Below are 57671 nucleotides of genomic sequence, written 5' to 3'. Positions count from 1 at the left end.
GCTTGTCCATTTAAATGATGAGACCAGAATAAACACGCTACAGTCAATTAAAAACAGTAAACAAGACGCTATTGATACGCTTATTAATGAGAATAATGATCTTCAACAACTTCTTGATAAACGTCTAGAAGAAAAAACAGCTGATTTTGTAGATGCTAGAAGTTCTCTGAATGAGGTGAGACATCGACATGGGATTTAAACTTACTATTTCTCCTCTTGCAGATCTAGATGTAACATAGGCTTACCAATATTAAGGGGATGTTTCTTTGAAAGTGCTCAAAGACTTTGATAAAGAGATAGAAGTTGCATACACAGCCTTAGAGTTAAATCCTTTCTTTAAAGTGCGTTATAAAAATGTGAGAGGTTTACCGCTTAAAAAATTTCCTTTTATCATTTTTTATACGCTTGACGAAGTAAATAAAATCGTAGAAATAAGAAGTGTTTTTAATACACATCAAGATCCTGCAAAATATCGTTAGATGAGATTTTCTAACTAAAGGGATAGAACGATTAAAATGGAAAAAATAAATTCTTAGCTAGAACTAGAACAAACCCCTATCTACATCTTGAAAAATGTCATCCTCTGCTTCCATAAAAAGATCTACAAAAGCGTAACAGAATGAAACCCTTTACAAAAGAATGACTCAAATATTCTTTCGTTGGATTTTGGAGCCATTTAAATGCAGGCAATCAAGCCATCGATGTCACCCCTCATCTCCTGGCCCGCTTTCGCGAAAGTGAGAGCTTTTAATAATAATAACCCGTCTTTACGGGCTCCCTTACGAGTACTAAGATAAAAACACCTACTTTTAAACCAGACAACACGGTCAAAAATGACTTTCCTATATGCTTTTATCCGTGATAGAAACAAGAAATCGCGTAGGTTGGAGGTTATATAAGGAGTTGGCACCAAGCAAAAAATACAACACAAACACAAACAAAAAGAAAAAAACAAGAAATATGAAGTTAGAAAAAATACTAGACAAGCTCGGTTCTCTTGAAAAGAACTCTTTCATTAAAATAATTGACAATATCATTTCAAAAAATCCTAAAAACGCAAAGGAAATTGAGAAAATATTGAGTTCGTCTGACAAGAGTTTGAAAACAGTTGACAATCAAAACATTTCTAACATATTTGAATTAATTTCTACCGAATTTATCGACCACATCAACTGCGAATTTCAAGAAGCTAATTCACAATTAGATATCTTAATTGACATTATTATTCGTGACGGAAATTGCATAATGCGACAAGATTGGTTTTCAAGATTGTATGAAAATGAAATCAAGAACCTAAAAACGAAGATTAAAGCACTTAACACAGAATTAGAAAATGATAAGTCTGAACTGAGTGATTCAAGAAAAAGAGATTATAAAATTTATAAGTCTTGCTTATCTGTCGCTTACTCAAATGACATTGCAAATAACCGAGAAGCTAAAATAACCTCTGACGAGTTATCTATCATTTTAACTTTAGCCAAACAATTAGGTTTATCTCAAGAAGAAATTAAGCTAATCAACTACTCTATACTACCAGTTAAAAAAGTTGAAATACAAGACGTAATTAATAATCTCAAAAATCTTGGCATAGCTTTTTATTCGAAAAAGGAAAATACAATTTATGTCGCAGATGAAATGGTAAGACTTTTAAGGAAAGTAAGGCAAAAAGAAGTAGCCGACAAATTTTATCGAAGAACCTTAAAACTTCTTAGAGAACCAATAATTAATCAAATTGCCAAAAATCACAATATTGACAGGAAACTAAGTGCTACTCAAAAAATTGAGAAAATAATTAAGGAAGGAATTTCATTTACGGAGTTGCTTTCAAATGATATCTATAAAGAAGGTATTACCCTAACCGAAAAGAAAAAAACTCTAAATGAACTTTGTGAAAAGAGTTTAAATATCCAAAATTTAAAAGGAAGTACTTTAGAAGATAAAATTAGCAGCTTAATTGAATACTTTGAAAATGTAGAGAAAGACGAAAAGGTTGGAATTTCACTTGATGGCTTCGACAAAATGCTAACGGAGTTAAATGTTTCATTACCGAATATAAATAAGGACTTGAAAGAGAGATTTGAACTTCAAGATGAATATGTTTTAACGGCAAACTATTTATTAGATTACAACATAAAACCTCGTGATATTTTGGATTTACTTGAGAAGTCTGACTTTACAAAATTTATAAAAGACAACGGAATAAAACAGCGAGGAGACGACACTTTAAATATTCTTGACCATTATAAAGATGTTGAAAACCTGTATTTAGAAAATTATGAAAATGTAGCTTACCGTAATTTGAATCTACTTAAGGAAAACGGAATTATAATAAAGGAAAGTGAGCTTGGGCTTAAGTTTGAAGAATTAACCAAAATCATCTTTAAAGATTTAGCATTTAATGTAGATGATAAGTTTAAAAATCAACTGAACACACAAAAGGATATGATAGATATACTTTTGAATTTAGGTAACAAAGAAATTATTATAGTCGAATGCAAAACAAGTAAGGAAAAGGGCTACAACAAATTTAGTTCTGTTTCAAGACAACTTAAATCATACCAAAACTTAGCGTTAAAAAACCACTTTCGAATAGTTAAAATTTTACTTGTAGCACCAGAATTTAGTGATGATTTTGTTTACGACTGCGAAATGGATACAGAAATGAATCTATCATTATTGACAGCTTCTACTCTTTCTAAAATACACGAAGCGTTTAAATCTTCAAAATATGAGGAATTTCCACATGTATTATTTAGAGATATAGTGATTAACGAAGAAAGAATTTTAAAGGCATTAAGTAAATAAAGCCAGTTGCTAACAATGTATATAAAAAATAGGCGAAATAGTAGTAAAATCAAGGCTTTTGGCTCGTATCAAACTTTGTGCTTAACCGAAAGTTTCGTGCTTCGAAATCGCCTACTTTTCATATACTAAACGTTGGTAATTAAAAAACATAATGGTCGGAAGTAGCAGAAAAAAGACTTTAAACATAAGTAAACAAAACATTTCAAATGAAAAAGAATGAAAAAATTATTTTTAAGTTTCGTTACACTGATTCTAATTAGTGGAAGTCTATTTTCGCAAGAATTAGTATTAAAAAGCAGCGATTTAGATGTTCAAAAACGTCCCAAGGGCAAATTTACCGCCTACGAAAGTAAGGATGGTTCAGTATATACTATAGGAGAAAAAGTCACAATCGGAGTTCCTTCATCAAATAAAACATTTGCTTTCATTACAGAAGGTGATGGTTTTTTACTTCCAATCACTCAATTATTTGTGAATGCAAGTGGAGAACAAGTTGAAATAAAGAGAATTGATGTAGGCGGCAGCAAAAGAACAGGGTTCTATGCTTCATTAAGATGTAAAGGACTTACAGGATTGTCGAATTATAGCATACAACTTGAAAACGCTATTTCTGTAGGAGAGGTGAAATCTTTTGGAATGACAAGTGATGAAGCACTTGCCGAATTAAAGAAAGCAAAAGATAAATTAGATTTGGAGTTAATAACACAAGAACAATATAATGTAGTTAAGGCAGATTTGATAAAATATATAAAATAAAAGCCCAATACACGTGCTATATTTAATTGCATAGTTATGCTAAATTAAGAAGTTGTCACTGGCATAAAGTTTATTATAACTTGAAAGAGAATAGCTCCAAAATGCCACTTCATCTTAAGCAACAACCCATAGAGGTATTTTAGGACGAGACATTATTAAACCTGAACAAACAATGGACAAAAAAATAATCCTTCATATCCCTCATTCCTCGACACACATCCCTTTGTCGGATGGTTATCTTGTAGACCCCATCACTCTTGAAAAAGAGATTTTAAAATTGACTGATTGGTATACGGATGACCTTTTTTATTCAAGTGAAGAAGAAATGATAGTAGCTGAATTTTCTAGAATATTTTGCGATCCTGAGAGATTTACAGATGATTCACAAGAAGTGATGGCTCAATATGGTATGGGCGTATTATACGAAAAAAGTGATACTGGTGAAGTAAATAGAATTGTAACACCCGAGTTGAAAGAAAAAGTATTGACCTCTTATTATTGGAAACATCACAATAAATTCAATACCGCTGTAAATAATCAGTTAGACCATTATGGTAAGGTTACCATCATTGACTGCCATTCATATCCTAGCAAACCATTAAAAAGAGACCTCGATAAAAACCCAAACCGACCTGATTTTAATATTGGAACTGATTCCTTTCATACCACCAAGGAGTTGATAGACCTATCGGTTTCATTTTTTAAAAAAGCAGGGTATACATTAGGCATTGATTGGCCCTATACCGGTTCTATTGTGCCACTCGAGCATTACAAGAAAAATAAAAATGTTTCAAGCATCATGCTTGAAATCAATAGAGCTCTTTATTTGAATGAGCCAACGAATCAAAAGTCTGAAACCTATTACCAGATAAAACAAATTACGAGTGAATATATTCAAACAATTAAAAACAGCATATAACCTGATCTGATGCATTTAAAATGTTGTTCTGATATTTTTGCAAATTAATTAGGAACATAAAAGAGGGGTCTTGATCTGTTCAAATAAAGGTAATATCAGGTAATAAAACTTAATTTTCTTTATAATTCCCAAAAAACTATTAGAAGTAACATCTGAGTAAAATGCTTGGAAAATTTAATCAAGGCACTTGTGTCAAGAAAATACCGATATTATTTTTTGATTTTATAAAGGAAATAGCGCTTATCCTCCAAATTTCGAACCCTTTTTATCAAACCTGGTTTACACAAATTGATTTCCCTAATCATTGAAGCTCTTTTTACTTTTTGGGCTTCGAATTGAAGATGGTTAATTTCAAAAATTTCATGTAACTCCTTCATAGATATAAGCTTATCTTCTTTCGCTATATTTTTAAGGCGCTTAATAATATCCTGATAACTCTTGGCACTAGTTGTTTTCCTGAATTTCCAGACAGAAAAAAACTGAAAGAAGAAAAAAGAATTAGCATCAGGGCTATTTGTAAATAAATTGAGCTTTTAACAACTTTAAATTTAGGCAGGATCAATAAACTACTCGTATTAAAATCATTTGGAACACCAATAATATCAGGTGTCCATAAAGATAAGTTTTGCGAAAACTTAATTGCATTTCTGAACATATTTTCCATGATTGTAACTTTATTTACGTTCCACATGCTAATGTCTTGATTAAAGTTTAAGGCCTCAGCAAACATACCTCCCATGTCGATTACTTCAGAAGTATTCCACTTGTATAAAGGTTGATTAAAGTGAACTGCATTATCAAACATTCCGCTCATATGCGTTGCATTGGAAACATCCCATGAATTTATTGGACTATTAAAATTGCTGTTTTGAAACATCCCATTTAAGTGGCTTCCGTTACTTATATTCCACCTCGATATATCAGAATTAAAGTTTTTAGTACCATGAAACATATCGCTAAAATACTTGACTTTTTCTGTGTTCCAATAACTTAAATCAGAATTGAATAATGCAGCAAACCCAAACATAAAAGTCATATTAGTTACGTTTGACACATCCCAATGACTCAGGTCGCCATTGAAATTATAATTTTGATAAAATAAATAACTCGTGTCTGTAACAAAGGTTGTTACCACGTTATCCAGCGGTTGCCCCTTACTTGCCATTTCATTTAATAATTCATTATCTACAACTAAATAAGGTTGGTCATTAAATATATAGCTTTCACCAATTTTAGCTGATACTGAACACTTAAGAGTTACACCATTATCATCTAAAAATATCTTGGGTTCATCTTGTAAGAAAAGTGCCAAAAACAGAATTAATCGTGATATAATCATATTTCAATAATTTATCAATTTAGGGTTATTAATTAGAATTATTGAACAAACGAAAAAGTAATGCTCTTTATAATACTTAATAAAATTAACACAAAGTTGGCTAGTCTGTGCAAATAAAACTAACGATTGCTGCGAGAAAATCTAGGTGACTTTAGATAATACAACGTAGTTTTCCTATTAAAATCTAGTTAAAATCCGGTTTCTTACTTTATTTGTTTTAACGATTATTAATTTTTAAGGCGCCACGACATGAAAAAAACACAGGTTACTACATTTTTAAAGATAATTTGTTTGATGACCATTATAAGCTGTAATGATTCCAACAAAGACAATGAAACAACCAATCTAAAAACCGAAATTCCAATTGAACTGTCTAAAAATGAAGCAGTAAAAGAATATTTCGCGGCCTTAGATCAAGTAGTGAATGAATATGTCACTATGATAGAAGAAATGAGTGAGGCATCAAAAGAAGCCGAAAACAGCAATGATAAAGGTTTTGGAGCTGCTATGAATATGTTAAGTAATGCCTCAAGTTCTATAATAAAAATGGCACCATTATTAGAAAAAATGGATGCACTTGAGAAAGAGGCAGACATTATGAAAAATGAACTATCGGAAGAAGAACTTAAAGCTTTTATGGATAGTTATTTGAAATTAATCAACAGATTTCAAGAGGCAAGTTTGAAAATAAATCAAAGTAATTAAATAAAACGTAATGGATAAATATAAGGATGGTATGAATGAAGATGAGCAAAGAAGTGCGCGTATAATTTTTAGAGATGGCTGTCCTGACGTAGCTATGCCCCTCGGTTTATAGATCTCAATATATTACTTAAATAAAGTCTTTGAATTTTTATATTTTTTTTAAAGTGTAATTCAAAGGGAGGAGAACTTTTTAAAGAAAGCTTATATTCTTTATTTATTATGTCTGACAAGAACTATTAGTAACAAAAAAAGTGGAGACCAAAACCCACTCTAAAAAACGGGGCGTATTCCGAAAAGCCTTAAGAGTAGGAAAAATTAATTTTCAGAAAATGGATAATTCAGTAAATCAAGTACCAGTAAAAACAGGCGAATGGGTTTTAACCTTTTTAATCACCGCAATACCAGTTGTAGGGTTTATAATGCTATTCGTTTGGGCTTTCGGGAGTGGTTCAAATGAGAGTAAAGCAAATTGGGCAAAAGCAGCATTAATATGGTTTGCGATTGTAATAGGCATTTACGTGCTTTTTGCTCTCATTTTTGGTGCAGCACTTTTATCAGCATTGAGTTGAAACAAATACGGTCTATGAAAGCCAACAGGCTGAACACCAAGTGTGACAAAAAAGAGTAGTATAAACCGTAAAAGTGGAGACCAGAACCCACTCTAAAAAACGGAGCGTATTCCGAAAAGCCTTATGAGTAGGAACAAAATTTAAAATAAATAAAAATGAAAAAATTAATGACAATTTTTGGGTAATAATTTTTGCTACAACCATTTTAACAAGCTGCGGAGGAAACGACAAAAAAACTTCTGAGGATGTGGAGGATGTGGAGGATGTAATTGAAAATTATTCTAATTATGAATCTAATGATGAAAACACATCTAATCAGTCCATAGAAAGTGGAGATAACTCTAATGACGAGATTGAAAGCTCTACATCTAAGGATTGCGACCAATTCATTAAAGATTACGAAGAATTTGTTAATGGCTACATTGTTATCATAAAAAAGATGAAAGCTAATCCAACAGATATGTCTATAATGACTGAATATGCAGAAATGGCTTCAAATGCGGCTACTATGCAATCTGATGCTGCTGATTGTACTGATGCAAAATATGTTACTAAATTATCTCAACTAGCAACTAAAATGGCATATGCAGCTGCAGGAATGTAATTTCAAATAAAACCATTCTATCTGATTACAAAGCTGATACTACGTTCATTGAGAATTTGTAAGAATCCGAGAGAATATGGATTACGTTTCGTGATGCAGAATTAAAAGTTATGTATCCAGAAACTGAGCCTAGATATTATGGAAGTATACATCCGATGTGTGTTTCAATTTACTTGGAGAAGTTAACCCAAGACCGGATTAAGACATTAAAAGAATAGCGCTACGGAATAGAAGAAGGCGATGTGTGTCAAGGTTCAACTAAAACCAAAGAAAAATAGTAAGCCAGCTTCCAACAACGTGTTCTGTGAAAAGCCCTTTTAGAGTTCTGTAATATAATATTTTATTTTTAATTAATTCATAATGAATATGTTGCTTTAGTTTTTAACTGTTGGCAATCCTTTTCTATTTGCTGATGATTGTCAACAGTTAAATACTAAATAACGCGCTCCGCATCCTATATGTGATAGACTCTTCGGCCTACATTTTTAGGGAAGCCTACAAACACAGAACTAGAATTTATTAATAAATTATAATCATTCATTCCATTTCAGTAATTATAATTAAATTTGTAACGTATCAGGAATGCAAAAAAGCATACCAACCTAGCACAAAAGCCAAGGTGGTTTAGTATATGGACAGTCGTCAAAACAAATGACCCTAAGTTTTTTTTTAGTGTTCCTTTTACATAGTATAAATTATGTAAATCAAACTTTATGGAACATATTCAAAAAATTAAACAAGAAAATCAGCTAGATCAAATTGAATTGAGATCAAAGCTGGCTGATCTTAAATTGAACCTAATTGATGGTCATGTCCACTCTCTAAAAATAGATACCTTAATTGATACAGATTCAGATATTATTGACATAAAACCACATGTTGATAAAAATAAAAAGACCCTGCTTTTAAGGTTTCGACATTCTAAAACAAATACCCAACTGCTTCTTACAGACGTTTCTCCCTATGTCTTGATGTATTTTGATGAATCTTTTGAATTTAAAGGGGCGTCTTTTAGCACAAAAACAAGTTCAGGTAATTTTGCAATTCAAACACAATCCAAAATAATTCTTTTAGTGAAGTTGCCATTAAGTTTTGATTTGAACAGTATCATAAAGTTAGATTATGAAAATTAAGACTGCTTAAAGGCTGACAGCAACAATTACTATTGAAAAGGTATTTAGAGATACTCTAATCATGAATATTCAATTAAAGAGGTTTATTTTGCTCTTCAAGAATATCAAAACAAACGCATAGACGAGGTTGGTATTTATTTAAGTGCCTTTGTCCAACAAGCAGATATTGTCACGAGTGAAGAAATTAAATTAGTGTGCGCTACAAATTATAAAAAAATAATAGGTGCAGCTGCTATTGTTTTAGCTCTCCTTTTTTGCATCATCGGAGCAATTAAAAATATTCCTAATGAGATTCCAGCGACGCCTGCTTCCACACCATACAACATTGGTGTCCAGGCGATGTGGTTCTTATTTGCCAGTCGTTTAAATATATCGTGTACGCTTGTTAGGTTACAATATTAAGCAAACCAATGGTTGAACCAATGCTTAAAATTGAAAAAATAAATTCTTAGCTAAAGCTAGAACAAACCCCGATCTACATCTTGAAAAATGTCCTCCTCTGCTTCCATAAAAGGATCCTACCAATCTGCTTTTTTACGTGCCCAATCGAGCCAATTAATAACCTCTTCAGTTAACTCTCCGTTGGACTTCATCCTATCTTCATAAGTACTCAAGTAATTTCTTAATTGTTGTGACTTATGCCACCTAACAGATGAATTAATCAACAGCTTAAAATCTGAAACCTCTTTTGCTTTTATTTTGGCCACTCTAGCCTCTTCAATTTCTTTTAACCTTCGGTTTTCCCACTATATTTCGCTATCAATTCGATCTTGAATATCCTTTTTAGCGGCTTTCTCTAAGAAATCAATTATATAAAATTCCTTCTGTGAAATAGATGTGGTCGTAACGGACTTATTTAAAGACAAATTATCATACTTAAAAAAATGTTTCTCCCACTTAACAGCACTATGAAAAGCGTTACAATTATCGAAAAGTCAACAGTTCTCAAATCATATATTAAAATATTTTTCATACCTGTATGATCATAATCATTTGACAATCAATTTTTTAATACTAAAATTGAGATCAAATAAGCTAACCTGCTTAAGGTACATCATTAAAGTTAACCCATAATTAGACAACAGTTGATTGAGAACAAGTCAGAGTATTGGAGACAGTGACTTTAAAATCTGTATTTCAAATTATAACTTTATATTATGTTAATAAGTAAATTTAAAAAAACTGTGTTAGGTTTAATGGTGGTTTCAGGAGCACTATTTATTGATGCAAATGGGTACATCCCTCAATCTAGTGGCAATGTTGAACAAGCAGGAAGAATTTTAGGCACTGGTGTAAAAGACTCACCTGGACCCTGTGTTGATTATCCAGATGGAACAAGCTTTAGAATCGTTACGCATTCTGTAACTATTCTTTGGGTTCAACTTGGTGATTCATGGACAACTACTGAGCCATGTTAAATTAATTAGGCTGTAATTACGTACAGCCTAATTATTAAAATTTAAATTATGAAAAAAATAATCATACTTATTACTTTATATATAAGTGTTTACTCATTTTTATATGGGCAGACAATAAATTCAATTGTTATTGATGCTAAAAACAAACATCCTTTGAACTTTGTTTCGATATACAATCGCTCCACGCATAAGTTTACTGTAACTGATAATAGTGGGAAATTTAAATTAAATACTTCGAAAAATGATACGATCGAATTTAGAATGCTTGGCTATCAAGAGTTAATTTCTGAATCTAGTGATTTAAATGATACAATAGTTTTGAACCCAAGACATGTTGAACTTGAAACAATACTATTAACAAACGGAGAGAATAAGAAACTTAATGATAAAATCACAACAAATTTTCAATTAGGTTTAGACTATATGGGAACATATGCATTTAAAATAAATATACCAGCTAATTCAATTATAACTAGTGTTGAATTACCTATCAAACAACGTCCACATTTTTTGAGCGACGGTACTATTAATTTTCAAATTTATGAATCCGACTCTGCAAAGTTTATGTTGAATAACCCTATTACTGAATTAATTTCAATAGATGATCTAAGTGTACTAGATGAAAAGATTGTTTTAGATTTTGATGATTTTGAAGTAAAAGAAAAATTAAATTTTTATATCTTAATAACTAGAACGATTCCTGAGAATAAAATGACTAATAGTCGTTATTATAGTTTGAATCCTTTTTTAAAGTTTGATAAAAAAGGTAAAACAGACGATTATTATTATAAATTTAATGGAACTGACGAATGGAAAATGTCTGGTGAATTTTACGAAAAAGATAAACCAAGACTCTCTATTAATATTTACGGCTATCAATCTAGTGATTAAAATAATGCGTAAAATTAATGGTTAGGGTTTCCCGTAAACAAAGTAACTACCGTTGAATTATCTTTCCACCATGGGCTATTTCCTTAAATTAATGGTTTCCAATGTGAAAGTTTTTAATAGAATGACCTCATTATTCGGGCGGCATTGAATCTCTTGCACCTTATCTTGAATTGAACGAATAGAACGAAACCGAAATTGAAAATAGAGCTGAATTTCTACTCGGAAAAGCGAAAGAAACCCACCCAGCTGCTGTATTCTCACCCTCTTCTATACAAACCCCTGACAGCAATGTGGAGGCTTAGATGATCCAATAACAGAAATAGGAGCGTTGGTATCATAACAAGCCTTATACGTGTAGGCAAGAGCTTGTACTATGATGGATTGCGAGCGCCAGTTGGATCAAACTACTGCCTAGATGTATTTAAAACCTCTGTTAGAGTGTATAGGTATTCACAGAGTGATGCTTGATGAATCAAGATCGATTCCAGCCAAAACCTGTGCGGTATCGTATACGACAAGCAAAATAGCGTCAAATCAGGTCAAAAAAAAGCTCTTGATTTCTCAAGAGCTTTTTACCTTAGTAGCGAGGACTGGACTCGAACCAGCGACCTTCGGGTTATGAGCCCGACGAGCTACCTACTGCTCTACCTCGCGATATAAAAACTGCTAGCCACTTGTTGTAAAAACTTCAGATCATTACACTGACGGCTTCCTGTTTTATTTGATGGCAAAAATACACACAATTTCATCCTGATACAAGAGAATTCGATAAAATATTTACTGTCCTAGTTCTATAACATCAAAACTAGCTAATTCCCCTTCTTCAAAGATAACTTTTAACTCTATAGGGTTACAGCATACCTCACAATCCTCTACATAAGTCTGTGAATAAGCAGGGTCTAATAACATAGAAATTTCTTGCCAACAATGAGGACAAGTAAAAAAATGCTCTATCATAAAGGAACATTCAATAGTTGCCCCGCGAGTTGCAACAGTTGGTACTCTGCTAGTTTAGCGTCGTATTTTGCTAAATTCTTGATGGTTGCTGCATTGAGCAGATTCACTTGTGCCTGTCGAAATTCAATGCTGGAAACTTGACCTAATTTAAATTGTTCTTGTGACCTTTCAAAATTGCTTTTATTGGTCAGTACATTTTGTTCTTGCATGCTATAAATCGCCAACGCATTGGTGTAATTTCCTTTGGCATTTGCTACATCACGAGCCACTTCTTGTTCCAATTGACTTTTAAAAAGCGCTTCGTTTTCATATGAAATTTTAGCATTGCGCAAGCCGTTAATCGAACGACCACCGTCAAAAATATCCCAAGTTAAATTAGCTCCTACCGCAATATTGGAACCTGTTCTGGTCGTCGAGGGGAAAAATGCTGTTGGTGGGTTGATGGATTGATTCCATCCATAAGAACCTGTTAAACCTATTCTAGGCAATAACAGCGCTCTGGAGGTTCTAATGTCGTAATCGCTTATTTGTAAATTGGAGGCCGACTGCAATAAACGCACGTTATTATTGGGTACTTTTTCTAAATAGCTATCCATCACCAACATGTTTTGTAATACCACCGTGGTATCTACTACAAAATTAGCCTGAAGCTCACTGTTGAGCAATAGGTTGAGATCGCGTTTGGTATTGCGCAACAACTGCTTTGTGTTCAAAATAGTTATGCTATCCGTATTAATATCTACTCGAGCGTTGAGAACCTCTAACTTATTAACTTGACCATATTCAAATTGATACGCAGCCCGCTGCTCTCGTTTCTTAGAGATTTCTAAATTCTCTTCGAGCACCCTTACATTTTCTGTGAGTCGCGCAATTTCTAAGTACACGCTCATCAATTGAACAGTCGTATTTTCTATAGTAGAACGCACTTCCAACTGGCTCAACTGATATTGCTCTTGAAGACGTTTGTAATTGTACAAGCGCCCTAAACCATCAAATAAAGTGTAATTAAGAGATAGCCCAGCATTGTATTGAGTCGTCTGGGCATTGTTAATTGTTATATCTTCCCTGACAGCTCCATTTTGATCCACTGCCCCGTTAAAATCTGTATTGGAATCATTTTCATCTCTAGAGGCACCTGCATTTCCTTGTAAAGAAGGCAAGTAGCCTGAATTTAAAATACCAGAATTGTTCTCGGCTATTTTAGTCGTGTTTTTTGCTATTTTGATCCCGTAATTATTCTCCAGCATCAGCTGTATGGCTTGCTCTCTACTCAATAAGGCTTCTATAGATGGTTGCGAGTACGCTTTCGCGAAAGCGAAACACAACAAAACACCTAAACTAACTACCAGCTTATTCATTTTCATAATCTTCTAATGCTTTTTGCTCTTTTGCAACACTTGTCAACTCCGTTTTATCGATAGCTTCTCCCGTTTTTAACCAATGTATCCAAACCTTGAAATTATTTCCAAAACTAAGGAAAAGTGGCAATAATAAGAGGGTCAATAATGTCGCCATCCCTATTCCGTACGAGATTGAAATCGCCATAGGTTTTAAAAATTGTGCCTGTCTGCTCTTTTCTAATAGTAAAGGAGCTAAACCTGCTACTGTAGTTAAAGAAGTTAAGAAAATAGCTCTAAACCTGCTTTTACCTGCTTCAATTAAAGCCTCATCAAACTTCAACCCGTCCTTAATTAACGAATTAAATTTACCTATAAGAACAAGTCCATCGTTGACCATAATTCCTATAAGCGCGATAATTCCTAACATGGATAAAATATTAACTGGAAAACCATGGATCCAGTGTCCCCAAGCTACTGCTGTAAAACTAAATGGAATCAATAAAATCAACATAATAGGTTGCGTACCACTGCGAAAGGTAAAGGCAATCACAAAATAAATGAGCAGCAATACAATTGGAAAAATAAATTGAGCACTGCTGGAAATTTTTTCTGCTTCCCGTGCCTGTCCACTCAAGTAATTAGGAGCAACGGTAGGATATTTTTTCTGTAGTTCTGGAACGATATTTTGACGTATGTCGTCGAGAATATCTGTCGCACTTTGATTGGGATCTTTCAGGTCTGCGCTGATCAAAATCTCTCTACGCCCTTCTAAATGATTGATCACTACATCACCGCGCTCTATGGAGTAACTTGCTAGATCGCGCAAGGGCACTTTACTACCAGAAGGGGTGCTAATTCTAAGTTCGTCTAAATCTTTAATGCTGTTGCGATTATCTCTATCATAACGCACCCAAACTCTTATCTCATCCTGACCGCGTTGAAAACGCTGGGCCTCACGACCAAAAAACGCAGCTCTTACCTGAGCCATTACCGCTCTCGAATTAAGACCTAACGCATAGGCGTTATCATTGAGTTCTAATTTGATCTCTTTGATCCCAGCGGGGTCGTTATCTTCAATATCTTTTAATAAGGGGTTTTGTTCTAGTATTTCTTTAAAATCTTCCGTAGCGGCTTTTAGCTCCTCTATATCATTACTTAAAAGAGATACCGCCACTGGACTACCTCCAAAATTACCTCCAGATCCAAAAGTGAGGCTTTCTGCACCAGGCACATTTCCTACCAGTTCTCTGAGTCGGTTTGCCACAATAGGAGATTTTAATTCTTCAGGTCGGGTTTCTCCAGGGAGCAAATTGATAGAAAGGCTAGCAGAAGAAGAGGAACTTTGAGACCTAATAATGTTCTCAAATAACTGAACTGTATCTCCATATTTCTCGTCGGTTAAGTATTCTTTAGTCAATTCTATATTGACGATCTTGGCCTTTTCTTCAATAGAAGAAATAATAGAGTCCGTAATGCGTTCTGCCGTTCCATTAGGCATGGAAAGAGTCACCGATACTTGATCACTGGATATACTAGGAAATAAGGTAACACCAACGACACCGCCCTTAACAGAACCTATGGTTAAAATTAATGCCGCAACAAAAAATGCAAAAGCTAACAACTTGTACTTTAAGGTAAACCTCAATGCCGGAGCATACATTTTGTCTCGCATCCAGTTCATGGCTTTATCGCCGTAATCATTTACAAAACGCATTTTTTGAAACAGTTGTGCTATTCCTTTCTTAGGGACATCAGACCTTGATTTTAAAGCTTTAGAATGCGCTAGGTGAGCGGGCAATATGATCAATGCTTCTATCAATGAGACCAATAGGGTCAAAATCACAATGACAGACACTTCCCCAAAAAACTCTCCTATCCTGCCGTCTAAAAATAAAAAGGTAGAAAAAGCCAGTATAGTAGTGATAATAGCACTTAAAATAGGGGGTATCACCTCCATAGTCCCATCAATTGCTGCCTGAATAGGGTCCTTGCCATCTTCGTAATGCTGGTAAATATTCTCTGCAATCACAATACCATCATCTACTAAAATCCCTATAACGATGATCATTCCAAAAAGAGAAAGCACGTTGATCGTCACATCAAACTGACCTGCAAAAATAAACATCCCTAAGAAGGCTATAGGTAAACCAAAAGCCACCCAAAACGCTAATCTGGTATTTAAGAAAATGGATAAAAAGAACAGCACCAACAACATTCCTACGATCGCATTCTCTGTAAGCAATGCTGTACGTTGATTTAAGGTAATAGAAAGATCTCTAACCACGGTGAGCTGCACATTGCTAGAACGCTGGTTATAAACTGCTATATATTCTTTAACCTTATCAGCACTATCGATAAGATCCTCTGCATTTGTGCTGGTTACTGTAATATTAACGGCTCTTTCTTCATTAAAATAAGAAGCATTAGGCGTTTCAGAAAAGCGGTCTCTTACTTCAGCCACATCTTTAAGATAGATGATAGTGCCATCTGGCTGCGTTCTTACTGGAATATAATTCAGCTCGTCCCCATAATAATTTCTGTTATTAGCTCGTATCAGGTATTCTTCTGTATCTGTTTTAATATTTCCCCCAGTCGTCAAAATATTAGAAGCGGCAACGGCATCTGCTATTTCTTGAAAGCTAATTTGGTACGCTAAAAGGGTATTTTCATTTACGGCAATTTCAATTTCTTCAGCAGGATACCCTGTGATCGAGATTTGCGAAATACCGTCTATAGCTCTCAAGTCATTTTCTACATCTCTAGCCAGTTGTTTAAGCGTTTTAAGAGGTACGTTTTTCCCACTTAACGCAAATGTAATCGTAGGTCGGGATTCTTCTCTTTTTGCCACCACCAGTGGTTCCATACCTGTAGGGAATGAAGACACTCGATCTACAGCGTTCTTGACTTCCAGTAACATAAAGTCAATATTATAGCCTTTAATAATCTCTATAGTAATGGTTCCAGAATTTTCTCTTGATGCCGAAGTCACTCGATCAATCCCTTCTATACCCTTGAGGTTATCTTCAATTTTAAGCACCACACCTTCTTCAATCTCTTGAGGAGCAGCACCTGGATAGATCACATTGATAGTGATGGTTTTAGAATCTACTAATGGAAAGAAAGAAGATTTTAAAGAAAGAGCTCCTAAAACACCAAAAATAACAAATGCAGCAATAACGACATTTACTGCCACATGATGCTTGATAAAATAAGCTATAACTTTTCTCATAGCTTATTTTGATTCAGGATGTGAATAGGCAGCTTCCTCTTTATCCGCTTGTGCCTGCTCTTCGGTGATTACAATCATTCCTTCATAGGCACCAGGAATCGACTTTGCTACAATCACTGTTCCGTTCTCTAAGCCTTTAAGCACTGCAGTGGTATCAGAAAAATGAACTGGAATAACATCGGTAAGTACCAACTTCCCTTTATTCACTGTAAATAGTTGATTCCCATTTTGAAGCAAGCTTCGATTGATCTCTATAGCGTTTTCTATCTTTTGCGCTTGTATGTTTGCCGTGAGGTACATTCCTTCCTTTAAATCTGGATGTTCTACTTCGATGACGGTTATAATGGTTTGAGAAGCCTGATCTACTTTGGCATTGAGTCGAGTCACTTTTCCTTGGTACGATTTGGTATTGGAAATATTGCGCATTTCTACTCGCTTTCCTATTTGTAATAAATCGGCAAATTCAGCACTTACTGCTACCTGGATCTCATAGATTCCTGATTGAATAAACTCTCCTAATTGCTGACCATTGCGCACGAGTGTTCCTTCGCTCACCATCGTTTCTGTCAAGACTCCTGAAAACGGGGCTGTGATTCTAAATTTGCCTAAACGACTTTCCAGGTTTTTAATAGAGTAGTACGTAGTATAAATATTTCTTCCTGTAATAAAATATTTTTCTTTGTCATTTTTAGGGACTGGAAGCTTCGGAATATTGCGATCTACATTTAAGTCGGCTAGATAATCTTGCCACTGCGGGTAAGACTCTGGATAGTCCAGCCTTAGGTCTGGCATGATGGCCGTAATTTGATTGTTTAAATTGCTTCTAGCACTTTTAACCTGGGCGTAAAACTCGGTGTTGTCTATAGCAATAATAGTTTCTCCAGCTTGGTAGGCCTGTCCAGTTCTAAACAGTTTACCGGTAGATTTAAAAACCCCAGTCACCTCTGCAAATAACTCTACCCGCTTCTTAGCCTGTAAGTTCCCGTTTGCTGGAATGATAATCGGAATGGTGGTGTTCTGAACCGTATCTGTAGTTACGATATTGATATCCTTTTTAATTTTAGGCTTAGGTGCTGTTTTATTGTCAATGATGACCCTAGCTCCATAGATGGCGGCTATAACAAGTACTATAGCAAGCACAGAAAGTATGACTTTACGCATGGTGTTTTTTTTGTGTGAATGTATCACGTCTCAAATCTAATTAAGTCTGCTTTTGAATGTTCATAAATAATCCTTAAAGCTAACTACTGAATTGCTCCAACTCTTCAGAAACATCTTCCCATTGTTTCATCCACTTATCCAGTTCTCGTTTCTTAGCCTGATACCCATCAAAGAACCCGTCTTTTTGTGACAGTTCATCGTAGTTGGCTGCGAGCTCTGCATCGAGTTTTGCAATCTTTTTTTCCAGGTCGCTGATCTGTGATTCTGCTTTAGACAGTCTGTTGTTAAGGGACTTTTGCTTTTTCTGATCTTCGTAAGAGAGTTGGTTTTTATCCGTGTCTTGCTTTCGCGAAAGCTTGGTTTCCTTAACCACCTCGACCTTTTCAATCGCTCTCATATCTTCTGCCTTTCTCTGGCCTAGATAATAATCAATATCCCCCAGATAGAGATTTAATTTATGATCGCGGAATTCATAAACCAGCTCTGTTAAACCTTGTAAGAATTCTCTATCGTGAGATACGACAATTAAGGTACCTTCAAACTTTACCAATGCCGCCTTAAGCACATTCTTAGATTGAATATCCAAGTGGTTGGTAGGCTCATCCATGATCAGTACATTGAAGGGTTGCAGCAATAACTTACAAAGTGCAAGTCGGTTGCGCTCTCCACCACTGAGGACTTTAACTTTTTTCTCTGCTTCATCTCCTCTAAAAAGAAACGAACCCAGCATATCGCGTACTCGTACTCTATTGCTATCCGTTGCGGCGTCGATCATGGTGTCTAAAACCGTCTTCTCCCCGTCCATATATTCGGCTTGATTCTGGGCAAAATATCCTATTTGCACATTGTGGCCTAAGTGGACCTGACCTTGAGCTTTTACATCTCCTACTATGATTTTGGCAAGGGTAGATTTTCCCATACCATTCTGACCTACAAAAGCAACCCTTTTACCGCGTTCCAAAGTAAGGTTGACTTTGTCCAATACATTCTTATTCCCATAAGACTTGCTGACTTGCTCCACCTCCAAAACAATTTTACCTGGCTGTATGGACTGTGCAAAGTTGATATTCATTGCTGCATTGTCCGTTTGCTCGATCTCCACCACATCCATTCGGTCCAATTTTTTTACCAGAGATTGTGCCATAGTGGCTTTACTGGCTTTGGCCTTAAATTTTTGTATCAGCTTTTCGGTACGCTCGATCTCCTTTTGCTGATTCTTGAAAGTAGCTTCTTGTTGCTCACGTAATTCTGCGCGGAGGGCTAGAAATTTGGTATACGGCTTGGGATAGTCATAAATGCGTCCCAAACTGATTTCAATGGTGCGATTAGTGACGTTATCCAGAAACATTTTATCGTGACTTACAATCACCACCGCTCCTGCATAGGTCTGTAAAAAGGATTCCAACCATAAGATAGAATCTATATCCAGGTGGTTGGTAGGCTCATCGAGCAAAAGAATATCGTGCTTTTCTAGAAGCAACTTAGCCAGCTCGATGCGCATGCGCCATCCACCGGAAAGCGCGTCGGTGAGCTTATCAAATTGCTCTGGTTGAAACGCCAAGCCTTTTAAAATTTTCTCTGTCTCCCCTTTGTATTGGTACCCACCTATAATTTCATATTCATGATTGAGATCTCCAATATCTTCAATAAGCTTGGAATAAGAGTCTGATTCGTAATCAGTTCTAGTGGTCAATTGTTCATTGATGACCTCAATCTGTGCTTCTATTTGTCTCGCTTTCGCGAAAGCGGTATACGCCTCTTCTAAAACGGTACGCCCTTTTTCAAAATCAATATCTTGTCTTAAAAAACCAATACTGACTTCTTTCTCAATAGCTATATTGCCCTGATCATAGGGAATATCTCCAGAGATCACTTTTAAAAGAGTGGATTTTCCAGCACCATTTTTACCTATCAAACCCACGCGGGTTCCCCCATTAAGCCTAAAAGTAATTTCTTCAAATAACGGTTCTCCACCGAAACTAACATGTAAATCGTGAACGTTGAGCATAGTCGTTTTGTATCTTTGCAAAGATGCGCAACTGCACGTTAACACTAAAGCTTTCTCATGCTAAAAGGAACAAAATTATACAGCATTTTTACAGGGACCTGCCCTGTGTGCCAAAATGAATCCATGTACACCAGTCCCAATCTCTATAATCCTAGCAAAACGCAAGAAATGAGAGAGCGATGCAGTCATTGCGATACCAAATACAAGATTGAACCTAGTTTTTTCTATGGCTCCATGTACGTGAGTTATGGTGTAGGTGTAGGGATTGCCATGATTGCTTTTTTACTGGGCTATTTTGTTTTTGAACTATCTCGATGGAACATCTTCCTTATCATAGCTTTTATATCCATTTTTAGTCTCCCAATTGTGATTCGATTATCACGCAACATCTGGATCAATATTTTTATGGATTACGATAAAGAAAAGGATCAGAAAAGGCAGTAGGCTGTTGGCTAAAATAAAAAAAGTGCCTTGCCTTTGGATACCACCGCATTTTCTTTACAAAAATATCTTGAATTGATCAGCGCTCCTCACAGCTCATGGAATCTCTGAATGTCCATTTCTGGATCTAGTGGATGATTATTGTATACAGAATGATACAATTGCTGTGCCGCCCATGGCGCCATAAGGACCGCTCTACTTCCCATACCGTTAAAAACCATATAGTTTTTAAACTCCGGATGCGCTCCCACAAAAGGCCTTCTATCTATGGTAGTAGGACGTATACCTTGTTTATGCTCCACAATTTCATAAGGTAATTTTAGAAAACGCTCCAGTCTAGAGGTTAAAAATTCCTTTGCCTCTTCAGTAGGTGCGTCTGTAACGTCGTCTCTATTATAGGTCGCTCCTACCCAAAACAAATCATCCACATAAGGCATTAAGAATACCGAAGATTTGATGATGTATTCCAGGTGAAGGTCTGGAACCTTGATGGTAAAGACTTCGCCTTTATTTCCTTGTAACGGCAGGTGATTAAAAAACGGATTGGACCGCATTTGGAACCCCTCTGCAAAAATGATTATTGGGGCAGTGATCTGTTTATAAACGACATGATCGTCATAATGCTTCAATTCCTTAAAATCAAAAGCTTCTATACGGTAAGCCGACTTAGCCTCTAAATAGTTGGTAGTTAATTGCATATAGCCCACAGTATCTACCCACCCAGTCCCTGAAACTTTACCATAATCAAAGGGTGCATCAATCGCTGGGTTCTCATAAGAAACTATATCAACAGACATAAAATCCTTTAGATCATCCTTTACCGCCTTTTTGTTCCATGATTTTATTTCGCGTTCGTCATGAAACCTTCTCAATATATCAATAGGGTGCAGAAACCTAGCTTCTAATAAAGATTCGATTTTAGGGTAAAAATCATGGAGTACCTCCAATTGGTCAGCAGCTTTCCAAACGCTCGTAAAACGCTTTAAAATGGTCGGATTATAGACGCCCGCGGCAACCGCTGAGGAACCCTTTTCACCATCGGCAATCATCATCACCGATTTACCTTGTAGCAACCACTGCCAGGCTATGGTACTACCAGCTATTCCTGATCCTACTATAATGATATCAACTTCTGTATTCATGCGATGTGGGATGAGGGATGAGGGACGAGGGAAAAATACAAAAACAGAATCAACTAATAAATGAATCTCATAAAAAAAGCCTCACGAAATGCGAGGCTTTAGTTTAATTGTATTGGATACTAATTAATAGTTCCACATATCCAGTTCAAAATTACGAACAATTTCTTTTAGCCTATCAGACTCTAACAATTGCATCATAGAATTATCAGCGACATACCTTTTAATGTCTCTATCTCCCTGTACATTGTCCATTCTGTAGATCAATGCATTGAACCTTCTAGAGTTTAGAATATGGTCAAAAGAAATAGGACGAGCTGAGTTTAATGTATTAAATGCTTTTGCATTGTGCAACAATAGTCGAGCATCTGGATAATAAATCCAAAATAACTCCACTCCTTTTGGGTCGTCAGGAAAATTAACATCAGGAGTAACTGGGCAAATACCCAATAATCTATATCTCAAATCACTCTGACGTGTGTCAAAATACCAAAGCCCTCTAATTCTATATTCCTTAACATCATCAGCCCCAATAGTTTTTGTTTCAATATACTCATCAAAACCAGGAATGTTATACGTAGTATCTATATCCAAAGGACTTACTGACTCCTCAGGAATAACCCCATTATCATTTAAAATATTGATACCTGCGTTGGTGATCTTTTGACTTTTTAGAGAACTCTGAATATCACTAAATTCACGAGGTTCGTTAAAATAAGAATCCCCATAAAGGGTAATATCACCAGACATAGCAGCTTTAGTCAACACATGATAAAGGGAACGACGTTCTTTACCTACATAATTAGTATCCACAGGATAGTAAAGTGGGAAATTAACTCGTTCATCTAAATCAATAGTTTCCCATACCGTACGTTGCCATAAAATGTCACGATCTCCCACAAAGCCATAAGGCAATGGCTGGTCATTATCATTGGCCAGTTGTCCTTCAGTTTTAGTACCGAACTCCTTTGGACTCTTTGCGTTAAGAATGTTGTTTTGAGCAGATGCGGTTCCCGAAAGAACCACTGCTGCCAATAAAACTATGATCTTATTCATCATGTAAGTAATTTTTATATTAATCTGTAATCTCTACAGTTACGTCAGAGACACTTTGAACATTTACTCCAGGTAATACCGCTTTAATTTGTGCAAACTGAACTAAATCTCCTTTACGAGCTTTTCTAAGTACATTGGTAGCACTTGCATTCAATTTTGTTCCTGAAACGGGCACCGATGGTTGCCCTGGTACTTTAAATAGAAAACTAGTCACTTTAGGAGTTAAATCAAAATCAAAATCTAAGAATTCGGCAGAAACGGTTGATATCGCTAGATTAGCTCTTGTTTTAGCTATGTTTTCATATGATTTACTCACCATTCCTGTAGGGCGAGGTAAGTTCTTGATACGAAATTCCTTGGAATCAGAAACCTTATCACCGTTAGGAAGCGTTCCCGTAGCTGTAATAGTAACTGTTTTACCTGCTCCTGGCTTCATTATATAACCTGTACCCGCTTTGGTAAGACCCGCACCAGAAACACTAACTTTGTTATCAGGAACACCTGCAAAAGCAACCGTCATAGGGTTTTCTACCCCTCTGTAAACCACGTTCATTTTGTCTGCGGAGATGGTAGCTGAATTAGGTTTTGGTATTACCGCATACTCCGAATCAATAGGTATTTTAATAATACTATCATTCTCAATAAACTCCATATACCCGGTGATTTTTTTCTCACCAACGCTACCTGAACCTAATTTCAATGCGATCTGACCGTTTTTAATATCCTCCTTTTTTATCACTTCTCCATTAATCACGACCTTACTTGGTACTGTAGTGTCATCGTAACGACCTAAAACAACAGAACCCGTAACTGCTTCCCCATTAAAAAAAGCCGTTTTATCGAGATTTACAATAGATTTATAATTGTTCATGGAGGCGATCTGTATCAACTTACCTTGGAGCAATTGACTCATGATATCAGACTGTACGTTGCGAACCTCATTTTGAAGTAAGGTAAGTTTTGTCTTGGATGCAATTAAGGGGTACCCTTTGTAATTGTACTCTACATATTCTCTCTTCAAACCTTCACGGTCGGTTTCCTCAGAAGTATCAAACTTAGAACTTAATTCGGCTTTCACTGCTGAATACCCATCGCCAAGTGCTGCAATCATATCATTTTTATACTGATTCATTTTAGCCTTGAACTCTTTACCCTCTGGCTTTAGCTTGTCACCGACGAAAAAGGAATTGTCTAATATGTCCGTTTTATCTTGAACTTGATAGTCTTTTTCAGAACCTTCCTCAATAGTTGAAGTAAGTTTTATTTTAACACTTTCTAAATAATCATTGTAATCATTACTTAGCTTAGAGATCTGCTGTGCGGTTGCTGCAGCAGCTTCGTACTGCTTAGCATTAGTTCGCGCTTTTTGATTTAAATCTGCAAGTGCTGCCGAGTTGACCTCAGCTAGAGCTGTGTTACTAGTGCTTAAGTTTTCTTCTATAAGACCAAAAGCTTGTAACACTTCTTTACTCATATTTAACGCGAGCATAGCGATAAAAACCAAATACATAAGGTTAATCATCTTCTGTCTTGGGGACTGTTTTCCTCCTGCCATAATATTCTAATTAGTTTGTTAAAGTATATAAAGTATGAAACTAATTATCCTTTCATAGCGCCTAGCATGTTACCATACACGCCATTGAGAGAGGACAGGTTATTAGTAAGACCAGCCATTTGCTCTTGAAGTTTTGTCGCGTTTTCAGCAATAGCTTCGTTTGCTTGGTTTTGACGTGAAGAACTCTCCACTTGTATTTTGTAAAGGCTGTTTAGAGATTCCATTTGAGCAGCTGCAAGAGCCATTTCTTCAGAATATTTTTTAGTGGAAGACATTGCTTCAGCTGTAGGGGCCATTCCTTTTGCGGCTCCTTCAAAAGAACGTATACTATCTCCTAAACTTGACATCAACTCACTATCTAACTTTGCCTCTTTAAGCATTTCATCTAATTTCTTAGACAATAACCCTTGAGCGTCTTCAGGAGCGTCTTTTTTTGACTTTCCACCAACCATTTGTCCTCCAGCTAATTCTGGATAAACTAATGACCAGTCTAGATCATCTTCTACAGGTTCAAAAGCAGATACAAAGAAAATCAATGCTTCCACAATTAGACCGATGGCCAATAAATCACCACCAGTTAATTTATAGAATCCTAGATCAAGTTCCCAGTGAAGAATCTTGAAAAGTGCACCAATAATAACGATGGAGGCTCCGATACCGTAAGCCATGTTAAATAATTTCTTTGTTGCTTTAGACTGTGCCATGTTGTTATGTTTTAATTTAGTTTAGTTATTTTTTATTGTTGGAAAATTTAATTGGTTGCAGCGTTAAGAGTTACGTCAGTACCCATATAAGACTGTACGGTACGGAATCCTATATAACTTCTAGCACTGTCTTGATATTCATAATCGCGGGTACCTACTTGAAGGAAGTAAGAAACATCTTTCCACGATCCTCCACGTACCCCTTTGCGTTTATTGTTTTTATCGTTTACAATAGGACTCATAGAAGACATTTGATCATAGGCTCCAGCTTCATAAGAAGAATTCACCCATTCGGACACATTACCCGCCATATTGTATAAGTTGTACTCATTAGGCTCGTAAGATTGAGCCTCGACAGTGTATAATGCCTGATCTGCAGCGTAATCCCCTCTAAGAGGCTTGAAATTAGCGAGGAAACAACCTCTGTCATTCTTTGCATAAGGACCTCCCCATGGATAAGTAGCCCCTTCTAGTCCCCCACGAGCGGCATATTCCCACTCTGCCTCGGTAGGAAGACGGTATTCATTTACACGCTCTACATTTTTCTTTTTACGGTACGCATTGTGGTACAAAGTGCGCCATTGACAAAATGCCTTAGCTTGATTCCAATTCACTCCTACAACTGGATAATCGCTATAGGCTTCGTGATAGAAATAATCATTGTGCATCGGCTCGTTGTAACTGTAGTTAAAATCACGAATCCATACCGTAGTATCTGGATAAATTTTTACAGGTGTTTGAGAAATAAAATCTTTTCTAGTTTTGTTTTGATCGCGATTTCTAGCGGCAGCATTGACGTCCAAATCCGTATAAGTGAAGATGATTTTTTCAGTATCGATAGTACGTTCTCCGTTATAGGCTTGATCAAAAGGAATGTACATCAAATCATACACCTCAGCATAGAACTCATCTGGAATGTCTTCTGTATCCCAAATCAGATCTACATCGTTATTGAGCTTGCGATCTAATCCTCCATACGTATTTTGCACATATTCCTGCCAAGGCGTAAGAGTAGCTCCATTGGCACCATCTGCATCAAGAAAAGCAAACTCACCAATACCATTATCTCCAGGAAGGGCGCTTTGATTTTCAGCCATTATAGCTAATTCGGTTCTGAATATTGAATCTCTTGTCCAATGCACAAACTGACGGTATTCTGCATTGGTAATTTCTGTCTCATCCATGTAATAGGATGGAACTGTAACGGTTTTTGTAGGCGCATTGCGAGTGGCAGCGATATCATCATCACTTTTACCCATAATAAAAGCACCACCAGGCACTAACGTCATACCATAGGGTTTTTCAGGATGCCATTTCTTTCCTTTGGTTCCTACTACCATTCCACGGTCTCCTTTACCACAACTTGCAAGAAAGGCAATTACTGCTAAAAGGATAAATAACTTTTTCATAAGGGTATTTATGTTTTCTTTAGGAATTAAGGGCGTAAACCTATTTAAAAGATTTCGATTCCACAACTTTTTTTTCTCATTAAATTGAAACAAAAGTGCCTTTAACTTTTATATTTCGTTTTTACGTCTCGCTTTCAACCATCTATCTGGCAGGACTTGATCACAAGCCATTTCATAATCTCGTCGATCGCAAGGTAATAACGTATGTTGCTTCAGTTTATTATTAATTAAGGAAATAAAAGGCAATTCTATCCACCATCGCCCAGTATTAACGGATTTATAAAAGGTAAGGACTTCATTTTCTACCGGCACTTTATACGTCAAACAGTTTTTAGACACATCGATAGGATACTCAAAACTTCGGTAATTATACCCTTCTACAAAATACCAGATCATTTCAGCTACTAACTGTAAACCAGTGTTCTCATAGCTATTAATTTCAAAGACTCCATATGCTTTTAGTCGATCACTGATGCCAGAATACCTCGATAAAGTGCATATCTGCTTTCCATCAAGTCCGTTGGGGTTTGCTTTCGCAAAAGCGATATCACTTGCTCGCACCACACTCATATCTACCCCTACTACATCGGCATCACGCAACACAGGTTCTGCCAGGGTAATATCCTTATCCAAATGACCTAACCGAACCGCATCAAAATACATTCTGTCCAAAAGATCAATTTCATCTTGGGAATTAAAATAAGTCTGAAACCCCAGATTGCTGTAATTAAACAAATTATAGGGCTTCTCTGTGATCATCTTACCTATGTAACTGCGAGAGGTTATCGGTAAATCAATATCTCCTAAATCAAACCTGCAGTCTATATTGACCACATTAATCATGTGTTGAAACTCATCAAAAGCTCTGTAAATGGGATACATCAAATCTTGGCTGCCTCCTAAAAAAATAGGAATAATAGATGCTTTTAAAAAATAGGTGGTCAGCTGTTGGACAACGTAATACGTATCGTCTACCGTATCCCCAGCGTGTACATCACCTAAATCTGCCATGTTGCTGGTCCAGTTCCCTGGGTACAGCTCGTAGAGCTTTTCTCGAACCTGATCTAAGGCCTCTACTTGGAACAAAGCGTTTGCATCCCTGCGATTTTCTAAAACACCTATCACAACCAGATTGACACCATTAAGGTCTGGTAAGCCATCAGCAGCAGTATGTAAACGAATCGTTTTTGCTATAGTTTGCTTTGGTTGTAACTTAGCATGAGCTACCACATCATCATGAAGAGGTTTTAGAAATTCTAAAGCCATTGGCATTTATTTTTTAGTTGGTTTCTTTTTAACAGGTGTTTTTTTCTTAGCAGGGGCTTTCTTTTTAGCAGCAGCTTTTTTCTTTGGCGTTTTTTTTGCAATCAGCTCTTGAGCTTTTTCTATGGTCACCTTTAATGGGTCGATTTCTTTGGCAATCTCCACTTTGATTTTACCCTTAATAATATGGTGCCTTCCCCATCGGGCTTTCTCAATACGTATGCCTTCTTCTTCCCAGTCTACAATTAATTTATCTTTCTCTTTCTGAATCTTGTCCTTAATTAAGGTTTCAATATCGTCATTAGAAAGATGATCAAAATCGTATTTTTTATTCACTGATATAAACATCCCTGCCCATTTGATGTAGGGCCCAAATCTACCGGCACCTTTGGTAACGGGTTGCTCATCATAAATATAAACAGGAGCATCTGCTTCTTCCTTCATCTGTATCAGCGCTGCAGCACGTTCAAAAGTAAGCGTCATGGGATCATCGTCTTTTTCTAGACTTACAAACGTATTTTCATTGAACTTGACATAAGGACCAAAACGCCCTTGATTGACCTCTACAGGGTGACCTTTATATTCTCCTACTGTTCTTGGTAACTTGAACAATTCCATTACTTCCTCTAGCGTGATGGTATTCAAGTTTTGAGTAGGTAGTAAGCTGGCAAATTCAGGCTTCTCTTCATCTTCCACACTTCCGATTTGCGCCATAGCACCAAACCTACCCAATCGCACACTTATAGGTTTGCCACTTTCCGGATGGGTACCTAACACACGCTCTCCTACTTCTCGCTCTGCGTTTTCTGCAACATCTTGTACTGTAGGATGAAAATTCTTATAGAAAAGACGCATCATATCGGTCCATTCTTCTTTACCCTCGGCTATATTATCAAAAGACTCTTCCACATTTGCAGTGAAGTTATAATCTAAAATACTACCAAAATGTTCTACTAGAAAATTATTAACCACTCGACCTACGTCTGTAGGAATCATTTTATTTTTATCAGAGCCTGTTTTCTCGGTTAGCTTTTTCTCTGCTATCTTATCTTTACTTAAAATAAGTTGCACGTAATCACGCTCTAGACCATCAAATTGGCCTTTTTCGATATATTTTCTATTCTGTATAGTAGTAATCGTAGGAGCATAGGTTGATGGACGCCCTATTCCTAATTCTTCTAATTGCTTTACTAATGAAGCTTCTGTGTAACGGTAAGGAGGTCTTGAAAAACGCTCAGTCGCTGTAATTCTATGATATAATAAGTGTTGACCTATTTTAAGATCTGGCAATAATCCTTGTTGCTCCAAGTCTTCATCATCGGTACTTTCTAAATACACCTTAAGAAAGCCTTCAAACTTGACCACCTCTCCACTTGCAGTAAATTTCTTATCGTGGGTGTCTGCCGCAATGCTAACATTGGTGCGTTCCAATTTAGCATCACTCATTTGGCTGGCAATGGCTCTTTTCCAAATCAATTCATACAGACGGGTCTGATCTCGATCTGCACCCGAACTGTGAATAGCAAAATTAGTGGGACGTATCGCTTCATGCGCTTCTTGGGCGCCTTTAGATTTCCCCTTATAATTGCGCTCTTTATGGAATTGTGCTCCATAAGCTTTGCCTATTTCCTCTTGTGCTCCTTGTTTGGCTTCATTGCTTAAGTTTACCGAATCGGTTCTCATATAGGTAATGAGTCCTGCCTCATAAAGGCGTTGTGCCAGTTGCATGGTACGGCTCACATTAAAAAATAATTTTCGAGAAGCTTCTTGTTGTAACGTCGAAGTCGTAAACGGAGGTGCTGGCGACTTTTTTGCTGGCTTTTTTACCAGATCAGCTACCTCAAATTTCGCTCCCTTATTCACCAAAAGAAAATCTTGAGCTGCTTGAAGTGATTTTAAATTACCCGGTAACTTTGCTTTTAATAAAGACCCATCTGTGGTATTAAAATCGGCGTCAACCCTAAAGAAATTTTCAGAGTTAAAGTTTAAGATTTCATCTTCACGCTCTACGATTAATCGCACAGCCACTGACTGAACCCGACCTGCACTAGCACCACCTTTTACCTTCCGCCATAAGATAGGAGATATTTCATAACCTACAATTCTGTCTAGAATACGACGTGCCTGTTGCGCATTTACTAAATCGTAATCAATGGATCTCGGATTAGCAATGGCATTTTGAACGGCACTTTTGGTAATAGCGTTAAAAACAATTCTTTTGGTTTTTTCCTTTTTAAGATCAAGTTGCTCTGACAGGTGCCATGCAATTGCCTCTCCTTCTCGATCTTCATCACTAGCCAGCCACACCATATCTGATTCAGCAGCTAATTTTTTGAGTTTTTTGACGAGATCTTTCTTATCACTACTCACTACATATTTGGGAGCAAAATTCTTATCCACATCTACCCCTAATTCCTTGGATGGAAGATCTGCAATATGTCCAAAACTGGACTCTACTTTAAAATCCTTTCCAAGAAATTTTTCTATAGTTTTTGCCTTTGCCGGCGACTCTACAATAACAAGATTCTTTGCCATCAAGCTTTATTTTTTGAGTTACAAAGGTATGCGTTATTTTTTTTAACCCTGCAAACAACTGTGAAACAACTAGTTAAAAAGAATGCTTTTATTTTAAAACGTTCAGGACTTGGTGATTAGATTATCGAGCTGTCGAGTTCAAATGCCAATTCACCTATAAATATATTTGATTTGAGGTGGGGAATTGTTGGTATTTTGCTTTCGCGAAAGCGCGATTTCCATAAAAACCCTTCTTTCTCAAGAACTTGAAATTCCTAATTTAAAATCGATAGCCCGATGAAAAAATCAAAGAATAGGCATCAAGATCATGCTGACATTGTGTCACAATACTTTCAAAATACATATATTTGCAAGGTTATATTTAAGATAACGCCTGATGGAAAAGATTATTGAAGAAGAAAAACAAGGAACTGCTGTGTTATTGGAACACAACGCAAAAAATACGCGCAAACTGTATATTGAAAGTTTCGGCTGTCAGATGAACTTTTCTGACAGCGAGATTGTTGCCTCTATTCTAGCAAAAGAGGGGTTCAATACCACTAACAATATGGAAGAAGCAGATCTAGTATTGGTCAACACGTGTTCCATACGTGATAAGGCAGAGCAAACCGTTCGTAAAAGACTAGAAAAATACAACCGTGTTAAGAATAAGAAAAATCCTAATATGAAAGTAGGTGTTCTAGGTTGTATGGCCGAACGTTTGAAATCTAAATTTCTAGAAGAAGAAAAGATCGTAGATATGGTCGTAGGACCAGATGCCTATAAAGACCTGCCTAACCTTGTCGCAGAGATCGATGAAGGTCGCGAAGCGGTCAACGTGCTTCTTTCTAAAGATGAAACCTACGGAGATATTGCCCCAGTGCGATTGAACTCTAATGGAGTAACTGCTTTTGTATCCATCACCAGAGGATGTGATAATATGTGTACATTTTGTGTGGTTCCCTTTACTCGTGGCCGGGAACGCAGCCGTGACCCACATTCTATTCTGGAAGAAGTCAATGATCTATGGAATAAAGGCTTTAAAGAGGTCACCTTATTAGGTCAAAATGTAGATTCTTACCTCTGGTATGGTGGTGGACTCAAAAAAGATTTTAAAAAAGCCAGTAAAATGGCCAAAGCTACGGCGGTTGATTTTGCTCAATTATTACATAAAGTAGCTAATGCGCACCCACATTTAAGAGTGCGTTTTTCTACTAGTAATCCTCAAGATATTAGTGATGACGTACTTCATGCTATCGCAGCGCACAGAAATATTTGCAACTACATTCATCTACCTGTTCAATCTGGAAGTAATCGTATTTTAAAAGAAATGAACCGCTTGCATACTCGTGAAGAATATATGAGACTCATCGATCGCGTTCACGCAATTATTCCAGAATGTGCCGTTTCTCAAGACATGATTACTGGATTCCCTACTGAAACCGAAGAAGACCATCTAGATACATTGAGCCTTATGGAATATGTCAAATACGACTATGGTTTTATGTTTGCTTATTCCGAGCGGCCTGGCACCATGGCGGCCCGCAAATTAGAAGATGATGTGCCCGAAGACACTAAAAGCCGCAGGCTTAGTGAAATCATCGCTGTTCAAAGAAGAACAGGCTATGAAAGAGCACAATACTTTGTAGGTAAAACTGTTGAGTGCCTTATAGAAAAAGAATCTAAAAAATCTGATCAACATTGGGCAGGACGTAACACACAAAATTATGTGGCTATTTTTGATAAAGAAAATTATAAAGTAGGCGAATACGTTATGGTAGAAATTACGGATTGCACCAGTGCCACCTTAATAGGAAAAGCCATAGGCTACAGCGATATGGAAGGGCCATTAACGTACAAAACAATCTAATATGGAAAGTGTACAATCGGTGAAACAACGTTTTGAACTTATAGGTAACGATCCTGGTTTTAATAGAGCTATAGAAAAAGCCTTACAGGTTGCTCCTACAGACATTTCTGTGCTCGTCACTGGAGAAAGTGGTGTTGGTAAGGAGAGTATTCCTAAAATTATTCATTCCCAATCATTTAGAAAACACGCAAAATATATCGCAGTCAATTGTGGTGCTATTCCTGAGGGAACTATAGACTCTGAATTATTTGGCCATGAGAAAGGAGCTTTTACAGGCGCTACTTCCACTAGATCCGGCTATTTTGAAGTAGCTGATGGAGGAACTATTTTCCTTGATGAAGTTGGAGAACTCCCTCTACCTACTCAAGTACGCTTATTGCGCGTATTGGAAAATGGAGAATTCCTAAAAGTAGGATCTTCAGGAACACAAAAAACCGATGTGCGCATCGTAGCAGCTACCAATGTAAAACTATTTGAAGCTATCGAAAAAGGTAAATTTAGAGAAGATCTTTATTACCGATTGAGTACCGTAGAAATAGATTTACCCCCATTAAGAGAACGCAAAGGGGACATTCACTTGCTTTTTAGAAAATTTGCCAGTGACTTTGCTATGAAGTATAAAATGCCTACGCTACGCCTGGATGACAATGCCATTTCCATGCTTACTAATTACAGATGGAGCGGTAACATCAGGCAGCTGCGCAACATTGCCGAGCAAATTAGTGTTTTAGAAAAGGAGCGGAACATTACCGCAACTATGTTACAACACTATTTACCTGATGCAGGAAAAAATTTACCAGCAGTAATCGGTGAAAAGAAAAAAAGCGACAGCGAGTTTGCTAACGAGCGGGAGATCTTATACAAAGTCTTGTTTGATATGAAAAATGATCTCAACGATCTTAAAAAGTTGACCAACGAACTCATGGAAAGCGGTAATTCCAAAGACGTAAGAGAAGAGAATCCAGGCTTGATCAAACGTATTTATGGCAGTCAGGAAAGTAGCGAGCAGGATTATGAAGAGGTGATTGACAATGCTTATGATTTTAATCAGGAAGAATCAGTAGCTGCATCCAGCACCTCTAGCTCAGAAACTAATCATTTTGCAGAAGCTTCAGCAGCAGTAGACCGATATGATTTTGCACAAGAAATAGTAGAAGAAGAATCACTTTCTCTAGCAGACAAAGAAATAGAATTGATAAAAAAATCATTAGAAAGACATAAAGGCAAAAGAAAAGCTGCTGCCGATGATCTTGGAATCTCAGAACGCACCCTTTACCGTAAAATCAAACAATATGATCTTTAAAAACTTGCACTTCTTACTAGTCGCACTTGCTTTTTTAAGCTTGACTTCCTGTAGCTTTTACAGCTTAAGTGGTGTCACACTTCCTGCCGACATCAAGACTTTTCAAGTGGATTATTTTGGTTATCAGGCTGTTCTAGTAGAACCCGGATTAGAGCGAGACTTTACACTTGCATTACAAGATCTTATCAATGATCAGTCGAGATTAAGTCTGACACCTACAAACGGTGACTATATCTACCAAGGTGAGATTACTAGGTTTTACATAGCTCCAATGACTGCCACTGCAGATAGTAGAGCTGCCCAAAACAGAGTTACACTAGAAGTAAATTTAAGGTTTATCAATACGAAAATTGACGAAGAAAGTTTTGAAAAAAAATACAGTTTCTTCTTTGATTATGATGCCAACTCACAATTACAGGGCAGCACTTTAGAAACGGCAAAAGAAGTTCTATTTGAGCAAATTACTCAAGATATTTTTAACGATACCCTAGCAAAATGGTAGATGCGATTTCCATAAACAACGTCTTGGCACAACCGGAAACCATTCACGTGGACCATCTTAGTGCATTAACCGATATTTTAAAAGAATACCCTTATTTTCAAGCGGCGCGCATCATCTACCTCAAAGGTCTGAAAAATCAAAGCAGCCCATTGTACAACAAAGAGCTGCAACGAACTGCCGCACACACCACAGATAGATCGGTCTTATTTGATTTTATCACCTCAGAATCCTTTAGTCAAAATAAAGTAAGTCAACACATCAAATTGCTACAACAAGAAGAAATGACATCTGACTCTGATGCTATTTCTAGTCTGCGCTTTGTTGAGGAAGATCTTAACGCCCGTAACAACCATAATCAAGACACCGATGCAGCTCTTTTTGAAAAGAAGAAAAGGACTTCCATTGAAAAAGAACCATTAGAGTTTGATAAAAATGAAACCTATAGTTTCTCCCAATGGTTGCGTTTAACTACCTTAACACCTATAGACCGAAAGAAAGCACCCCAAGAAAAAAATCTAAGAGAAGTGGACGAGGTTGTTACATCAATTACAAAGGTAAAGGAGGACATTCAAGAAAGAGATGAGCGTGCAAGAAAAATGGCTCGCATTGATCAATTCCTTGCTGAAAAGCCAAAAATCAAGCCTCGGAAATCACCCAGTACCGCTATAAATATAACCAGTCACTCTCAAGATCCGAGTCAGTTCATGACAGAAACTTTAGCCAAAGTTTATCTCGCTCAGAACAACTATTCTAAAGCTCTGAAAGCTTATGAGGTTTTAGTATTGCAACATCCAGAAAAAAGTGCTTTCTTTGCAGACCAAATTCAAGAAATTAAGAATTTACAAAGCAATCCTACATAATGACAACATTTTATATCTTTTTAGCGCTTATAGTATTGGTTTCCTTTTTACTAATCGTAGTGATTATGGTACAAAACCCTAAAGGTGGCGGATTATCATCTAGCTTTGGTGGCGGCGGAACGCAGCAACTAGGCGGTGTGAAAAAAACTGGTGATTTTTTAGATAAAAGTACTTGGGTTCTTTCTACAACTCTCTTAGTGCTTATCCTCCTTGCCAGTACAACACTTATTCAAGGAAAAGAGCAAAGTACCATTAAAGTTACAGAACCGCTACCTGTAGAAGCTCCTGTAAAAACATCAAGCCCAGCAAACACCTCAACTGAAGAAACACCTACTGACAAATAGTACGTTATACAACAGCAATAACTGACAAAATATCCAGCCTTAAAGCTGGATATTTTTATTTACAGCAGTTTTGTCAGTCAAGGACAATTGGCACATTTATGGAACTATGATGATCATAATAAACATATAAACATTTTTTAAAATGGCATTACATATTCAACCCTTATCAGATCGAGTAGTTATAGAACCAACTGCCGCTGAACAAAAAACAGCTTCAGGTTTATATATTCCTGATACCGCTAAAGAAAAACCACAACAAGGAAAAGTTGTTGCTGTAGGAAAAGGAAAAAAAGATCACGAGATGACTGTAAAAATTGGGGACCAAGTTCTTTATGGAAAATACAGTGGTACCGAATTAAAATTAGACGGTAGCGATTATTTAATCATGCGCGAGGAGGATATTCTTGCAATCGTATAAAAACCTGCTACAAGCTCTAAGCTGTATGCCTTAAGCAAATCAAAAGGTAAATGAGAGATTCTAGAAAATACGACATTTGGAAATTAAGTCATGAATTGAAGCAAAAGGTTTATCGTCTTACAAATGATTTTCCAAAATCTGAAATTTATCTCAACTAAAAAGAGCAACTAGTTCTACGCTGACTAATAATAGTGATGGATGCGGTAGAGATAGTGACGCTGAATTTAACAGATTTCTAACTATAGCATTAGGGTCTGCAAGTGAGGTAGAAAACCTTTTAATTCTTTCAAATGATTTAGATTATATTTAGTAAGAAGTTCAAAAGCTTCGTAAAAATATTAATTTGATAAAAAGAAAGATTTACAGTTTAAAACAAAAATTAAATCAATAAAACAGCCTTTAGCATAAGGCGTAAAGCATTAAAAAATGGCAAAAGACATAAAATTTGATATTGAAGCAAGAGACGGAATCAAACGTGGAGTAGATGCACTTGCAAATGCAGTAAAAGTAACCTTAGGACCTAAAGGTCGCAACGTCATTATCGGTAAATCATTTGGTGCTCCGATAGTAACTAAAGACGGGGTAAGCGTTGCTAAAGAAATTGAGCTTTCAGATGAACTAGAAAACATGGGTGCTCAAATGGTAAAAGAAGTTGCTTCAAGAACGAACGATCTTGCAGGTGATGGAACTACTACCGCTACAGTACTTGCTCAGGCAATCGTAAAAGAAGGCTTGAAAAACGTCGCTGCAGGTGCTAACCCAATGGACTTAAAACGAGGTATCGACAAAGCTGTGGAAGCCATCGTTAAGGACTTGGAAAAGCAAGCAAAAAAAGTAGGTGACTCTAGCGAGATGATCAAACAAGTAGCTTCTATTTCTTCCAACAATGACGAAGTGGTAGGTGATCTTATCGCTAAAGCTTTTGGAAAAGTAGGTAAAGAAGGGGTAATCACCGTAGAAGAAGCAAAAGGAACAGAAACGTATGTGGATGTTGTTGAAGGAATGCAGTTCGACCGCGGGTATTTATCTCCGTACTTCGTTACCAATTCTGAAAAGATGACTACTGAGTTAGAGAACCCTTATATCTTATTATTTGACAAGAAAATCTCTACTATGAAAGAATTGATGCCTGTTTTAGAGCCTGTAGCTCAAACTGGTAAACCACTTCTTATCATTGCTGAAGACGTAGATGGAGAAGCCCTTGCTACTCTAGTAGTAAATAAACTAAGAGGTTCTTTAAAAATCGCTGCTGTTAAAGCTCCAGGTTTTGGTGACCGCAGAAAAGCAATGCTAGAAGATATTGCTATTTTAACTGGTGGAACTGTAATAAGTGAAGAAAGAGGATTTACTCTAGAAAATGCCACATTAGAAATGTTGGGAACTTGTGAAAAAGTTGATATCAATAAAGACAACACCACTCTTGTTAATGGAGCTGGTAAAAATGCTGATATCAAATCTCGTATAGGACAAATCAAATCCCAAATAGAGAATACCACTTCCGATTATGATAAAGAAAAACTTCAAGAACGTCTGGCAAAACTTGCTGGTGGTGTTGCCGTACTTTATGTAGGTGCAGCAAGTGAAGTAGAGATGAAAGAAAAGAAAGATCGTGTAGATGATGCTCTTCATGCCACTCGTGCAGCTGTAGAAGAAGGAATTGTCGCTGGAGGCGGGGTGGCTCTTGTACGCGCAAAAGCCGTCCTTGCTAAAATAAAAGCAAATAACGCTGATGAAGAAACTGGAATCGCTATCGTAGCTCGTGCTGTAGAAGCTCCTTTAAGAACTATAGTAGAAAACGCAGGTGGTGAAGGAAGCGTTGTCGTTTCTAAAATACTAGAATCCTCAGGAAATTACGGTTATGATGCTAAAAACGATAAGTATGTAGACATGCTTAAAGAAGGTATTATCGATCCTAAAAAAGTAACTCGTGTGGCATTAGAAAATGCAGCATCTGTTGCTGGAATGATCCTCACTACAGAGTGTGCCCTTATAGAGATTAAGGAAGACAGTGCAGGTGGTGGCATGCCAGGCGGCATGGGTGGAATGATGTAACTCATTTTAAAATTCTTATTTAAATCAAGCCATCTCTCCAGAGATGGCTTTTTTTATTTGCTCCCTCAATTACTCAAAACGCTATTTTGATCAACATATAAATCTACTCCAACAGTTTAGCTATCATAACCTTGACATTCTCGTGCTATTTACTTTTTTATAAGCTGTAAGGAAACAGCCTCAATTAGTGCTACCAAATATTCCTAGCGGGCATCAAGTCCTTTAGAAAAAAATCGAGACCTCGCGCCTCTTTTTCCATTTATAAACTACCTGAAAAAAATGGAAGGTTATTACTTCTAGAGAACGTGGAACTAAAATAGAAGTAACTGCGCTGCACAACGCAACCTGTATTTTATTGAAGTTCGGAACTCTATACCCAAAGAAATTTATAGATGTATCAAAAGTAACCCAACACTCCTAGGAATTATAAATAGCTTTTGACTTATTACAACTGTATTTGTAAGAAATTATATGTGATGGATTGCTATATCACTTTCGCTAAGCGGAATGTGATTGTAACTAAAGTGTTGTTTTGGTGCAAATGAAGAAAACTTCTTTCGCGTTAACGCCTTGTTAAGAAATAATGAACTTTATCATAATATATTTAGAACATCAATAAAAACTATAAATCAATGCGAACAATTAAAATGTTGATGGTACTGCTTCTTGTAGGATCTATAACAACTAGCTGCTCGATTTTCCAAGGGAAAAAGAAAGCGACAGAAAACAAAACAGCTACAACTGAAAAGCCCAAAAAGGGTGATATACAGCCTTATTCTAAGGTCATCACTAAAGAAGCAAAGAGTGATGAAGGGCTATTCACGGTGCACCATGTAGAAGATAAGTGGTTCTATGAGATTCCAGACAGCCTTTTTAACAGAGAGATGTTAATGGTAACTCGTATCGCAAAAACCGCTGCAGGTATAGGCTTTGGTGGTGGAAAGCAAAACACTCAAACCTTAAGATGGCAAAAGATCAACAAAGACGTTCTTTTAAGAGTAGTTTCTCACGAAGTTGTGGCAGCAGATTCTTTGCCAGTGAGTATTGCGGTAGAAAATTCTAATTTTGAACCTATTCTTTACTCTTTCCCTATAAAGGCACTTAAAAAAGATAGTGTAACCAACAATACCGTTATAGACGTTACTGACTTCTTTTCTAAAGACGTAAAGGCAATTGGGTTCCCACAAAGAGCCAGAAGTAACTACAAAGTTAGTAGGCTAGATGATTCTAGATCTTATATAGACACGTTGCGTTCTTACCCTCTAAATATTGAGTCTAGACATGTAAAAACCTACCTATCTAGTGACCCTCCTTCTAATAGTAGTGTTCAGTCTATTTCTTTAGAAATGAGCAACTCTATGATTCTTTTACCTAAAGTGCCTATGAAAAGGCGTTACTTTGATCAACGCGTAGGATGGTTTGCTAGAGGACAACAGGACTATGGACTTAATGATCAAAAAACGAAAACAGTTACTTACCTAGACCGATGGAGGTTGGAAGTAAAAGATGAGGACCTGGCAAAGTTCAAAGCGGGTGAATTGGTAGTGCCTAAAAAACAAATTGTTTACTATATAGATCCTGCGACACCTGAACAGTGGAGAAAATACATCAAACTAGGTATTGAAGACTGGCAAGTTGCCTTTGAAGCTGCTGGTTTTAAAGAAGCTATTATCGCAAAAGATGCTCCTACTAAAGAAGAAGATCCAGAATGGAGTCCAGAAGATGTGCGTTATTCTGTTGTAAGGTATTTAGCCTCTCCTATTCCTAATGCAAATGGACCTCACGTTAGTGACCCAAGATCTGGAGAAATTCTGGAAAGTGATATCAACTGGTATCACAATGTAATGACTTTATTACACAATTGGTTCTTTATTCAAACTGCAGCTATCAATCCTGATGCTCGTATGAATAATTTTGATGATGAAGTAATGGGACGTTTGATACGTTTTGTTAGTTCTCATGAAGTAGGACACACCTTAGGACTACCTCATAATATGGGAAGCTCTATTGCTTATCCAGTAGAAAAATTGAGAGATCCTGCTTTTACAAAAGAATTTGGAACTGCTCCTTCTATTATGGATTATGCACGTTTTAATTATGTAGCACAACCAGAAGATGGTGATGTAGCTTTAATGCCAGAAGTAGGTCCTTATGACAAATATTCTATTGCTTGGGGTTACAAGCCTATTTTAGATAAAACAGCTAAAGAAGAAAAAGAAACTCTTGACGCTTGGATTCTTGAAAAAGCTGGGGATCCAGTTTATAGATTTGGCCGTCAGCAATTTGGTGTAGTAGACCATACTTCTCAAACAGAAGATTTAGGAGATGACTCTATGCTAGCAAGTGACTACGGTATTAAAAACCTAAAACGTATCGTTCCTAATTTAGGAACATGGACTGGTGAAGAAGGAGAAAACTTTGACGAATTAGATAATATGTATGGTCAACTTGTAGGACAGTTCAATCGCTATATGGGTCATGTTGCTGGTAACATAGGTGGAATTAAAGAAACCTACAAAGCATACGGTCAAGAAGGTGCTGTTTATGAGCATGCTTCTAAAGACAAGCAACAACGAGCGATGGCTTTCTTAAACACTCAGTTATTTGAAACACCTGAATGGTTGATTGATCAAAACATTTTTAACAAAATTGAGCCTGCTGGCGGAATCGAAAGAATACGCAGCATACAAGAACGCACGTTGAACAATGTTCTTGACTTTGGTCGTATGGCTCGTCTTATGGAAAATGAAGAGGTAAACGGTGACGATGCTTACGGATTACTAGACATGATGACCGAATTGAGAAAAGGTCTTTTTAAAGAACTTGCAAGAGGCCAGACCATCGATCGTTACCGTCGTAATTTACAGAGAGCTTATGTAGAAAGATTAGCCTTTATTATGACTAATGATGCTCCACGTGGACGTTTTGGAGGCACTAGTATTGATGTAGCACAAAGCGACATCAGACCTATTGTACGTGCTGAATTAGAACTGCTTAAAAGAGATGTTGCTCGTGCAACTAATCGCACTAGCGATAGACTATCAAAAATTCACTTAAGAGATTTAGAAGAAAGAATCGATATGATTCTAGACCCTAAATAAGATTAAAATAATTTTATTCTTAGAAACTGGTTACTCCTTGGTAACCAGTTTTTTTATGTCTAAAAATAAAATGTATTTAGGTGGTGCGATTGGTTTTAGAAGCTAAATAAAAGCCCGGAATTAAAATAAATAGTAAAAGAGGATGTATTAAAAATCTCCTAATATAGAACAAGGCCATCTTTACCCATTCCTCCTCTAGAGGCACTAAAATAAAAAATACCCCTAATAAAATGATACAAGCAAACAAATGAACCCATAAGGTAGCTTTGACATACTCTTTATTTTTGTACAATAACCAAATAATAACCACCGTAAATAATAAGTTGATGAAGTAACGAGACAGTGTCGAGATAAGATAAAGCCCCTTATTTAAATCTGGTAACGGTTGTGATTGAAAGCTAGATTTAAAAAAAGATATAAAGGGATCGTAAAACAAGTCATTTTCTAACAATCGGACGCATGCTAAACCTAGCAACGAGATCACTACAAGAACTATAGATAAGGTTTTATTCAACTTCCTTCGGCTTTACATTTCTAGTCCAATAAATCCAAAGCAATACTACCGCTCCATAGATAACGCTTGGAAATATGATTTCGTGAGAAAAATCGGCATAAGCAGAATAGTCGTAATAAACGATCCCTAAAACTGCCAGTCGGATTAAATTCACTATATATATAAATACTATTCCAAACAGTAAAAAAGAGAGTGTCTTCTTCCAACCTCTAGAAAAAGCCACCACAAAAGCGGTAAATAAGATCATTACACTAACAGAATTACAACCTTCTATGATGCGAAATATTTTAAACTCATCAATAAATATGGTTACCGAAGGGTGTGCTGGAGAATTTAAGGCCTGCGCGTTATAGCCCACAAACCTTAATAATTCTTGGGTCTGATAACTTAATTGAGCGGTTATGGGGTCTGGATAAAGCTGTTGATCCCATTCCACACCTAAGAAAAAATGATACCCAATAGAAAAAAGGATGTACAACATTGCAAAAATAGATACAAACTTAAAAACTGGGTAATAGGGTATTAAGGCTTTCAATATTCAATATTTTGTGTAAAGTTAGTTATTAAAACAAAACCATGAACTAGCTTTGCATCTTATTATTTACCCATGACAATAGACGCATTAAAACCTCAGGTTAGTAGCATTATCAATCAGCCAGAAGTGGCGATTAAGGATAAAATGCAAGCTATTTGTGACTTACTTCAATCGGCTATAGCTACTTATGATTGGGTAGGTTTTTATATGGCTCATGAAACAGAACCAACGCTACATTTATGGAATCAAGCTGGAGAGCCTACCGACCATACGGTGATTCCATTTGGTAAAGGGATTTGTGGTCAAGTGGCTGTTTCTAATGCAAATTTTGTGGTAGATGATGTTCATGCACAAGATAATTACATCGCTTGTAGCATTCACGTGAAAAGTGAGATCGTTATTCCGATGTTTAAGAATGCTAAAAACATTGGACAGATCGATATAGATAGCAATACCGCCCATGCTTTTAACGCAGAAGACGAACGTTTTCTGGAGTGGGTCAATGAGCTGGTGGCTGCACAGCTGTAAGATACTTCTACTCTCCTACTGCAAAATGTGTGTTTTATTCTATTATAGCATAATAATTAATTAAATTGCCAGTATGAATTACTTGCTTTATTTTGATCCTGGACTAGGAATGATGATCGCTCAAGCGGCAATAGCTGCATTAGCCGGATTTGTTTTATTCTACAAAAAAGTCATTACCACCGTAAAAGGTTGGATAGGTTTAAAAAAACAACAAAAAGACAGTAGTTTTGACAGCAACTATGAACAAGATTCTGAAGAGAACTAATGCTTAGGCATCCGTCTTCATACCGAGATCCCTCTGGTTTTGTATACAGAGAAAAAGCGGTCTTTTACCGACAGATCAATCCGGTGTATTTTGAAGAGTACCACGCGGCAAAAAATGCTGGGATTTATCAAAAGCTTTTTGATAAAAAATGGCTCATCCCGCATAAGGAAATCAGTGTCGATGAAGAAAAGATTATTCTTCTTCCAGAGCAACTGGATTTTATCACTTACCCTTATGAATGGAGTTTTAGCCAGTACAAACACGCTGCACAACTCACCCTTAGGCTTCAAATGTTTCTTTTAGAAAATAACTTTTCTTTAAAAGATGCTAGTGCATTTAACATCGCCTTTTATAAAGGTAAAGCCGTATTTATAGATACCTTGAGTATCGAGCAATATAAAGCAAATACGCCTTGGAGAGCCTTAAAGCAATTTAACGAACATTTTTTTGGACCTTTACTTCTCGCTCAAAAATACGGTGGGCAGTATTTAAAAACCCTGCAACATTCTATCAACGGGATGGCCTTAAGTGACGTAAAACGACAGTTGCCTTTTACCGCTAGATTCCACCCTATTATTTTTAGTCATATCCATTTGCTTTCAAAATCTGACGCTCAGGAAAACTCTGAAAAAACAGAAAGCACAGAAGCACACCTTTCCAAGTCTTCTCAGATAAAAATGTTGCAAGCTCTAGAACAGTATATAGATGCTATGACTTCTAAAGAAAATACAGAGTGGTCCAGTTACTATGATCAGATCAATTATCAAGCAGATTCCTTTCATACTAAAAAGAAACTTATTAAAGAATGGTGTGCCGCTATAGAAGCGCGTAAAATAATCGACCTAGGTGGCAATGACGGTACCTTTGCCAAGGAATTACTAGACCAAGCAGATCAGATCATTGTGAGTGATATCGACCAACCTGCGATAGATCAATGCTATTTGAACCAATTAAAATCAAAAGAAAACAAACTTATTCCTTTGGTTTGCGATTTGATGCAGCCTTCACCGGCTATAGGATTCCATCATAACGAACGAGATTCTTTTACCTCTCGAGTGATGGACTTTCAACCAGAGGTGACTATGGCTCTTGCTTTGATCCATCACATCAGCTTGACGGGAAATGTTCCCTTTGAGATGAGTGCTGCTTATTTTGCAAAATTATCTCCGTATTTGATCATTGAGTTTCCGGACAGAGAAGACAGCTGGGTGAAGTTTATACTGGATAGCAAACGAGATGCTCGTCATTTATTTGATGATTATAGTGTTTCCGCTTTCGCGAAAGCGTACCAACAACAATTTAAATTGATCAAATCAGAGAAAATCGAAGGTACCGAACGCACCTTATTTCTTTTTGAACGACATGAAGGATAAAATAGTAAAATACCTGTCTAGTGAAAATCACTATTGGTGGACAGTCACCCTACTACCCGGTTGTTACGCGATCATTTATTTATACCTTAAAAACTACACCTTAGTCAATTCATGGCAACAACTCAGTAGTTTTATAGCTTGTTTTGTCTTGTTACCAAGCTTGCTGTTTCTATTACTTGATTTGTTATTTAAAAGAAAGATGCCTGAAAGAAGGGCACAATTGTACTGGTCCTTTTTGCTGATCAACTTCTCCATTATCTTCTCTCTTTCTATTTATTTAGGATGGAGGTGGAAAGCCTTGATATTAGTTGCTCTATTAGCAATAGCGGCTTCCTTTTTTACAGCAAAACACTATAAGAAAATTGTTTTGCTTCTCAGTATCATGTGCCTAATTGCTTCAGGCCAATTACTTTTTTTTATAAGCTCGTCGGTCCTCTCTAGTGAAGACTGGGTGCAACCTATGGCCTTTGAATCCAGTGTCTTTCAACAGAAGCCCAATGTGTATTTGCTACAGCCAGATGGATATGTAGGTGAGCAAGCGGCAAATAACGAAATCTACCAATTAGATAACCAAAGCTTTTACGATACTATGAAAGCACAAGGTTTCCAGTTTAATGCGGAGTTTAGAAGCAATTATCCTACTACCCTTGCTTCTAACAGTACCTTGTTTACCGCGCAACATCACTACTTGCATTATGGAGATATGAATAATGAACTGATGAATGCTAGAGATATTATTCTTGGAGATAATCCGGTATTAAAAACCTTTGTAACTAATGGATATAAGACCCATTTGATCTTAGAACACTCTTATCTCATGCTCAATTATCCAGAGGTTTATTATGACACCAATAATGTAGACCGCAGGGAACTGTCCCCTTTGTTACCTAACTATTTTTTAGGAAAGGACTATATGGAAGATTTTAAGTCCCAAGTTTTAAGCACCTCTGAAGATCCTCAGTTTTACTTTGTAGAGATTCTTCATCCAGGTCATATCTCCTATAGTAAAGACCGAGAAGACGCAATCGCCTTTGAAAAAAACAACTACCGCGAAGAGATCAAGTCCATTTCGTCACAGCTTATTGATATGGTTCAATTCATCGAATTCAATGATCCAGAAGCAATTATTTTAATTGTGGCAGACCACGGAGGATTTGTAGGTTATACCCATACTGGGGCTGCTTATACGCAGCCAGAGAAAGACCTGGCACTTAAGGAAAGTGTTTTTAACGCCTTATACGCGGTAAAAGCACCTGAGGATTTTGATCCGTTTCAAAAAACAGTTACAAGTTCTATAGGAGTTTTTCCTGCCTTGTTTGATTACTTATCTGGCGCCAAAGCAACTAATACCAGCTCTTTTGATAACAGCAGTTATTTACTCATCAAATCTGATGCAGAACAGACACTCTATCGATATTACGATACTCATGGAAATTCTGTGATGCAGAAGGTAGAGCAACCTTAATGTAAGGGCATAAAAAAAGGTCTTCATTGCTGAAGACCTTTTGTGGAGTCGGAGCGAAAGAGTTCGAACTTTTTGAATGAGGATATGGAGTTAATTATCTTAAATTCAGATAGTTTTGAAATACGTTCAGAAATATTCTAAATAAGACCCTTGTAATATTTGTAACAAATATTTACTATTTTTGTTACAAATAAATTATATCAATTAGAATGGTTAGTATAGAAGAAAAGATAAAAAATCAAATCAACTCTAGCAACATTGGGACACTTTTATTTCCCGAAGACTTTAAAAATTTAGGGTCTTCAGAAGCTGTACGACTTGCATTGCATAGACTTTATAAAACTAATTTTATCAAAAGGATTGCTAAAGGAATCTATGTTAGACCTAAAAATAATGATTATATAGGTGAAGTGCTGCCATCTGCTGAAGAGGTAGCTTATGGTATTGCAAAAAGAGATCAAATAAAAATAATACCGACAGGAGTTTATGCATTGCATGCCTTAGGTTTAAGTCAGCAGATCCCACTTAATTTAACTTTTCTAACGGATGGTGCTGCGAGAGAAATTAAAATAGGAAAACAATCCATAAAGCTGAAACGCACTACACCAAAAAACTTAAAAGCCAAAGGAAAGATTAGTAGTTTGGTTATACAAGCCTTAAGGGTTATTGGTAAAGGTAAGTTGTCTAAAAAGGAGGAACAACAGATTTTAGATTTACTCAGATCGGAAAATGAAGAACATTTGATACATGATATAGACTTAGCTCCTGTTTGGATTCGAAAAATAATGACAAAAGCCTTGAAGAATGAATAAAATTAATTTTGCATCATTAGACCGAGAGGCAAAAGTTGACATCTTGAATCAGACAGCAGTAAGAACAGGAATTCCTGCTTATGCTATTGAAAAAGATTGGTGGGTGAATAAAGTTTTAAAGCATTTGTTTAAAATGGAAATAGGTGGTCATCTTGTTTTCAAAGGCGGAACAAGTTTAAGTAAGGCTTGGAAATTAATAGAACGCTTTTCAGAGGATATAGATCTAGCCATAGACAGAAAATTTATGGGCTTTAGTGGTGATTTAACTAAAAAAGAACGCACTAAATTACGCAAAGCTACAAGCGAGTATTTAGAATATACTTTCTTACCTCTGTTTATTGAATCATTAAATAAGGCTGATTTAGGAGAAATAGAGATACAAATTATTGAACCCTTATCAAGTGATCAAGATCCTAGAATAATAGAGGTCTATTATCAAACGGTCATAGAATCTCCTGGTTATATTAAACCAAGAGTACAAATTGAAATTGGTTGTCGCTCATTACAAGAACCATTTACCATAAAACAAATACAGTCCGCGATTGACGATGAATTTCCGGATGCTGTCTTTGTAGAAGAGATCATTAATATCCCATGTGTTAACCCAGAAAGAACTTTTCTAGAAAAGGTATTTCTACTACACGAAGAATTTCAGCGTCCAAAAGAGAAAATTAGAGTAGAGCGTCTGAGTAGGCATTTATATGACGTTTATCAATTACATAAAAGTGGTTTTGCACTAAAATCAATGAAAGACAAGTTATTGTATGAGATTATTGTTAATCATAGAATGATATTTACAAAAGTAGGTGGCGTTGATTATAGTCTTCATCAACCGCAGACTATTAATCCTATTCCACCAGATCATTTGTTAGGTCAGTGGGATGCTGATTATAAAATTATGAGAGAGCAAATGATTTATGGTGATAGTCCATCTTTTGATGAGCTTATAAATGGGGTAATAAAAGTTAAAGAGATGATAAATGGTATAGGTTGGAAAATCGATATTAATGAATAGTTCGAACCCTAAACTGCATTAAATTAAATACTTAATAAAACCTTACAAAAAATAAAAACCCTTTTAAGTAATTGATTTAAAAGGGTTTGTTTTTTAAAGTGGAGTCGGAGAACGACATTGCGAGAGCAATGTGCGAGTTGTAGCACCGGCCGTGATTCTCCCGACTGCATAATAAAACCACCTAGCGTTAGCTGGTGGTTTTTTAAAGTGGGCGCAGAGGGACGGAATTCGAACTTTTTAAAGGAAGATATTGGGTTAATAATCTCAAATTCAAGTAGTTTTTAAAAATCTTCATTTAATCTACTGTATCTTTTTTCTAAAACACTAAGGTACCTGTCTTTCATTTTTGAGGATAAAAATGAGCTTTCAATGAGTTGAATCGCTTTGATTTTATTTTTAGAAAAACGAGAAAAAACACTATCTATTTGTTTATTAGTAAGACCTAACTTCCTTCCAAAGTCAACAAAATTATTCTTTGTGATATTTTTCTTTTTACCTGATATGGTTAGTGCTAATTCCTCAGAATCTTCTGGATTTACAATTGTAACATTTAGTAGGTCATAGGCAGGAGATAATGCCCATCCAAAATCGGATTTAATCATCGAGAAGTTTTTAAGGTGCATATCATTATTTCCAGTTAGGAATGAAAATAGGGTAAGTTCAAATAAAAATAGTTTATCTAATAAGGTATTACTAGTATAGTCTCCTAGAGCTTTTCCCACACGTTCCATGGAACTTTTATATTTATCAAAAGCCTCAGTAATTTGAAACATATCAATCATATGTATTTTAGAACCATCATTTTTTCTGTCGATACGTTTTGTGATATAAGATAATTCTCCTGATTTTAAATATATTAAAGATGACTTAACGACATTGATACCATAAGCTTCTGCAATACGCATGGTTAGATGTTCATTTTCTGGCATTTCAACAAAGTTGCTATTGGGCGGTTTGAAAATGTAATTACCACCTAAAGCACCTACTACTGTAAGCCTTTGATTACTTTCATTTTCTATATTATTTGAAAGGCTCATAGACAATTTAGGTTGTACACCAGGAACAGATATACTTCTTTCAACCACATCCATTGCAAGTTTTTGCATTTCATTAAAAGAGTAGTTGAGTTCTGGTACTTTTTTAGTTCCAAAAAAATCCAAAGCGCAACGCTTGTGAAAGTTGTTTCCTTGAACTATTTCTTTATAGCAATATAAGCACTTATTCATCTGTTGTATGTATTATGGGTTCTACACTTACCGCTCCTATGCAGTTTTGACAACAAGCTAACAGTAAGCCCATTCTATCATTAGTGTTGATTTTCCAATTCTTAGATGCTATATCTAATAACCATCCTTCTGGAATAAGACCTTCAAAAAAAGGAAATAACCTATTTTCTTTGTACAACGTATCATTAACAGGCATGGTGAATGTTATAAACAACTCTGAGTTATTAGCTATATAGTTTTGGTCATATTTATAGGTATAATAACCGTCATCCGTTTCTGTTAATATCCCAGCAAGTATATTGTCATAAAGAATTTTAGCTTGTCTCATTTTTTCTCAGTTTTTATTAAAGGAGCTGCTATGAGTTGATGTCCAAACATTCTCAAAACAAGGTTTACTTTCTCCATGTTAAGATTTGTTTTTCCTTGTTCTATTTTTCTAACTACTGTTAAAGCAACACCAGTACGTTCAGCAAATTCCTCTTGTGTTAAACCTACCGTTTTTCTTTTGGTTTTCACCAGTTGAGCTAAATTCATTTTATATGCAATTAAATATAAATATTTACAAATATATTAAATTATATGTGATTAAATATAAAATAATACTTTATCACTAAATTATACTTAATTGCATATATTTTTATTAATGATTAAATGAAGACTCTCCTATTCTATTGATTATAAGATTTTGGGAGTCGGAAGAGTGACGCAGTCCGAATTTTTTGAATGAAAATATTGCCCCCCTTTATCTTTAAGTCAATTAATACCAGAATTTGAGGTTTTCAATATCTAAATACTCCAGACATTAAATCTATCTCTGCATTTCTAACGACTATTTTTTTGATTTGGTTTTCTCTCTTTATGGCTTCTGTTCGAGTGTCAAATTCCTCCACATATTTGATCTTCCAATCTTTTGCTTTAGAAGTAAATCCTGTGGTACTTGTAAGATGTTTATTGAGGCGCTCTTTTACATCTTGAGTAGAACCAATGTAATAGCGTTGAAGCTTTTCAGAGAATAATATGTAAGTGTAGTACTTCATGGAAATAAAAAAAGGCCTTCATTGCTGAAGACCTTCTGTGGGCGCAGAGGGAATGGTTTGTGCCGACCCTCCCGATGTGAAATCGGGATGCTCTGAACCAACTGAGCTAAGCGCCGATTAATTTTTCGATCATCAAGCTGCTTTTCCACTTTTTGATTTGGTTTTCTCTCTTTATGGCTTCTCTTCGAGTGTCAAATTCCTCCATATTTGATTTCAATCTTTTGTAGAAGTAAATCCTGTGGTACTTGTAGATGTTTATTGAGGCTCTTTATCTTGATAGAACAATGTAAAGTTGAACTTTTAGAGAATAATATAAGTGTAACTTCATGGAAATAAAAAATTATTCTGAAGACCTTCTGTGGCGGGAATGGTTGTCGACCCTCCCATTGAAATCGGTCTCTAACGGCTGCCCCGATTAGTTTTCGATCAACTGCTTTCCACTTTTGATTTGGTTTCTCTTGCTTCTGTTCAGTGTCAAACTCTCCGCATATTTGATCTTCCAATCTTTTGCTTTAGAAGTAAATCCTGTGGTACTTGTAAGATGTTTATTGAGGCGCTCTTTTACATCTTGAGTAGAACCAATGTAATAGCGTTGAAGCTTTTCAGAGAATAATATGTAAGTGTAGTACTTCATGGAAATAAAAAGGCCTTCATTGCTGAAGACCTTCTGTGGGCGCAGAGGGAATGGTTTGTGCCGACCCTCCCGATGTGAAATCGGGATGCTCTGAACCAACTGAGCTAAGCCCCGATTAGTTTTTCGATCATCAAGCTGCTTTTCCACTTTTTGATTTGGTTTTCTCTCTTTATGGCTTCTGTTCGAGTGTCAAACTCCTCCGCATATTTGATCTTCCAATCTTTTGCTTTAGAAGTAAATCCTGTGGTACTTGTAAGATGTTTATTGAGGCGCTCTTTTACATCTTGAGTAGAACCAATGTAATAGCGTTGAAGCTTTTCAGAGAATAATATGTAAGTGTAGTACTTCATGGAAATAAAAAAAGGCCTTCATTGCTGAAGACCTTCTGTGGGCGCAGAGGGAATGGTTTGTGCCGACCCTCCCGATGTGAAATCGGGATGCTCTGACCAACGAGCTAAATTGTCGATCATCAAGCTGCTTTTCCACTTTGATTTGGTTTTCTCTCTTTTGGCTTCTGTTCGTTCAAACCTCGCATATTGATCTTCAATCTTTGCTAGTAAATCCTGTGGAGAAGATGTTTATTAGCCTTTTACATCTTGAGTAGAAAATGAGCGTTGCTTCAGAGAATATAAGTGTATACCATGGAAAAGGCCTTCATGAAGACCTTCTGTGGGCGCAGAATGGTTTGCGACCTCTGTGAAATCGGGATGCTCTGAACCAACTGAGCTAAGCCCCGATTAGTTTTCGATCATCAAGCTGCTTTTCCACTTTTTGATTTGGTTTTCTCTCTTTATGGCTTCTGTTCGAGTGTCAAACTCCTCCGCAATTTGATCTTCCAATCTTTTGCTTTAGAAGTAAATCCTGTGGTACTTGTAAGATGTTTATTGAGGCGCTCTTTTACATCTTGAGTAGAACCAATGTAATAGCGTTGAAGCTTTTCAGAGAATAATATGTAAGTGTAGTACTTCATGTGTAGTCCTAAATAAACGATACAGATTATTAAAGATTATTTATTTATCTCATTGAGCTACTATAGTTTGTTCTGTTTTAGTTTATTCTGTTCTGCATCTGCTGTGGTGTTAGATATAGTTTGATAAATGTGGTCTTATATTATTGTAATCCAACAGCTTTTCTACCATCTTTCTTTATTTCTAGTTGACTTTTTTACATCAAACCTTTTTGAGTATTCGTTCCTCGTTCACCGTTTTTAGGATCGTACTTTCAGTCAACGGTTTAGCACTGTTTAGTGCATTTTGAGCAATATTGTAACTCTATCAGAATGATGAATAAGTGGTTGATTAACTTCTTATTCAAGGCCATTTCAAGGCGTAGTGTTCATTAACAGAAAGACTTGCTGGCAATCCTATTTTGAATATCAGTTATTAATCTAGATGGATGGGTTTCTCTGTCATAGTGTTCTACCAACTCTGTTTATTATACCTTTTTTTTGTCAAAGCGATGATGAGTCTGTGGTATTAGGATCTCTTAGGTTTATAAGCATGATTTGCTCTGATATTCTAAATAATTTATCTCTTCCACATTTATGCAGAGTTTATCTTTCAACATATGATATACTTCTAGTGCCATTTAGGCATTATACATATAGCTAAATACTTTGTGAATATGTTGTTTGTTCTAGATTTTGGTATAATATACTTCTGTCAGCCCTAAGTTACAGTGGACTATTGTTTCTTCTGATCTTCTTTGAAGCGTTCAAAACTGGCGTGTAATTTTGATCGATGTCATATTCTCTGCCATCACTAGCAATCAAGATGATTACCTTCTTATCAGCTCTTCTGCAAGATGTTCAGCTCAGGCTAAAGTTTGACTTTTGCCTCAGTTCTGATTCTTTGTTCTGGTGTTTTTGATGGTCACAACGGATAGGTTCCCCAATCAGTACCTATTTCAGCCATGGTAATGTTGCCTGCGATCATATTAAGAGCAGACAACCTGTCTAATTGACCAGACTCAATTTCTTCGACTATTTGAAGCGCGAGTAGTCTTTGGGTTCTTTTTTAACCTTCTTTACTGACTTTTATTTAATTTGTGTATCGCTGGACGGGACATCATGGAAATAAAAAAAGGCCTTCATTGCTGAAGACCTTCTGTGGGCGGAGAGGGAATGGTTTGTGCCGACCCTCCCGATGTGAAATCGGGATGCTCTGAACCAACTGAGCTAAGCGCCGATTAATTTTTCGATCATCAAGCTGCTTTTCCACTTTTTGATTTGGTTTTCTCTCTTTATGGCTTCTCTTCGAGTGTCAAACTCCTCCGCATATTTGATCTTCCAATCTTTTGCTTTAGAAGTAAATCCTGTGGTACTTGTAAGATGTTTATTGAGGCGCTCTTTTACATCTTGAGTAGAACCAATGTAATAGCGTTGAAGCTTTTCAGAGAATAATATGTAAGTGTAGTACTTCATGGAAATAAAAAAAGGCCTTCATTGCTGAAGACCTTCTGTGGGCGCAGAGGGAATGGTTTGTGCCGACCCTCCCGATGTGAAATCGGGATGCTCTGAACCAACTGAGCTAAGCCCCGATTAGTTTTTCGATCATCAAGCTGCTTTTCCACTTTTTGATTTGGTTTTCTCTCTTTATGGCTTCTGTTCGAGTGTCAAACTCCTCCGCATATTTGATCTTCCAATCTTTTGCTTTAGAAGTAAATCCTGTGGTACTTGTAAGATGTTTATTGAGGCGCTCTTTTACATCTTGAGTAGAACCAATGTAATAGCGTTGAAGCTTTTCAGAGAATAATATGTAAGTGTAGTACTTCATCGAAATAAAAAAAGGCCTTCATTGCTGAAGACCTTCTGTGGGCGCAGAGGGATTCGAACCCCCGACCCCTTGGGTGTAAACCAAGTGCTCTGAACCAACTGAGCTATGCGCCCGAATATTTTTTTATAGTCAGGATTCGAAAACCTGACTCTCCCGATCTAAATCGGGATGCTCTGAACCAACTGAGCTATGCGCCCGAATATTTTTTTATAGTCAGGTACCATCCGATAAATCGGATGCTCGAAACTGAGCTATGCGCAATATTTTTATAGTCGAGTTCGAAAACCTGACTCTCCCGATCTAAATCGGGATGCTCTGAACCAACTGAGCTATGCGCCCGAATATTTTTTTATAGTCAGGATTCGAAAACCTGACTCTCCCGATCTAAATCGGGATGCTCTGAACCAACTGAGCTATGCGCCCGATTTTTATTTATAGTCAGGATTCGGAAACCTGACTCTCCCGATCTAAATCGGGATGCTCTGAACCAACTGAGCTATGCGCCCGATTTTTATTTATAGTCAGGATTCGAAAACCTGACTCTCCCGATCTAAATCGGGATGCTCTGAACCAACTGAGCTGTGCGCTTTAAAGCGGTTGCAAATATACAACTGTTTTTATTTCTGCAAAGAAATAAAAACAGATTTTTTAAATAATTTCCGCTACCACAAATGTGCTTCCTGTCGCTAAGATAACATCTTCTTTTGAAGCTCTTTCTTGAGCCGTTTTAAATGCCTCATTTATAGTATCAAAACTCTCAAAATTCAGTTGAAATGAATTCAGATGATTGCCTAATACTTCTATTTCCATGCCCCTTGGAATATCTGGCTTAGAAATGTAATAAAATGCCGTTTTAGGCAAGAGCTTGATGACACTAGTAGCGTCTTTATCACTTACCATCCCAAGAACTATATGAAGCTCTTGATAGTTCTCTACCTTGATTTGATTGATAAGAAGTCGTATCCCAGCGACGTTATGCGCGGTATCTAGTATGGTCTTAGGTGTTTCACTTATAATGTCATACCTGCCTCTTAAATTGGTGTTTCTAGCCACTTTAAGCAAGCCGCTTTTCAAAACAGCTGAAGAAATAGTAAAACCTTCTTTTCTTAATAATTCAATTACTTTTTCAACCACTCTAACATTGGATGCTTGATAATCCCCTTTCAGGTCTGTAGCCTGGTGGGAAGTCCTGTGATCGATAAAATAAATGGGACTATTTAAAGAGGTTGCTTTTTCTTTAAATAGCTTTTTTAAATGGTCTCTTGTTTCTCCAATCACAATTGGGATAGTGCTTTTAATAATTCCAGCTTTTTCTGCTGCAATTTTTAAATGGGTATTTCCAAGTATGGCGGTGTGATCTTTATCAATATTAGTAATAGCAGTCACTATAGGTGTAATGATGTTTGTGGAATCCAGTCGACCTCCTAATCCAGTTTCAATAACTGCGACATCTACTTTTTGTTCTTTAAAATATTGAAAAGCCATTCCTACAGTCATTTCAAAAAAGGACAGCTGATGGTCTTTGAAAAAAGATGTATTGCGATTTACAAAGTCCACTACAAACTGCTCTGAGCACATTTCTCCATTGACTCTTATGCGCTCTCTGAAATCTTTGAGATGTGGTGATGTGTATAAGCCCACTTTATAACCAGCCTCATGCAGCACACTTGCCAACATGTGGCTTGTAGAACCTTTCCCATTGGTCCCCGCAATATGAATGCACTTATAAAATGTATGAGGATGAGCTAAGTGTCGATCAAGACTAATGCTGTTTTTCAGATCTGCTTTGTAGGCTACCTTACCTGCTCGTTGATACATAGGTAACTGAGAGAACAACCACTCCAAGGTATTTTTATAGGTAACCAAAGTTATTCTCCTAATTTAAATATTACCTCTATAAAGCCTATTTGTATTTCTTTTGCTTGTGGAGCAGGGCTAAATCTGTAAGTCATAGCACTCTTTTTAGCCGCAATAAGTAAACATTCAGCTCGGTTTGTTGTTCCCCTTTTTCCCGGGGTAGCCTTTTTGACATTTCCTGCTCGATCGACTTCTATCTCAACGATCACTTTACCGGTTTCATCACAAGTGGGAAGTATACCGCGGCCGGCAACTTTGCCACGACCTTTAAGTCCATAGCCTTTGCCACCTTGCCCACTTCCTGGAGCACCGTAATACGTATTCGCATAAGGATCGCCATTGATATCTCCTTTGTTCCCTGGCCCATCTCCTGGCCCTTCACCTGTATTAGTTTGTCCATCTACCGTTTCGGCGCCGGTGACACTATTCAAAGCATCGAGTACAGAAGAGTCTGGTTTTGGATCTGGTTGAGGCTCCACAGGATTTGTCGCAGGCTTGGTAGGTTTTGTAGTGGGTTTTACTTCTGGATCAGAAACTACTGAAGGTGCTTCTGTATTGTCCTGAGTCACTATATCCTCTACTTGAGGGGTTTCTGGTTGAGTAACTTGTTCTGGATGAGACTGTGGCGACACTTTAGTCGTCTTTGCTGGCTCTACCGGACCAGAGCCTACAGCAGTATTACCAAAATTGATAGCTATCCCAGAATCTTCAGGTGCTTCAATGACATTAATTATAGAGACAAATCTAAATAACAGAATGATCAAGACCACCAGTAAGATACTGATAGTTGCTGATTTTTTTTGCTCTTTTGTCTTCAGATAACTCATGGCTAATTATTTTTTACAGCAAGTACAATTTGAATTTTATTCCTATTTGCTATATCCATAACTCTTACAGAATGGCTTACCGCAGCGTCTTTATCAGACCGCAACATGATGGTAGGCTTTTCTTTCCCTTGAAGTACCGATAAAATTCTAGTTTCTAGATCTTCTTCTGTGGCCTCTGTTGCATCCACATAAAAAACACCTTCCTTAGATATACTTACAGTCACTTTACCTTGGGTTTGCGTTTTACCACCAGCACTAGGAAGCAATAGGTCCAAAGCCTCTGGTGTGATCGATGGAGATGTAAGCAAAAAGAATACCAATAACAAAAACACGATATCCGTCATGGACGACATCGAGAATTCTGGACTTACCTTATTTCTACCTCTTAAGTTCATAATTAAGCTGGTTCATTTAAAAGGTCTAAGAAGTCAGAGGCATTTTCTTCCATTTGATGTACCACTTTATCTGTTTTAACTACTAAATGGTTGTAACCTATATAAGCAATAATACCTACTATAAGACCAGCAACCGTAGTAATCATCGCCGTGTAAATACCTCCTGCAAGGCTTCCCATGTCTGCGCTACCTCCAGCGTCTGCTAGAGTTTTAAAAGCGATAACCATACCTATAACGGTACCTAAAAACCCGATCATAGGAGCAGCACCGGCTATAGTGGCCAGCATGCTTACATTTTTCTCTAGTTTATACACTTCAAGTCTTCCCGCATTTTCAATGGCACTATTGATATCCTCGAGAGGAGAGCCTATACGGCTTATTCCTTTTTCTGTAAGTCGAGCTACAGGCGAATCTTCCTTTGCACAAAGCATTTTTGCACTGTCCAGACGACCATTAGAAATATGATCTTTTATTTGTAACATAAAATTACTGTCAATTTTTGAGCTGGCCCTAATTTTCATAAGACGCTCAAAGTAAATGTAAAGCGCAAAAAACAATAAGAGAATTAAAACGCCTATAATCACTGTTCCAGATGGACCTCCAGCGGTAATTAAGCCTAATAAAGATTGAGATTCTTCATTTACAAGCGGAGTTGCCTCTGTTGTAATATCTGCGATTTCTTGAAAAAGTAGGTTCATTAAAATATGTAATTAATATGGTTGTTAACGCAGTTCCTTAACATTTCATTGTCTTGAACTATGAATTAGATTTTTAAAATTCCGCTTTCGCGAAAGCGAGATTACAATAACCTCCTACAATAATACTCTTTTATTACAAAAAGAACACCACACACGCCAAACCTACCAAGGTCAAAACAATGGTATAAGGCAATGCCATCTTTACCATCTTACCGTAAGATAAGTTGATTAAAGGTGCTAGAGCAGAAGTCAACAAGAACAAAAATGCTGCTTGCCCATTAGGTGTAGCTACACTAGGTAAGTTAGTACCTGTATTAATAGCTACCGCAAGGTGCTCGTACTGTTCTCTTGTAATGGTTCCTGCCTGGTAAGCGGTGCTTACTTCATTGATATAAACCGTCGCAACAAAAACGTTATCAGAAATCATGCTTAAGAATCCATTTGCCAGATAGAAAATTGCCGGCTGGCTTGCTGGATCCTGACTCAATGCCCATTCTATAATAGGAACAAATAAATGCTGGTCATGAATCATGGCAACAATTACAAAAAATACGACTAATAGACCGGTAAAAGGAAGCGCTTCTTCAAAAGCTTTCCCTAGACTGTGCTCATCAATAATACCTATAAAGGCCGTTTGAATAACGATCAAACCTAGCCCAATAAAACCTACTGGTGCGATGTGAAGAGCAAGACCTGTAATTAATAAAACCGCAGAGATCGCTTGAACGACAAGGGCATATTTCTCTTTATCTGTGCGCTCTTCATCTCGTTGATCCATCCATCCCTTTATAATATGTCTTACTACTGGAGGCATTTTCTGACCAAAACCAAAAGTTTTAGTCGTTTCTAAAAAAATAGTGGTTAAAATACCCGCAGCGAGAACAGGCATAGTCACCACGGTCATTACTTTAAAGAATTCTATAAAATCCCATCCCATTTTAGAACCAATCAATAAGTTTTGAGGTTCTCCTACGATGGTACAAACACCACCTAAAGCAGTCCCTACCACACCATGCATTACCAAACTACGTAAAAAAGAACGGAATTCTTCTAGTGTCTTCCCGCTTAATTGCTTGCGGTCTAAGGTATTGTCCTTATCAAGATCCAGATCGCTAGAATGAATTTTATGGTACACATTATAAAAACCTATTCCGACACTTATCAGCACCGCAGTAACTGTTAAAGCATCTAAAAAGGCTGATAATACCGCACTTAATAAAAGAAATACGAGGGATAATACCAGTTTAGATTTGATCTTTGTAAAGAGTTTTACAAAAATATACATCAATAGTGGCTTCATAAAATAAATACCCGCTACCATAAAAACAAGAAGGAGAATCACTTCAAGATT

Annotated in this window: 57 protein-coding genes, 2 tRNA genes, 1 pseudogene and 1 riboswitch (2 of these 61 running past the window's edge); of the genes and pseudogenes, 28 read left to right on the top strand and 32 right to left on the bottom strand. The window is 36.7% G+C overall.

Features of this window, described 5'->3' with window-relative positions:
• The 5 genes from KG732_RS05350 to KG732_RS05330 all read left to right on the top strand — a co-directional run.
• Positions 1-199, top strand: partial view of a hypothetical protein gene (locus tag KG732_RS05350; protein WP_213521435.1) — the 3' portion only. The gene continues 38 nt to the left of window position 1, outside the view; 199 of the gene's 237 nt are visible here — the last part of the coding sequence; its start codon lies off the left edge, out of view; it ends in the stop codon at positions 197-199.
• A 67-nt stretch (positions 200-266) separates the two neighbouring features.
• A complete protein-coding gene (locus KG732_RS05345) occupies positions 267-479 on the top strand; it encodes a hypothetical protein (protein ID WP_213521434.1) in 213 nt (70 codons plus the stop codon).
• A gap of 481 nt (positions 480-960) precedes the next feature.
• The gene (locus tag KG732_RS05340) at positions 961-2805 is read left to right on the top strand and encodes a hypothetical protein (RefSeq protein WP_213521433.1); all 1845 of its coding nucleotides are present in this window, start codon (positions 961-963) and stop codon (positions 2803-2805) included.
• 216 nt (positions 2806-3021) lie between these two features.
• On the top strand, positions 3022-3561 hold the full coding sequence (locus KG732_RS05335) for a hypothetical protein (protein ID WP_213521432.1): 540 nt from the start codon (positions 3022-3024) through the stop codon (positions 3559-3561).
• Between the two features lie 172 nt (positions 3562-3733).
• Positions 3734-4480, top strand: coding sequence for an N-formylglutamate amidohydrolase (locus KG732_RS05330; RefSeq protein WP_213521431.1), 747 nt, complete (start codon positions 3734-3736; stop codon positions 4478-4480).
• A gap of 400 nt (positions 4481-4880) precedes the next feature.
• On the opposite strand, the gene KG732_RS05325 is transcribed toward KG732_RS05330, so the two are convergent.
• The gene (locus KG732_RS05325) at positions 4881-5819 is read right to left on the bottom strand and encodes a BspA family leucine-rich repeat surface protein (RefSeq protein WP_213521430.1); all 939 of its coding nucleotides are present in this window, start codon (positions 5817-5819) and stop codon (positions 4881-4883) included.
• Positions 5820-6068: 249 nt separating this feature from the next.
• Here KG732_RS05325 and KG732_RS05320 point away from each other — a divergent pair, with 249 nt between their 5' ends.
• From KG732_RS05320 to KG732_RS05300, 5 genes are all read left to right on the top strand, one after another.
• Positions 6069-6524, top strand: a complete 456-nt coding sequence (locus tag KG732_RS05320) for a hypothetical protein (protein WP_213521429.1) — start codon at positions 6069-6071, stop codon at positions 6522-6524.
• Between the two features lie 329 nt (positions 6525-6853).
• A complete protein-coding gene (locus tag KG732_RS05315) occupies positions 6854-7093 on the top strand; it encodes a hypothetical protein (protein WP_213521428.1) in 240 nt (79 codons plus the stop codon).
• 145 nt (positions 7094-7238) lie between these two features.
• Positions 7239-7697 (top strand): DUF6591 domain-containing protein, encoded by a 459-nt coding sequence (locus KG732_RS05310; protein ID WP_367271485.1) that lies wholly within the window; start codon positions 7239-7241, stop codon positions 7695-7697.
• A gap of 74 nt (positions 7698-7771) precedes the next feature.
• Positions 7772-7915, top strand: a complete 144-nt coding sequence (locus tag KG732_RS13150; protein WP_367271484.1) for a lysozyme inhibitor LprI family protein — start codon at positions 7772-7774, stop codon at positions 7913-7915.
• A gap of 350 nt (positions 7916-8265) precedes the next feature.
• Positions 8266-8358: riboswitch (SAM-I-IV-variant riboswitch) on the top strand.
• A gap of 52 nt (positions 8359-8410) precedes the next feature.
• Entirely contained in the window at positions 8411-8830 is a 420-nt protein-coding gene (locus tag KG732_RS05300) for a hypothetical protein (RefSeq protein WP_213521426.1), read from the top strand.
• Positions 8831-9348: 518 nt separating this feature from the next.
• On the opposite strand, the gene KG732_RS05295 is transcribed toward KG732_RS05300, so the two are convergent.
• Positions 9349-9537 (bottom strand): hypothetical protein, encoded by a 189-nt coding sequence (locus KG732_RS05295; RefSeq protein ID WP_213521425.1) that lies wholly within the window; start codon positions 9535-9537, stop codon positions 9349-9351.
• 450 nt (positions 9538-9987) lie between these two features.
• Here KG732_RS05295 and KG732_RS05290 point away from each other — a divergent pair, with 450 nt between their 5' ends.
• Positions 9988-10248, top strand: a complete 261-nt coding sequence (locus KG732_RS05290) for a hypothetical protein (protein ID WP_213521424.1) — start codon at positions 9988-9990, stop codon at positions 10246-10248.
• A gap of 48 nt (positions 10249-10296) precedes the next feature.
• Positions 10297-11139, top strand: coding sequence for a carboxypeptidase-like regulatory domain-containing protein (locus KG732_RS05285; protein WP_213521423.1), 843 nt, complete (start codon positions 10297-10299; stop codon positions 11137-11139).
• A 581-nt stretch (positions 11140-11720) separates the two neighbouring features.
• Here KG732_RS05285 and KG732_RS05280 read toward each other — a convergent pair.
• From KG732_RS05280 to KG732_RS05255, 6 genes are all read right to left on the bottom strand, one after another.
• Positions 11721-11793 (bottom strand) — tRNA-Met (locus KG732_RS05280).
• 123 nt (positions 11794-11916) lie between these two features.
• On the bottom strand, positions 11917-12096 hold the full coding sequence (locus KG732_RS05275) for a CPXCG motif-containing cysteine-rich protein (RefSeq protein WP_213521422.1): 180 nt from the start codon (positions 12094-12096) through the stop codon (positions 11917-11919).
• Positions 12093-13460: a TolC family protein gene (locus KG732_RS05270; protein ID WP_213521421.1), complete on the bottom strand. Its 1368-nt coding sequence runs from the start codon at positions 13458-13460 to the stop codon at positions 12093-12095. The genes KG732_RS05275 and KG732_RS05270 overlap by 4 nt, the downstream gene beginning before the upstream one ends.
• Positions 13447-16665 carry an efflux RND transporter permease subunit gene (locus KG732_RS05265; RefSeq protein ID WP_213521420.1) on the bottom strand — a complete coding sequence of 1073 codons (3219 nt, stop codon included), beginning with the start codon at positions 16663-16665 and terminating at the stop codon, positions 13447-13449. Before KG732_RS05265 ends, KG732_RS05270 begins: the two co-directional genes overlap by 14 nt.
• A 3-nt stretch (positions 16666-16668) precedes the next feature.
• Complete coding sequence (locus KG732_RS05260; protein ID WP_213521419.1) at positions 16669-17826, bottom strand: HlyD family efflux transporter periplasmic adaptor subunit; 1158 nt, start codon at positions 17824-17826, stop codon at positions 16669-16671.
• Between the two features lie 79 nt (positions 17827-17905).
• Positions 17906-19834: an ABC-F family ATP-binding cassette domain-containing protein gene (locus tag KG732_RS05255; protein WP_213521418.1), complete on the bottom strand. Its 1929-nt coding sequence runs from the start codon at positions 19832-19834 to the stop codon at positions 17906-17908.
• A gap of 57 nt (positions 19835-19891) precedes the next feature.
• Here KG732_RS05255 and KG732_RS05250 point away from each other — a divergent pair, with 57 nt between their 5' ends.
• Positions 19892-20278: a DUF983 domain-containing protein gene (locus tag KG732_RS05250; RefSeq protein ID WP_213521417.1), complete on the top strand. Its 387-nt coding sequence runs from the start codon at positions 19892-19894 to the stop codon at positions 20276-20278.
• Between the two features lie 86 nt (positions 20279-20364).
• On the opposite strand, the gene KG732_RS05245 is transcribed toward KG732_RS05250, so the two are convergent.
• The 7 genes from KG732_RS05245 to topA all read right to left on the bottom strand — a co-directional run bounded on the left by KG732_RS05245 (position 20365) and on the right by topA (position 29936).
• A complete protein-coding gene (locus KG732_RS05245) occupies positions 20365-21417 on the bottom strand; it encodes an FAD-binding oxidoreductase (protein WP_213521416.1) in 1053 nt (350 codons plus the stop codon).
• 123 nt (positions 21418-21540) lie between these two features.
• Positions 21541-22470 carry a gliding motility protein GldN gene (gldN, locus tag KG732_RS05240; protein WP_213521700.1) on the bottom strand — a complete coding sequence of 310 codons (930 nt, stop codon included), beginning with the start codon at positions 22468-22470 and terminating at the stop codon, positions 21541-21543.
• Between the two features lie 19 nt (positions 22471-22489).
• Positions 22490-24025 carry a gliding motility protein GldM gene (gldM, locus tag KG732_RS05235; protein ID WP_213521415.1) on the bottom strand — a complete coding sequence of 512 codons (1536 nt, stop codon included), beginning with the start codon at positions 24023-24025 and terminating at the stop codon, positions 22490-22492.
• 44 nt (positions 24026-24069) lie between these two features.
• Positions 24070-24729, bottom strand: a complete 660-nt coding sequence (gene gldL, locus KG732_RS05230) for a gliding motility protein GldL (RefSeq protein WP_213521414.1) — start codon at positions 24727-24729, stop codon at positions 24070-24072.
• A gap of 47 nt (positions 24730-24776) precedes the next feature.
• On the bottom strand, positions 24777-26138 hold the full coding sequence (gene gldK, locus KG732_RS05225) for a gliding motility lipoprotein GldK (protein ID WP_213521413.1): 1362 nt from the start codon (positions 26136-26138) through the stop codon (positions 24777-24779).
• A 108-nt stretch (positions 26139-26246) separates the two neighbouring features.
• Positions 26247-27404 (bottom strand): formimidoylglutamase, encoded by a 1158-nt coding sequence (locus tag KG732_RS05220; protein ID WP_213521412.1) that lies wholly within the window; start codon positions 27402-27404, stop codon positions 26247-26249.
• 6 nt (positions 27405-27410) lie between these two features.
• Positions 27411-29936 (bottom strand): type I DNA topoisomerase, encoded by a 2526-nt coding sequence (gene topA, locus KG732_RS05215; protein WP_213521411.1) that lies wholly within the window; start codon positions 29934-29936, stop codon positions 27411-27413.
• A gap of 376 nt (positions 29937-30312) precedes the next feature.
• On the opposite strand from topA, the gene miaB reads away from it, so the two are divergent.
• The 9 genes and pseudogenes from miaB (at position 30313) to KG732_RS05170 (ending at position 40365) form a co-directional block, all read left to right on the top strand.
• Positions 30313-31785 carry a tRNA (N6-isopentenyl adenosine(37)-C2)-methylthiotransferase MiaB gene (gene miaB / locus KG732_RS05210; RefSeq protein ID WP_213521410.1) on the top strand — a complete coding sequence of 491 codons (1473 nt, stop codon included), beginning with the start codon at positions 30313-30315 and terminating at the stop codon, positions 31783-31785.
• Between the two features lies 1 nt (position 31786).
• Complete coding sequence (locus KG732_RS05205; RefSeq protein WP_213521409.1) at positions 31787-33088, top strand: sigma 54-interacting transcriptional regulator; 1302 nt, start codon at positions 31787-31789, stop codon at positions 33086-33088.
• A complete protein-coding gene (gene lptE / locus KG732_RS05200; protein WP_213521408.1) occupies positions 33078-33590 on the top strand; it encodes an LPS assembly lipoprotein LptE in 513 nt (170 codons plus the stop codon). Before KG732_RS05205 ends, lptE begins: the two co-directional genes overlap by 11 nt.
• A complete protein-coding gene (locus KG732_RS05195) occupies positions 33584-34450 on the top strand; it encodes a hypothetical protein (protein WP_213521407.1) in 867 nt (288 codons plus the stop codon). The genes lptE and KG732_RS05195 overlap by 7 nt, the downstream gene beginning before the upstream one ends.
• The gene (gene secG / locus KG732_RS05190; RefSeq protein WP_213521406.1) at positions 34450-34794 is read left to right on the top strand and encodes a preprotein translocase subunit SecG; all 345 of its coding nucleotides are present in this window, start codon (positions 34450-34452) and stop codon (positions 34792-34794) included. Before KG732_RS05195 ends, secG begins: the two co-directional genes overlap by 1 nt.
• 142 nt (positions 34795-34936) lie before the next feature.
• Positions 34937-35212, top strand: a complete 276-nt coding sequence (gene groES / locus KG732_RS05185) for a co-chaperone GroES (RefSeq protein ID WP_213521405.1) — start codon at positions 34937-34939, stop codon at positions 35210-35212.
• A gap of 50 nt (positions 35213-35262) precedes the next feature.
• Positions 35263-35522: pseudogene (locus KG732_RS13145) on the top strand (four helix bundle protein).
• Between the two features lie 116 nt (positions 35523-35638).
• Positions 35639-37264: a chaperonin GroEL gene (groL, locus tag KG732_RS05175; protein WP_213521404.1), complete on the top strand. Its 1626-nt coding sequence runs from the start codon at positions 35639-35641 to the stop codon at positions 37262-37264.
• Positions 37265-37896: 632 nt separating this feature from the next.
• On the top strand, positions 37897-40365 hold the full coding sequence (locus tag KG732_RS05170; RefSeq protein WP_213521403.1) for a zinc-dependent metalloprotease: 2469 nt from the start codon (positions 37897-37899) through the stop codon (positions 40363-40365).
• A 76-nt stretch (positions 40366-40441) separates the two neighbouring features.
• Here the strand turns inward: KG732_RS05170 and KG732_RS05165 are convergent, their stop codons facing one another.
• Positions 40442-40879 (bottom strand): exosortase F system-associated protein, encoded by a 438-nt coding sequence (locus tag KG732_RS05165; protein WP_213521402.1) that lies wholly within the window; start codon positions 40877-40879, stop codon positions 40442-40444.
• Positions 40872-41414, bottom strand: a complete 543-nt coding sequence (xrtF, locus tag KG732_RS05160) for an exosortase family protein XrtF (RefSeq protein WP_213521401.1) — start codon at positions 41412-41414, stop codon at positions 40872-40874. Before xrtF ends, KG732_RS05165 begins: the two co-directional genes overlap by 8 nt.
• A gap of 72 nt (positions 41415-41486) precedes the next feature.
• Between xrtF and KG732_RS05155 the strand changes: the two genes are divergently transcribed.
• From KG732_RS05155 to KG732_RS05130, 6 genes are all read left to right on the top strand, one after another.
• The gene (locus KG732_RS05155; RefSeq protein ID WP_213521400.1) at positions 41487-41942 is read left to right on the top strand and encodes a GAF domain-containing protein; all 456 of its coding nucleotides are present in this window, start codon (positions 41487-41489) and stop codon (positions 41940-41942) included.
• 73 nt (positions 41943-42015) lie between these two features.
• Complete coding sequence (locus tag KG732_RS05150; protein WP_213521399.1) at positions 42016-42207, top strand: hypothetical protein; 192 nt, start codon at positions 42016-42018, stop codon at positions 42205-42207.
• On the top strand, positions 42207-43580 hold the full coding sequence (locus KG732_RS05145) for a class I SAM-dependent methyltransferase (protein ID WP_213521398.1): 1374 nt from the start codon (positions 42207-42209) through the stop codon (positions 43578-43580). The genes KG732_RS05150 and KG732_RS05145 overlap by 1 nt, the downstream gene beginning before the upstream one ends.
• Complete coding sequence (locus KG732_RS05140; RefSeq protein ID WP_213521397.1) at positions 43570-45045, top strand: hypothetical protein; 1476 nt, start codon at positions 43570-43572, stop codon at positions 45043-45045. Before KG732_RS05145 ends, KG732_RS05140 begins: the two co-directional genes overlap by 11 nt.
• Positions 45046-45254: 209 nt before the next feature.
• Positions 45255-45857, top strand: a complete 603-nt coding sequence (locus KG732_RS05135; RefSeq protein WP_213521396.1) for a DUF6088 family protein — start codon at positions 45255-45257, stop codon at positions 45855-45857.
• Positions 45850-46872 carry a nucleotidyl transferase AbiEii/AbiGii toxin family protein gene (locus KG732_RS05130; RefSeq protein ID WP_213521395.1) on the top strand — a complete coding sequence of 341 codons (1023 nt, stop codon included), beginning with the start codon at positions 45850-45852 and terminating at the stop codon, positions 46870-46872. Before KG732_RS05135 ends, KG732_RS05130 begins: the two co-directional genes overlap by 8 nt.
• A 281-nt stretch (positions 46873-47153) precedes the next feature.
• Here KG732_RS05130 and KG732_RS05125 read toward each other — a convergent pair whose 3' ends face one another.
• The 15 genes from KG732_RS05125 to KG732_RS05055 all read right to left on the bottom strand — a co-directional run.
• The gene (locus tag KG732_RS05125) at positions 47154-48032 is read right to left on the bottom strand and encodes a HipA domain-containing protein (RefSeq protein WP_367271482.1); all 879 of its coding nucleotides are present in this window, start codon (positions 48030-48032) and stop codon (positions 47154-47156) included.
• 58 nt (positions 48033-48090) lie between these two features.
• A complete protein-coding gene (locus KG732_RS05120; RefSeq protein WP_213521393.1) occupies positions 48091-48426 on the bottom strand; it encodes a HipA N-terminal domain-containing protein in 336 nt (111 codons plus the stop codon).
• On the bottom strand, positions 48423-48632 hold the full coding sequence (locus tag KG732_RS05115; protein WP_213521392.1) for a helix-turn-helix domain-containing protein: 210 nt from the start codon (positions 48630-48632) through the stop codon (positions 48423-48425). The genes KG732_RS05120 and KG732_RS05115 overlap by 4 nt, the downstream gene beginning before the upstream one ends.
• A 245-nt stretch (positions 48633-48877) precedes the next feature.
• Positions 48878-49135, bottom strand: a complete 258-nt coding sequence (locus KG732_RS05110; protein WP_213521391.1) for a GIY-YIG nuclease family protein — start codon at positions 49133-49135, stop codon at positions 48878-48880.
• A gap of 415 nt (positions 49136-49550) precedes the next feature.
• A complete protein-coding gene (locus KG732_RS05105) occupies positions 49551-49769 on the bottom strand; it encodes a GIY-YIG nuclease family protein (RefSeq protein ID WP_213521390.1) in 219 nt (72 codons plus the stop codon).
• 104 nt (positions 49770-49873) lie between these two features.
• Positions 49874-50119 (bottom strand): GIY-YIG nuclease family protein, encoded by a 246-nt coding sequence (locus KG732_RS05100; RefSeq protein ID WP_213521388.1) that lies wholly within the window; start codon positions 50117-50119, stop codon positions 49874-49876.
• A gap of 440 nt (positions 50120-50559) precedes the next feature.
• On the bottom strand, positions 50560-50739 hold the full coding sequence (locus KG732_RS05095) for a GIY-YIG nuclease family protein (protein WP_300980325.1): 180 nt from the start codon (positions 50737-50739) through the stop codon (positions 50560-50562).
• Positions 50740-51945: 1206 nt separating this feature from the next.
• Positions 51946-52191 (bottom strand): GIY-YIG nuclease family protein, encoded by a 246-nt coding sequence (locus KG732_RS05090; protein ID WP_213521389.1) that lies wholly within the window; start codon positions 52189-52191, stop codon positions 51946-51948.
• Positions 52192-52297: 106 nt separating this feature from the next.
• Positions 52298-52543, bottom strand: coding sequence for a GIY-YIG nuclease family protein (locus tag KG732_RS05085; RefSeq protein ID WP_213521388.1), 246 nt, complete (start codon positions 52541-52543; stop codon positions 52298-52300).
• 38 nt (positions 52544-52581) lie between these two features.
• Positions 52582-52656: transfer RNA gene (locus tag KG732_RS05080), tRNA-Val, on the bottom strand.
• Positions 52657-53191: 535 nt separating this feature from the next.
• Complete coding sequence (locus KG732_RS05075) at positions 53192-54361, bottom strand: Mur ligase family protein (protein ID WP_213521698.1); 1170 nt, start codon at positions 54359-54361, stop codon at positions 53192-53194.
• 50 nt (positions 54362-54411) lie between these two features.
• On the bottom strand, positions 54412-55227 hold the full coding sequence (locus KG732_RS05070; protein WP_213521387.1) for a hypothetical protein: 816 nt from the start codon (positions 55225-55227) through the stop codon (positions 54412-54414).
• 2 nt (positions 55228-55229) lie between these two features.
• Entirely contained in the window at positions 55230-55622 is a 393-nt protein-coding gene (locus tag KG732_RS05065; protein WP_213521386.1) for a biopolymer transporter ExbD, read from the bottom strand.
• Positions 55623-55624: 2 nt separating this feature from the next.
• On the bottom strand, positions 55625-56320 hold the full coding sequence (locus tag KG732_RS05060; RefSeq protein ID WP_213521385.1) for a MotA/TolQ/ExbB proton channel family protein: 696 nt from the start codon (positions 56318-56320) through the stop codon (positions 55625-55627).
• A 133-nt stretch (positions 56321-56453) separates the two neighbouring features.
• On the bottom strand, positions 56454-57671 hold the 3' portion of the coding sequence (locus tag KG732_RS05055) for an SLC13 family permease (protein WP_292892312.1). It continues 312 nt past the right edge of the window; the window shows 1218 of its 1530 coding nt (coding positions 313-1530); the start codon falls outside the window, past its right edge — the gene reads right to left on this strand; its stop codon occupies positions 56454-56456.

This window comes from Nonlabens sp. (assembly GCF_018401815.1).
Taxonomy (GTDB): domain Bacteria; phylum Bacteroidota; class Bacteroidia; order Flavobacteriales; family Flavobacteriaceae; genus Nonlabens.
The sequence above is the reverse complement of the archived record's forward strand: the minus strand, read 5'-3'. Positions and strand labels throughout refer to the sequence as shown.

Coding starts and splice junctions, on each gene's coding strand:
- KG732_RS05325 (WP_213521430.1), bottom strand. CDS start 5,819: ATGATTATATCACGATTAATTCTGTTTTTGGCACTTTTCTTACAAGAT.
- KG732_RS05205 (WP_213521409.1), top strand. CDS start 31,787: ATGGAAAGTGTACAATCGGTGAAACAACGTTTTGAACTTATAGGTAAC.
- KG732_RS05090 (WP_213521389.1), bottom strand. CDS start 52,191: ATGAAGTACTACACTTACATATTATTCTCTGAAAAGCTTCAACGCTAT.
- KG732_RS05260 (WP_213521419.1), bottom strand. CDS start 17,826: ATGCGTAAAGTCATACTTTCTGTGCTTGCTATAGTACTTGTTATAGCC.
- KG732_RS05085 (WP_213521388.1), bottom strand. CDS start 52,543: ATGAAGTACTACACTTACATATTATTCTCTGAAAAGCTTCAACGCTAT.
- KG732_RS05320 (WP_213521429.1), top strand. CDS start 6,069: ATGAAAAAAACACAGGTTACTACATTTTTAAAGATAATTTGTTTGATG.
- gldN (WP_213521700.1), bottom strand. CDS start 22,470: ATGAATAAGATCATAGTTTTATTGGCAGCAGTGGTTCTTTCGGGAACC.
- KG732_RS05130 (WP_213521395.1), top strand. CDS start 45,850: ATGAATAAAATTAATTTTGCATCATTAGACCGAGAGGCAAAAGTTGAC.
- KG732_RS05095 (WP_300980325.1), bottom strand. CDS start 50,739: ATGAAGTACTACACTTACATATTATTCTCTGAAAAGCTTCAACGCTAT.
- KG732_RS05065 (WP_213521386.1), bottom strand. CDS start 55,622: ATGAACTTAAGAGGTAGAAATAAGGTAAGTCCAGAATTCTCGATGTCG.
- KG732_RS05135 (WP_213521396.1), top strand. CDS start 45,255: ATGGTTAGTATAGAAGAAAAGATAAAAAATCAAATCAACTCTAGCAAC.
- KG732_RS05340 (WP_213521433.1), top strand. CDS start 961: ATGAAGTTAGAAAAAATACTAGACAAGCTCGGTTCTCTTGAAAAGAAC.
- KG732_RS05255 (WP_213521418.1), bottom strand. CDS start 19,834: ATGCTCAACGTTCACGATTTACATGTTAGTTTCGGTGGAGAACCGTTA.
- KG732_RS05140 (WP_213521397.1), top strand. CDS start 43,570: ATGAAGGATAAAATAGTAAAATACCTGTCTAGTGAAAATCACTATTGG.
- KG732_RS05155 (WP_213521400.1), top strand. CDS start 41,487: ATGACAATAGACGCATTAAAACCTCAGGTTAGTAGCATTATCAATCAG.
- groL (WP_213521404.1), top strand. CDS start 35,639: ATGGCAAAAGACATAAAATTTGATATTGAAGCAAGAGACGGAATCAAA.
- KG732_RS05265 (WP_213521420.1), bottom strand. CDS start 16,665: ATGAGAAAAGTTATAGCTTATTTTATCAAGCATCATGTGGCAGTAAAT.
- gldM (WP_213521415.1), bottom strand. CDS start 24,025: ATGGCAGGAGGAAAACAGTCCCCAAGACAGAAGATGATTAACCTTATG.
- KG732_RS05245 (WP_213521416.1), bottom strand. CDS start 21,417: ATGAATACAGAAGTTGATATCATTATAGTAGGATCAGGAATAGCTGGT.
- KG732_RS05170 (WP_213521403.1), top strand. CDS start 37,897: ATGCGAACAATTAAAATGTTGATGGTACTGCTTCTTGTAGGATCTATA.
- lptE (WP_213521408.1), top strand. CDS start 33,078: ATGATCTTTAAAAACTTGCACTTCTTACTAGTCGCACTTGCTTTTTTA.
- gldK (WP_213521413.1), bottom strand. CDS start 26,138: ATGAAAAAGTTATTTATCCTTTTAGCAGTAATTGCCTTTCTTGCAAGT.
- KG732_RS05105 (WP_213521390.1), bottom strand. CDS start 49,769: ATGAAGTACTACACTTACATATTATTCTCTGAAAAGCTTCAACGCTAT.
- KG732_RS05120 (WP_213521393.1), bottom strand. CDS start 48,426: ATGAGACAAGCTAAAATTCTTTATGACAATATACTTGCTGGGATATTA.
- KG732_RS05100 (WP_213521388.1), bottom strand. CDS start 50,119: ATGAAGTACTACACTTACATATTATTCTCTGAAAAGCTTCAACGCTAT.
- KG732_RS05145 (WP_213521398.1), top strand. CDS start 42,207: ATGCTTAGGCATCCGTCTTCATACCGAGATCCCTCTGGTTTTGTATAC.
- KG732_RS05335 (WP_213521432.1), top strand. CDS start 3,022: ATGAAAAAATTATTTTTAAGTTTCGTTACACTGATTCTAATTAGTGGA.
- topA (WP_213521411.1), bottom strand. CDS start 29,936: ATGGCAAAGAATCTTGTTATTGTAGAGTCGCCGGCAAAGGCAAAAACT.
- KG732_RS05220 (WP_213521412.1), bottom strand. CDS start 27,404: ATGGCTTTAGAATTTCTAAAACCTCTTCATGATGATGTGGTAGCTCAT.
- KG732_RS05060 (WP_213521385.1), bottom strand. CDS start 56,320: ATGAACCTACTTTTTCAAGAAATCGCAGATATTACAACAGAGGCAACT.
- KG732_RS05075 (WP_213521698.1), bottom strand. CDS start 54,361: ATGTATCAACGAGCAGGTAAGGTAGCCTACAAAGCAGATCTGAAAAAC.
- KG732_RS05150 (WP_213521399.1), top strand. CDS start 42,016: ATGAATTACTTGCTTTATTTTGATCCTGGACTAGGAATGATGATCGCT.
- KG732_RS05275 (WP_213521422.1), bottom strand. CDS start 12,096: ATGATAGAGCATTTTTTTACTTGTCCTCATTGTTGGCAAGAAATTTCT.
- KG732_RS05315 (WP_213521428.1), top strand. CDS start 6,854: ATGGATAATTCAGTAAATCAAGTACCAGTAAAAACAGGCGAATGGGTT.
- KG732_RS05330 (WP_213521431.1), top strand. CDS start 3,734: ATGGACAAAAAAATAATCCTTCATATCCCTCATTCCTCGACACACATC.
- KG732_RS05070 (WP_213521387.1), bottom strand. CDS start 55,227: ATGAGTTATCTGAAGACAAAAGAGCAAAAAAAATCAGCAACTATCAGT.
- groES (WP_213521405.1), top strand. CDS start 34,937: ATGGCATTACATATTCAACCCTTATCAGATCGAGTAGTTATAGAACCA.
- gldL (WP_213521414.1), bottom strand. CDS start 24,729: ATGGCACAGTCTAAAGCAACAAAGAAATTATTTAACATGGCTTACGGT.
- KG732_RS05195 (WP_213521407.1), top strand. CDS start 33,584: ATGGTAGATGCGATTTCCATAAACAACGTCTTGGCACAACCGGAAACC.
- KG732_RS05250 (WP_213521417.1), top strand. CDS start 19,892: ATGCTAAAAGGAACAAAATTATACAGCATTTTTACAGGGACCTGCCCT.
- secG (WP_213521406.1), top strand. CDS start 34,450: ATGACAACATTTTATATCTTTTTAGCGCTTATAGTATTGGTTTCCTTT.
- KG732_RS05270 (WP_213521421.1), bottom strand. CDS start 13,460: ATGAAAATGAATAAGCTGGTAGTTAGTTTAGGTGTTTTGTTGTGTTTC.
- miaB (WP_213521410.1), top strand. CDS start 30,313: ATGGAAAAGATTATTGAAGAAGAAAAACAAGGAACTGCTGTGTTATTG.
- KG732_RS05110 (WP_213521391.1), bottom strand. CDS start 49,135: ATGAAGTACTACACTTACATATTATTCTCTGAAAAGCTTCAACGCTAT.
- KG732_RS05285 (WP_213521423.1), top strand. CDS start 10,297: ATGAAAAAAATAATCATACTTATTACTTTATATATAAGTGTTTACTCA.
- KG732_RS05115 (WP_213521392.1), bottom strand. CDS start 48,632: ATGAATTTAGCTCAACTGGTGAAAACCAAAAGAAAAACGGTAGGTTTA.
- KG732_RS05290 (WP_213521424.1), top strand. CDS start 9,988: ATGTTAATAAGTAAATTTAAAAAAACTGTGTTAGGTTTAATGGTGGTT.
- KG732_RS05300 (WP_213521426.1), top strand. CDS start 8,411: ATGGAACATATTCAAAAAATTAAACAAGAAAATCAGCTAGATCAAATT.